General features: G+C 64.7%; 62 protein-coding genes, 1 tRNA gene and 1 pseudogene (1 of these 64 running past the window's edge). 27 read left to right on the top strand and 37 right to left on the bottom strand.

Features of this window, described 5'->3' with window-relative positions:
- A protein-coding gene (gene dnaQ, locus LB565_RS23630) for a DNA polymerase III subunit epsilon (protein WP_224588330.1) crosses the window boundary here: on the top strand, nt 1-297 show its 3' portion. It extends 408 nt beyond the left edge of the window; 297 of the gene's 705 nt are visible here — the last part of the coding sequence; its start codon lies off the left edge, out of view; it ends in the stop codon at nt 295-297.
- 299 nt (nt 298-596) lie between these two features.
- On the opposite strand, the gene secB is transcribed toward dnaQ, so the two are convergent.
- Both secB and LB565_RS23620 read right to left on the bottom strand, forming a co-directional pair.
- Nucleotides 597-1100, bottom strand: a complete 504-nt coding sequence (gene secB, locus LB565_RS23625) for a protein-export chaperone SecB (RefSeq protein WP_040986315.1) — start codon at nt 1098-1100, stop codon at nt 597-599.
- A 118-nt stretch (nt 1101-1218) separates the two neighbouring features.
- The gene (locus LB565_RS23620; RefSeq protein ID WP_224526084.1) at nt 1219-1713 is read right to left on the bottom strand and encodes an FxsA family protein; all 495 of its coding nucleotides are present in this window, start codon (nt 1711-1713) and stop codon (nt 1219-1221) included.
- Between the two features lie 203 nt (nt 1714-1916).
- On the opposite strand from LB565_RS23620, the gene LB565_RS23615 reads away from it, so the two are divergent.
- From LB565_RS23615 to LB565_RS23600, 4 genes are read left to right on the top strand one after another with little or no spacing between them, the layout of a single operon-like run.
- Nucleotides 1917-2624, top strand: coding sequence for a Tim44/TimA family putative adaptor protein (locus LB565_RS23615; protein ID WP_224588329.1), 708 nt, complete (start codon nt 1917-1919; stop codon nt 2622-2624).
- A 23-nt stretch (nt 2625-2647) separates the two neighbouring features.
- Nucleotides 2648-3751, top strand: coding sequence for a murein transglycosylase A (locus LB565_RS23610; protein WP_224588328.1), 1104 nt, complete (start codon nt 2648-2650; stop codon nt 3749-3751).
- Nucleotides 3748-4272 (top strand): Smr/MutS family protein, encoded by a 525-nt coding sequence (locus LB565_RS23605; protein ID WP_224588327.1) that lies wholly within the window; start codon nt 3748-3750, stop codon nt 4270-4272. The genes LB565_RS23610 and LB565_RS23605 overlap by 4 nt, the downstream gene beginning before the upstream one ends.
- A 24-nt stretch (nt 4273-4296) precedes the next feature.
- Complete coding sequence (locus LB565_RS23600; RefSeq protein WP_224588326.1) at nt 4297-4665, top strand: helix-turn-helix domain-containing protein; 369 nt, start codon at nt 4297-4299, stop codon at nt 4663-4665.
- Between the two features lie 72 nt (nt 4666-4737).
- Here LB565_RS23600 and LB565_RS23595 read toward each other — a convergent pair whose 3' ends face one another.
- From LB565_RS23595 to LB565_RS23580, 4 genes are all read right to left on the bottom strand, one after another.
- Nucleotides 4738-4983 carry a hypothetical protein gene (locus LB565_RS23595; RefSeq protein WP_224588325.1) on the bottom strand — a complete coding sequence of 82 codons (246 nt, stop codon included), beginning with the start codon at nt 4981-4983 and terminating at the stop codon, nt 4738-4740.
- Between the two features lie 196 nt (nt 4984-5179).
- Nucleotides 5180-5797 (bottom strand): transglutaminase-like cysteine peptidase, encoded by a 618-nt coding sequence (locus LB565_RS23590; RefSeq protein WP_224588324.1) that lies wholly within the window; start codon nt 5795-5797, stop codon nt 5180-5182.
- Between the two features lie 184 nt (nt 5798-5981).
- Nucleotides 5982-7259: a polyhydroxyalkanoate depolymerase gene (locus LB565_RS23585; RefSeq protein ID WP_224588323.1), complete on the bottom strand. Its 1278-nt coding sequence runs from the start codon at nt 7257-7259 to the stop codon at nt 5982-5984.
- Nucleotides 7260-7606: 347 nt separating this feature from the next.
- The gene (locus LB565_RS23580; RefSeq protein ID WP_224588322.1) at nt 7607-7969 is read right to left on the bottom strand and encodes a septal ring lytic transglycosylase RlpA family protein; all 363 of its coding nucleotides are present in this window, start codon (nt 7967-7969) and stop codon (nt 7607-7609) included.
- Between the two features lie 308 nt (nt 7970-8277).
- Between LB565_RS23580 and LB565_RS23575 the strand changes: the two genes are divergently transcribed.
- Both LB565_RS23575 and LB565_RS23570 read left to right on the top strand, forming a co-directional pair.
- Nucleotides 8278-8463: a hypothetical protein gene (locus tag LB565_RS23575; RefSeq protein ID WP_224588321.1), complete on the top strand. Its 186-nt coding sequence runs from the start codon at nt 8278-8280 to the stop codon at nt 8461-8463.
- 624 nt (nt 8464-9087) lie between these two features.
- Nucleotides 9088-10428, top strand: a complete 1341-nt coding sequence (locus tag LB565_RS23570) for an FAD/NAD(P)-binding protein (RefSeq protein WP_224588320.1) — start codon at nt 9088-9090, stop codon at nt 10426-10428.
- Between the two features lie 4 nt (nt 10429-10432).
- On the opposite strand, the gene LB565_RS23565 is transcribed toward LB565_RS23570, so the two are convergent.
- Nucleotides 10433-11203 carry a type 1 glutamine amidotransferase domain-containing protein gene (locus LB565_RS23565; RefSeq protein ID WP_224588319.1) on the bottom strand — a complete coding sequence of 257 codons (771 nt, stop codon included), beginning with the start codon at nt 11201-11203 and terminating at the stop codon, nt 10433-10435.
- 112 nt (nt 11204-11315) lie between these two features.
- Here LB565_RS23565 and LB565_RS23560 point away from each other — a divergent pair, with 112 nt between their 5' ends.
- Nucleotides 11316-11609: a winged helix-turn-helix transcriptional regulator gene (locus tag LB565_RS23560; RefSeq protein ID WP_224588318.1), complete on the top strand. Its 294-nt coding sequence runs from the start codon at nt 11316-11318 to the stop codon at nt 11607-11609.
- 90 nt (nt 11610-11699) lie between these two features.
- On the opposite strand, the gene LB565_RS23555 is transcribed toward LB565_RS23560, so the two are convergent.
- Nucleotides 11700-12347: a cysteine hydrolase gene (locus tag LB565_RS23555; protein ID WP_224588317.1), complete on the bottom strand. Its 648-nt coding sequence runs from the start codon at nt 12345-12347 to the stop codon at nt 11700-11702.
- Entirely contained in the window at nt 12344-12673 is a 330-nt protein-coding gene (locus LB565_RS23550; protein WP_224588316.1) for a hypothetical protein, read from the bottom strand. Before LB565_RS23550 ends, LB565_RS23555 begins: the two co-directional genes overlap by 4 nt.
- A gap of 171 nt (nt 12674-12844) precedes the next feature.
- Between LB565_RS23550 and LB565_RS23545 the strand changes: the two genes are divergently transcribed.
- The 3 genes from LB565_RS23545 (at nt 12845) to LB565_RS23535 (ending at nt 16049) form a co-directional block, all read left to right on the top strand.
- On the top strand, nt 12845-13243 hold the full coding sequence (locus LB565_RS23545; protein WP_224588315.1) for a RidA family protein: 399 nt from the start codon (nt 12845-12847) through the stop codon (nt 13241-13243).
- A gap of 203 nt (nt 13244-13446) precedes the next feature.
- Nucleotides 13447-14883 carry a pyridoxal-phosphate dependent enzyme gene (locus LB565_RS23540; RefSeq protein ID WP_224588312.1) on the top strand — a complete coding sequence of 479 codons (1437 nt, stop codon included), beginning with the start codon at nt 13447-13449 and terminating at the stop codon, nt 14881-14883.
- Entirely contained in the window at nt 14880-16049 is a 1170-nt protein-coding gene (locus LB565_RS23535) for a trans-sulfuration enzyme family protein (protein WP_224588310.1), read from the top strand. Before LB565_RS23540 ends, LB565_RS23535 begins: the two co-directional genes overlap by 4 nt.
- Nucleotides 16050-16136: 87 nt before the next feature.
- Here the strand turns inward: LB565_RS23535 and LB565_RS23530 are convergent, their stop codons facing one another.
- Complete coding sequence (locus LB565_RS23530) at nt 16137-16763, bottom strand: L,D-transpeptidase (RefSeq protein WP_224588366.1); 627 nt, start codon at nt 16761-16763, stop codon at nt 16137-16139.
- A gap of 491 nt (nt 16764-17254) precedes the next feature.
- Between LB565_RS23530 and LB565_RS23525 the strand changes: the two genes are divergently transcribed.
- Both LB565_RS23525 and LB565_RS23520 read left to right on the top strand, forming a co-directional pair.
- Nucleotides 17255-18496 carry a D-amino acid dehydrogenase gene (locus LB565_RS23525; RefSeq protein ID WP_224588309.1) on the top strand — a complete coding sequence of 414 codons (1242 nt, stop codon included), beginning with the start codon at nt 17255-17257 and terminating at the stop codon, nt 18494-18496.
- A 40-nt stretch (nt 18497-18536) separates the two neighbouring features.
- A complete protein-coding gene (locus tag LB565_RS23520) occupies nt 18537-19358 on the top strand; it encodes an aspartate/glutamate racemase family protein (protein WP_224588307.1) in 822 nt (273 codons plus the stop codon).
- Between the two features lie 34 nt (nt 19359-19392).
- Here LB565_RS23520 and LB565_RS23515 read toward each other — a convergent pair whose 3' ends face one another.
- Both LB565_RS23515 and LB565_RS23510 read right to left on the bottom strand, forming a co-directional pair.
- Nucleotides 19393-19899 carry a GNAT family N-acetyltransferase gene (locus LB565_RS23515; RefSeq protein ID WP_224588305.1) on the bottom strand — a complete coding sequence of 169 codons (507 nt, stop codon included), beginning with the start codon at nt 19897-19899 and terminating at the stop codon, nt 19393-19395.
- Nucleotides 19896-20189: a DUF1778 domain-containing protein gene (locus LB565_RS23510; RefSeq protein WP_224588303.1), complete on the bottom strand. Its 294-nt coding sequence runs from the start codon at nt 20187-20189 to the stop codon at nt 19896-19898. Before LB565_RS23510 ends, LB565_RS23515 begins: the two co-directional genes overlap by 4 nt.
- A gap of 142 nt (nt 20190-20331) precedes the next feature.
- Here LB565_RS23510 and LB565_RS23505 point away from each other — a divergent pair, with 142 nt between their 5' ends.
- Complete coding sequence (locus LB565_RS23505) at nt 20332-20514, top strand: hypothetical protein (protein ID WP_112128832.1); 183 nt, start codon at nt 20332-20334, stop codon at nt 20512-20514.
- Nucleotides 20515-20538: 24 nt separating this feature from the next.
- Here LB565_RS23505 and LB565_RS23500 read toward each other — a convergent pair whose 3' ends face one another.
- The 11 genes from LB565_RS23500 to LB565_RS23450 form a co-directional block, all read right to left on the bottom strand.
- Nucleotides 20539-20844 carry a UBP-type zinc finger domain-containing protein gene (locus tag LB565_RS23500; protein ID WP_224588301.1) on the bottom strand — a complete coding sequence of 102 codons (306 nt, stop codon included), beginning with the start codon at nt 20842-20844 and terminating at the stop codon, nt 20539-20541.
- Nucleotides 20844-22517, bottom strand: a complete 1674-nt coding sequence (locus tag LB565_RS23495; protein ID WP_224588291.1) for an FAD-dependent oxidoreductase — start codon at nt 22515-22517, stop codon at nt 20844-20846. The genes LB565_RS23500 and LB565_RS23495 overlap by 1 nt, the downstream gene beginning before the upstream one ends.
- 221 nt (nt 22518-22738) lie before the next feature.
- Nucleotides 22739-22823 (bottom strand) — tRNA-Leu (locus LB565_RS23490).
- 435 nt (nt 22824-23258) lie between these two features.
- Nucleotides 23259-23879: a 2,3-bisphosphoglycerate-dependent phosphoglycerate mutase gene (locus LB565_RS23485; RefSeq protein WP_224588289.1), complete on the bottom strand. Its 621-nt coding sequence runs from the start codon at nt 23877-23879 to the stop codon at nt 23259-23261.
- Nucleotides 23880-23915: 36 nt separating this feature from the next.
- Entirely contained in the window at nt 23916-24737 is an 822-nt protein-coding gene (dapB, locus tag LB565_RS23480; RefSeq protein WP_224588287.1) for a 4-hydroxy-tetrahydrodipicolinate reductase, read from the bottom strand.
- Nucleotides 24734-26605 carry an ABC transporter ATP-binding protein gene (locus LB565_RS23475; RefSeq protein ID WP_224588285.1) on the bottom strand — a complete coding sequence of 624 codons (1872 nt, stop codon included), beginning with the start codon at nt 26603-26605 and terminating at the stop codon, nt 24734-24736. Before LB565_RS23475 ends, dapB begins: the two co-directional genes overlap by 4 nt.
- Before the next feature lie 133 nt (nt 26606-26738).
- The gene (locus tag LB565_RS23470; RefSeq protein ID WP_224588283.1) at nt 26739-27758 is read right to left on the bottom strand and encodes a glucokinase; all 1020 of its coding nucleotides are present in this window, start codon (nt 27756-27758) and stop codon (nt 26739-26741) included.
- Nucleotides 27759-28185: 427 nt separating this feature from the next.
- Complete coding sequence (mepA, locus tag LB565_RS23465) at nt 28186-29268, bottom strand: penicillin-insensitive murein endopeptidase (RefSeq protein WP_224588281.1); 1083 nt, start codon at nt 29266-29268, stop codon at nt 28186-28188.
- A gap of 141 nt (nt 29269-29409) precedes the next feature.
- Entirely contained in the window at nt 29410-30312 is a 903-nt protein-coding gene (locus LB565_RS23460) for an SDR family oxidoreductase (protein ID WP_224588279.1), read from the bottom strand.
- Between the two features lie 11 nt (nt 30313-30323).
- On the bottom strand, nt 30324-31469 hold the full coding sequence (queG, locus tag LB565_RS23455) for a tRNA epoxyqueuosine(34) reductase QueG (RefSeq protein ID WP_224588277.1): 1146 nt from the start codon (nt 31467-31469) through the stop codon (nt 30324-30326).
- On the bottom strand, nt 31450-32142 hold the full coding sequence (locus tag LB565_RS23450) for a glutathione S-transferase family protein (protein ID WP_224588275.1): 693 nt from the start codon (nt 32140-32142) through the stop codon (nt 31450-31452). Before LB565_RS23450 ends, queG begins: the two co-directional genes overlap by 20 nt.
- A gap of 160 nt (nt 32143-32302) precedes the next feature.
- On the opposite strand from LB565_RS23450, the gene LB565_RS23445 reads away from it, so the two are divergent.
- On the top strand, nt 32303-33109 hold the full coding sequence (locus LB565_RS23445) for an undecaprenyl-diphosphate phosphatase (protein ID WP_224588273.1): 807 nt from the start codon (nt 32303-32305) through the stop codon (nt 33107-33109).
- Between the two features lie 228 nt (nt 33110-33337).
- On the opposite strand, the gene LB565_RS23440 is transcribed toward LB565_RS23445, so the two are convergent.
- Entirely contained in the window at nt 33338-33715 is a 378-nt protein-coding gene (locus tag LB565_RS23440; RefSeq protein ID WP_095767933.1) for a YraN family protein, read from the bottom strand.
- A complete protein-coding gene (gene rsmI / locus LB565_RS23435) occupies nt 33708-34604 on the bottom strand; it encodes a 16S rRNA (cytidine(1402)-2'-O)-methyltransferase (protein WP_224588270.1) in 897 nt (298 codons plus the stop codon). The genes LB565_RS23440 and rsmI overlap by 8 nt, the downstream gene beginning before the upstream one ends.
- A 214-nt stretch (nt 34605-34818) precedes the next feature.
- Between rsmI and LB565_RS23430 the strand changes: the two genes are divergently transcribed.
- Nucleotides 34819-35007: a hypothetical protein gene (locus LB565_RS23430; RefSeq protein ID WP_095767932.1), complete on the top strand. Its 189-nt coding sequence runs from the start codon at nt 34819-34821 to the stop codon at nt 35005-35007.
- Nucleotides 35008-35220: 213 nt separating this feature from the next.
- Here the strand turns inward: LB565_RS23430 and LB565_RS23425 are convergent.
- The 5 genes and pseudogenes from LB565_RS23425 to rph all read right to left on the bottom strand — a co-directional run bounded on the left by LB565_RS23425 (nt 35221) and on the right by rph (nt 38713).
- Nucleotides 35221-35551: pseudogene (locus tag LB565_RS23425) on the bottom strand (low molecular weight protein tyrosine phosphatase family protein).
- 4 nt (nt 35552-35555) lie between these two features.
- Nucleotides 35556-36728, bottom strand: a complete 1173-nt coding sequence (gene hemW / locus LB565_RS23420) for a radical SAM family heme chaperone HemW (RefSeq protein ID WP_224588269.1) — start codon at nt 36726-36728, stop codon at nt 35556-35558.
- Nucleotides 36725-37402 carry an RdgB/HAM1 family non-canonical purine NTP pyrophosphatase gene (rdgB, locus tag LB565_RS23415; protein ID WP_224588268.1) on the bottom strand — a complete coding sequence of 226 codons (678 nt, stop codon included), beginning with the start codon at nt 37400-37402 and terminating at the stop codon, nt 36725-36727. The genes hemW and rdgB overlap by 4 nt, the downstream gene beginning before the upstream one ends.
- Nucleotides 37402-37812: a VOC family protein gene (locus LB565_RS23410; protein WP_224588266.1), complete on the bottom strand. Its 411-nt coding sequence runs from the start codon at nt 37810-37812 to the stop codon at nt 37402-37404. Before LB565_RS23410 ends, rdgB begins: the two co-directional genes overlap by 1 nt.
- A 184-nt stretch (nt 37813-37996) precedes the next feature.
- Complete coding sequence (rph, locus tag LB565_RS23405) at nt 37997-38713, bottom strand: ribonuclease PH (RefSeq protein WP_224588263.1); 717 nt, start codon at nt 38711-38713, stop codon at nt 37997-37999.
- A gap of 195 nt (nt 38714-38908) precedes the next feature.
- On the opposite strand from rph, the gene hrcA reads away from it, so the two are divergent.
- The 6 genes from hrcA to LB565_RS23375 all read left to right on the top strand — a co-directional run bounded on the left by hrcA (nt 38909) and on the right by LB565_RS23375 (nt 44626).
- Nucleotides 38909-40006, top strand: a complete 1098-nt coding sequence (gene hrcA, locus LB565_RS23400) for a heat-inducible transcriptional repressor HrcA (RefSeq protein ID WP_224588261.1) — start codon at nt 38909-38911, stop codon at nt 40004-40006.
- Between the two features lie 158 nt (nt 40007-40164).
- The gene (locus LB565_RS23395) at nt 40165-40362 is read left to right on the top strand and encodes a hypothetical protein (protein WP_224588258.1); all 198 of its coding nucleotides are present in this window, start codon (nt 40165-40167) and stop codon (nt 40360-40362) included.
- Nucleotides 40363-40497: 135 nt separating this feature from the next.
- A complete protein-coding gene (locus tag LB565_RS23390; RefSeq protein ID WP_224588256.1) occupies nt 40498-41835 on the top strand; it encodes a PQQ-dependent sugar dehydrogenase in 1338 nt (445 codons plus the stop codon).
- 264 nt (nt 41836-42099) lie between these two features.
- On the top strand, nt 42100-42717 hold the full coding sequence (locus LB565_RS23385; RefSeq protein ID WP_224588255.1) for a LysE family translocator: 618 nt from the start codon (nt 42100-42102) through the stop codon (nt 42715-42717).
- Between the two features lie 188 nt (nt 42718-42905).
- Complete coding sequence (gene cysK, locus LB565_RS23380; protein WP_224588253.1) at nt 42906-43886, top strand: cysteine synthase A; 981 nt, start codon at nt 42906-42908, stop codon at nt 43884-43886.
- A 110-nt stretch (nt 43887-43996) separates the two neighbouring features.
- Nucleotides 43997-44626: a glutathione S-transferase family protein gene (locus LB565_RS23375; RefSeq protein WP_224588251.1), complete on the top strand. Its 630-nt coding sequence runs from the start codon at nt 43997-43999 to the stop codon at nt 44624-44626.
- On the opposite strand, the gene LB565_RS23370 is transcribed toward LB565_RS23375, so the two are convergent.
- The 6 genes from LB565_RS23370 to LB565_RS23355 form a co-directional block, all read right to left on the bottom strand.
- Entirely contained in the window at nt 44623-45870 is a 1248-nt protein-coding gene (locus LB565_RS23370) for an RNA polymerase sigma factor (RefSeq protein WP_224588248.1), read from the bottom strand. The two genes, LB565_RS23375 and LB565_RS23370, sit on opposite strands and share 4 nt — an antisense overlap.
- A gap of 6 nt (nt 45871-45876) precedes the next feature.
- Complete coding sequence (locus LB565_RS23365) at nt 45877-46248, bottom strand: YciI family protein (protein ID WP_224515202.1); 372 nt, start codon at nt 46246-46248, stop codon at nt 45877-45879.
- A gap of 180 nt (nt 46249-46428) precedes the next feature.
- Complete coding sequence (locus LB565_RS29895) at nt 46429-46554, bottom strand: hypothetical protein (RefSeq protein ID WP_263488614.1); 126 nt, start codon at nt 46552-46554, stop codon at nt 46429-46431.
- 21 nt (nt 46555-46575) lie between these two features.
- On the bottom strand, nt 46576-47028 hold the full coding sequence (locus LB565_RS23360; RefSeq protein ID WP_224588246.1) for a thiol-disulfide oxidoreductase DCC family protein: 453 nt from the start codon (nt 47026-47028) through the stop codon (nt 46576-46578).
- A 109-nt stretch (nt 47029-47137) separates the two neighbouring features.
- Entirely contained in the window at nt 47138-47263 is a 126-nt protein-coding gene (locus tag LB565_RS29890; RefSeq protein ID WP_263484105.1) for a hypothetical protein, read from the bottom strand.
- Nucleotide 47264: 1 nt separating this feature from the next.
- Complete coding sequence (locus LB565_RS23355; RefSeq protein ID WP_224515197.1) at nt 47265-47411, bottom strand: hypothetical protein; 147 nt, start codon at nt 47409-47411, stop codon at nt 47265-47267.
- A gap of 399 nt (nt 47412-47810) precedes the next feature.
- On the opposite strand from LB565_RS23355, the gene LB565_RS23350 reads away from it, so the two are divergent.
- From LB565_RS23350 to ligD, 3 genes are all read left to right on the top strand, one after another.
- Nucleotides 47811-48317, top strand: a complete 507-nt coding sequence (locus LB565_RS23350; RefSeq protein ID WP_224515196.1) for a ferritin-like domain-containing protein — start codon at nt 47811-47813, stop codon at nt 48315-48317.
- Between the two features lie 104 nt (nt 48318-48421).
- Complete coding sequence (locus LB565_RS23345; RefSeq protein WP_224588244.1) at nt 48422-49282, top strand: Ku protein; 861 nt, start codon at nt 48422-48424, stop codon at nt 49280-49282.
- A 13-nt stretch (nt 49283-49295) separates the two neighbouring features.
- Entirely contained in the window at nt 49296-51788 is a 2493-nt protein-coding gene (gene ligD, locus LB565_RS23340) for a DNA ligase D (RefSeq protein ID WP_224588242.1), read from the top strand.
- A 369-nt stretch (nt 51789-52157) separates the two neighbouring features.
- Here the strand turns inward: ligD and LB565_RS23335 are convergent, their stop codons facing one another.
- A complete protein-coding gene (locus LB565_RS23335; protein WP_224588240.1) occupies nt 52158-52832 on the bottom strand; it encodes an ArsR/SmtB family transcription factor in 675 nt (224 codons plus the stop codon).
- Nucleotides 52833-53001: 169 nt separating this feature from the next.
- On the opposite strand from LB565_RS23335, the gene LB565_RS23330 reads away from it, so the two are divergent.
- Together LB565_RS23330 and LB565_RS23325 are read left to right on the top strand one after the other, a co-directional pair.
- Nucleotides 53002-53370, top strand: coding sequence for an NIPSNAP family protein (locus tag LB565_RS23330; protein ID WP_224588237.1), 369 nt, complete (start codon nt 53002-53004; stop codon nt 53368-53370).
- Complete coding sequence (locus LB565_RS23325) at nt 53367-53711, top strand: antibiotic biosynthesis monooxygenase family protein (protein WP_224588236.1); 345 nt, start codon at nt 53367-53369, stop codon at nt 53709-53711. The genes LB565_RS23330 and LB565_RS23325 overlap by 4 nt, the downstream gene beginning before the upstream one ends.
- Nucleotides 53712-53903 lie beyond the last annotated feature (192 nt).

The raw sequence follows: 53903 nt of genomic DNA, 5'->3' as shown, positions 1-53903 counted from the left end.
TGCCGGCGCTACGGCATCGACAACACGCGCCGCACCAAGCACGGCGCGCTGCTCGACTCCGAATTGCTGGCCGAGGTCTATATCGAGCTCATCGGCGGCAAGCAGGCGGCGCTGGTTCTGGAATCCGTGGCCGTGCAGATGAACGGCGCCGGCGAGGTGGCCGATACCGACATCTCCATCGGCGCCCGGCCCATCGCCCTGCCGCCGCGGCTGAGCGAAGCGGACCGCGCGGCCCATGCCGGTCTGGTTTCGACGCTCGGCGAAAAGGCGCTGTGGCTCAAGGTGGCGGTGGGTTGAGCGGGCGCTGTTGGCGCTGACGTTGGAGATTGGCGAAAATCTCCGTGACGTCGTCATACTCGGGCTTGACCCGAGTATCCATGCCGTGCCCGTTGCCGTAGGGTGCAACGGAGCAGAATTCTGTAACCGTTGCAACGCATTGGCGTAACGGCATGGATTCCAGGGTCTGCGCGCGTCGCTCCGCTCCTTGCTCCGCCCTGGAATGACGACCGCGCGGAGGTTTTCGCCAATCTCCGACGTCTAAACAAAAAAGCCCGGCGCGGGGCCGGGCTCTCGATACGATATGGCGCCGGTTCGCCTCAGCTCACCTGGACCTTGCTCGCCGCAGCCTGGTCTTCGGCGATCCTCTGCTGGAACATCTGCGCGAAGTCGATCGGGTCGAGCATCAGCGGCGGGAAGCCGCCGTTGCGGGTGGCGTCGGCGATGATCTGGCGGGCAAAGGGGAACAGCAGCCGCGGGCATTCGATGAAGAGCAGCGGCAGCATGTGCTCCTGCGGGAAGCCCGAAATGGCGAAGACGCCGCCATAGACCAGCTCGACGTTGAACAGCACTTCCTGGTCGAAGGAAGCCTTGGCGTTCAGCGTCAGGTTGACGTCGAACTGCTTGTCCGAAAGCGGGTTGGCGTTGACATTGACATTGATGGCGATGCCCGGTGCCTTGTCGCGGCCGCGCAGCGAGTTCGGCGCGCCGGGGCTTTCGAAGGACAGGTCCTTCACATATTGCGCAAGCACATTGAGCGAGGGCTGGTTCTGGGTGCCGTTGCCGTTGGCGGCGCCGGTCGCCGCGTCATCGTTGCTGGCCATGAGCCTTTAAGTCCTTTTGCCTGGGCAGCATTGCTGACCGGATTGAAATCGCGGGTTCGCTACCATGCTCGGCCGGACAAAACAAGTTTTGCCGCCCCTATCGGCGACAGGTCCGGGACTAATCGTTTTTCAGCCGCCGCCAGGGCGAATTGTGGTCCGGCCGGTTCGGATAATCGTCGCGCGAATAGTCGCTGTCGTCGAGGTCGATGACGTTGTCTCGCCGGCGGGCCGAAAAGCCGCGGCCGAAGCTGGTCGCCATGACGATGCGGTTCTTGAGCAGGCGCCAGGCGAAGTCGCGCACCGGCGGCAACAAGAGAAGAATGGCGAAGATGTCGGTGATGAAGCCCGGGATGATCAAAAGGATCGCCGCCAGCACGATCATCGCGCCATGCGCGAGCTGGCGGCTGGGATCGCGTCCGGCATCCATTTCCGTTCGCACCCGCGCCATGACGCCGAAACCCTGATGCCGAAGCAGCAGGCTACCGGCGACGCTGGACAGGATGACCAGCCCGACCGTCGCCAAAGCGCCGATTTCCCGGCCGACGACGACGAAGCCGGCGATCTCCAGCAGCGGCAGCAGGAGCAGGAACAACGGGATAAAGGAAATGCGCAAAGTCTCGACCGATCGCTTTCTTCTTTAGCGGCGCTGGCGGACAATCGCCGCTGGCCTTGGCGCCTTTAGATAGGTATGGCTGCCTTTGATTTGAATGATAGCGCCTGCCGTTCTATATGCTTTGGGTGTTGAACGCTATGCGACCGCGATCCCCGAGGGGTTACGCCGGTGCGGCAAGGACAGGGATCGAGTTGGCGGAAAATATGGGTTTCTTCGACTTCGGCACGATTTTCTTTCTGATTGCGGCAGTTGTGATCTTTTTCCAGCTGCGCAACGTGCTTGGACGTCGCACCGGAAACGAGCGTCCGCCCTTCGATCCCTATTCGGCGAGCCGCACGCGCGAGGCCGATGTGGCGCAGAAGCCTGAAAATGTCGTGTCGCTGCCGCGCAAGCGCATGCCGGGCGAACCCGCGGCCGAGACCTATGCCGCGATCGACGCCTTCGCCAAGCCGGATACCGACCTCAACAGGGGCCTGCGCACGATCAAGGACAACGATCCGTCCTTCGATCCCAAGACCTTTGTCGACGGCGCCAAGATGGCCTATGAGATGATCGTCATGGCCTATGCCGACGGCGACCGTAAGACGCTGAAGAATCTCCTGTCGCGCGAAGTCTATGACGGCTTCGTCGCCGCGATCGGCGAACGCGAGGCAAAGTCGGAGAAGATCCAGTCCTCCTTCGTCGGCATCGACAAGGCCGATATCGTCGCCGCCGAAATGAAGGGTTCGGAAGCGCATATCACGCTGCGCGTCGTCTCCGAGCTGATCTCGGCGACCCGCGACCAGGCCGGCGCCGTCATCGATGGCGACCCGGAGACGGTGGCCGAGGTCAAGGATGTCTGGACCTTCGCCCGCGATACCCGCTCGCGCGACCCGAACTGGAAGCTCGTCGCCACCGAAGAAGAAGATTGAGCTTAAGCGGCGGGGCCCCAGTCGTGCCGCTCTCTCCCATACTCAGCGAAAAATCTTTTGATGACCTGTCCGGGTGGAGCGGGGATGATCATGCCGCAGCCTTCGCTGCGTTTCGCCGGTCGGCCTTCCACGCGCCGATAAAACCTTACCGCACCGGATCGTTGGGCGTCGACTTCAATGCCTTTGCCGATGCCTATGCCGAGGCGCGTGCCGTTTCGGCGCCGGGCAGGTCAGAGGCGCGATCCTTCTTCGAACGGCATTTCGCGCCGATGCTGGTCAAGGCTGAAAACGGCTCGGGTCTCGTCACCGGCTTCTACGAGCCTGAGGTCGAGGCCTCGCCGGTCAGGACCGCGCGGTTTACCGTGCCGCTGCTGTCCCGCCCCGCCGACCTGATCGACATCGACGACGGCAACCGGCCGGCCGGCATGGATGCCTATCTGGCCTTTGCCCGCCGGACGGATGGTGTTCCGGTCGAATATTTCGACCGTGGCGAAATCGAGCGCGGCGCGCTCGCCGGCCGGACTCTCGAAATTGCCTGGCTCGCCGAGAAGGTCGATGCCTTCTTCATCCATGTGCAGGGCGCGGCACGACTGAAGATGACCGACGGCAGGCTCGCCCGCGTTACCTATGCCGCGAAGTCCGGCCAGCGCTTCACCGGCCCGGGCAAGATCTTGAGCGATCTCGGTGAAATCCCGCTGGAAAAGGTGACGATGCAGTCGATCCGCGCCTGGTTCAAGGCGCATCCCGACAGGGTCGACGAGATCCTGTGGCAAAACCGCTCTTATATCTTCTTCCGCGAGGCCGCGGTCGACGATGCCGCGCTTGGTCCGATCGCCGCCGCCAAGGTGCCGCTGACGCCCGGCCGCTCCGTCGCGGTCGACCGGCTGCTGCACACATTCGGCACGCCCTTCTACATCGATGCGCCGACCCTCACCGCCTTCGATCAAAAACCGTTCCGGCGGCTGATGATCGCGCAGGACACCGGCTCCGCCATCACCGGACCGGCGCGCGGCGACCTCTTCGCCGGCTCCGGCGATGCCGCCGGCGAGATCGCCGGCGTGGTCCGCAACGCGGCCGATTTCTTTGCGCTGGTGCCGCGTGCGCTTCTGGATGGAGCGACAAGGTGAGCCGCCGCGACGACCATCTCAGCGACGACGACCGCATCCTCTGGAACCTGGTGGCGCGCTCGGCCCGACCGCTGAAGGGTAAGGCCGCCGTCGAGATCCCCGACATCGTCGAGCCCAAGCCCGAGCCGCCGCGACCTGCCGCCAACGGCGTTGCGGCCGTGGCCGGCAAGCCGAAGCCGCCGCATGTGGCGCACTCGCTCGACGACCAGACGCTGCACAAGCTGAAAAAAGGCAGGCTGCCGATCGAAGGCCGCGTCGACCTGCACGGCATGACGCAGGACGAGGCCTATTCGCTGCTGCTCAGCTTCCTCAACCGCGCACATGCCGGCGGCATCCGCTACGTGCTGATCATCACCGGCAAAGGGTCATCGTCGGGCGGCGATGGCATCCTGCGCCGCGCCGTGCCGGCCTGGCTGTCGACGCCTGCCTTCCGCCACCTCGTCTCCAGCCACGACCATGCCGCCCGCAACCATGGCGGCTCGGGCGCGCTCTATGTTCGGCTGCGGCGGACGCGCCCATGAGGATTCGGCAATGAGCCAGCCGGTATGACCCCGTTCGGCGAGAAGCTCAGGGCGCTGCGCGCCGAGCGCGGCGTCAGCCAGAAGGCGATGGCCGAAGCCATCGGCGTCAGCGCCGCCTATCTGTCGGCGCTCGAGCACGGCCGCCGCGGCGCGCCGACCTGGACGCTGATCCAGAAGATCATCGGCTATTTCAACATCATCTGGGACGACGCCGAGGATCTCGCCCGCCTCGCGGAAAGCTCGCACCCCAGGGTCAGGATCGACACGTCCGGCCTGTCGCCGGCGGCGACCGAGCTGGCCAATCTGCTGGCCGAGAGCATCGAGAGGCTCGATGAGGCGGAGCTGCGCCGCCTCAGCGCATCGATCCGTGCCGCTCTTGGTCGGCGTCTATAATTCAGGCATCTGGCACCAGCGGATCGCCATTATCCGCTGGCGCTTGGTTCGACTTTGTCTGAAGTCTTGAGATCAGGGTTTGCCGGCGCTGCCGCCATTGGTGCTGCCCCGGCCGCCGTTGCCTTGATGGCCCTGATGATCGCGGCCATTTCCGCCGCCAAGGCAGTTCGCGGAGCTGACGCTGCAGCAGCGGCCGCTCCACAGATCGTTGAGATTGGTCTTGGCACAGCTTTTGGTGGTCTCGTCCGCCAGGGCCGATCCGGTCAGGGCCGACACCGCTATGGCGGCAAGCAAGGTGTTTCGCAGGAAAGCAGTCATTGAAATTCTCCATGGTTGGGTTTGTGTTCCACGGCTTTGTGTCGCCGGCCGGACGCAAAAGGTTCATGGAGAGATGCGGAAAAATGTTTTCGAGGGAGCGAAGCCCTCTCTTCGTCATCTAGGGCCTACGCCGCGTCACTGCGCTCCTTGCTGCGCGCTGGAAAGACGAAACTGAAGTTGGCGCGACCGGCTCTGCCTACTGCACCGAGCCGACAAGCACCGCCTGACCGTCGCGGATCGAAACCCAGCGTCCGGTGTTGTCGATCGCCTGGCGCTTGAGGAAACGATAGCCGGTCGCGTCCCAGGCTTTGACCTTGTCGGTCAGATTGTCGAGAACGTAGTCGCCCTTGTCGGTGCGCACCGTCAGTACCGAATGGCCCTCGCCATCGGGCTTGCGCACGACGGTGATCAAAAGGTCGGCCAGCGACATGCCCATGCGATAGAGCTGGCGCCGCTTTTCCAGCACATAGTCCTCGCAATCGCCATAGCCGTCGTCCGGATAGGCCCAGACTTCGTCCTTGCCATAGTGATCGAGGTCGCTCATCGGCTTGACGGCGGCGTTGACCTTGGCGGTCACGCTGATCAGCCGGCGCCACAGGCTATCCGTCATCCTGGCCGGATCGAGATCGACGGGGCGGATGTTGCATTCGCTCGGATGCGACTTGCAGAAATCATAATGGCCGATCGGCTGCGACGTTAGGCCGCCTGTGGACATCGCGCCCGCCGCCCAGGCCGGCACCGCCCAATGCGCAGAGATCGCCAGTCCTGCGGCTGCACACAAACGCAGTATCCGCGTCATCGCTGAGGAAGTCATTGCCCCCGCCCTGTTTTTTATTAACGAAACGTTAAGGGCGATTTACAGTCCGTGTCAATTAGAGACGACGGCCAGTTTGACGGCATGGTTACCTGGACGATCCCGTAGCGGCACTTTCGCAACAGAGGCATGGGCGCAACACCGCCAGCCGCCGGGCGGCGGCGGAACGAAGGAGTTGCGCCGTTCAGCCTTTTGCGGAACGGACCAGCTTCGGCTTTGTCGCCACCCGGTTCTGGCGGCCATAGCTGGAAATGAAGTCGACGATGCGCGGCACTATCTCCGAGCGGAAGCGCGAGCCGTTGAAGACGCCGTAATGGCCGACAGCCGGCTGCATGTAATGCGCTTTTTTGTCGGCCGGGACGTTCACGCAAAGGTCATGCGCGGCCTGGGTCTGGCCGAGCCCGGAAATGTCGTCGTTCTCGCCCTCGATGGTCAGCAGCGCGACGTTGCGGATCGCCCGCGAATCGACCGGCTCGCCGCGATGCGTCATCTCGCCCTTCGGCAAAGCGTGGCGCACGAACACGGTGTCGACCGTCTGCAGGTAGAATTCCGCCGTCAGGTCCATCACCGCCAGATATTCGTCATAGAAGTCGCGGTGCTTCTCGGCGCTGTCGCCGTCATGCTTCACAAGGTGCATGAAGAAATCCTTGTGGGCGATGATATGGCGATCGAGGTTCATGCTCATGAAGCCGGAAAGCTGCAGGAAACCCGGATAGACCTCGCGGCCGAAACCCGGCACCGGCCACGGCGCCTGCATGATGACATTGTCGCGGAACCAGTCGCTGCCCTTTTCCTCGGCCAGGAGATTGACCGCGGTCGGATTGCGGCGGGTGTCGACCGGACCGCCCATCAGCGTCATGGTCGAGGGCACGAACGGGTCGCCGCGCTTCTCCATCACCGCCACCGCCGCCAGCACCGGAACGGAAGGCTGGCACACGGCCATCACATGCGTGTCGGGGCCGAGCGTGTGGAACATGTCGATGACATAGTCGATATAGTCGTCGAGATCGAAGCTGCCTTGCGAGACCGGCACCATGCGGGCATCGACCCAGTCGGTGATATGGACGTCGGCATGCGGCAGCATCGCCTCGACCGTGCCGCGCAGCAGCGTCGCGTAATGGCCCGACATCGGCGCCACGATCAAAAGCTTCGGGTCGGGCTTGCGGCCGGCGGGCAGCGCGCGCTCGAAACGGATGAGGTTGCAGAAGGGCTTCGACCAGACCGTCTTTTCCGTGACGGCGACGTTTTTCCAGTCGACTATGGTCTTGTCCAGGCCGAATTGCGGCTTGCCGTAGCGGCGGGTGGTGCGCTCGAAGAGCTCGGCGGTCGCAGCCACCGAGCGGCCGAAGGGTGTGTGGGAAATCGGATTGAGCGGGTTGGAGTAGAAGAGCCGCACCGCGTCGGCGTAGAGGCGCGCGGGCTGCAGCGCCGCATGGTTCAGTTCGTAGAGCTGGTAGTACATTGCGAACCCCGCTGCCGTCCGACGACCAAAAGGACGACGAACAGCGCCGAGCCTTGAATGTCTGCCGGCGAGGTTAGCAAGATATTGTTGCGACGCAATACGTCATTTTGTCTGACTAATGCTTCTTTCGTTCAACCTGTTGAAAACCGGGCTCGAGCGGGCGAGCCGGCTCAGTGTGCGGTGCCGAAGTGTGAAGGCTATGTGTCCGGCCCCTCATGCCGGACACGGGCCACGGTCCGCGATCCGCAGGCTCGCCTTGGATCGCGGTGCGACAGCAGAGCGTGGGGCCGAAAAATGGGGAGCGGCTTTCGGACGACGCCATGCTCCATCTTCGATTCAGAGCCGGATCAGACGCGTGCCATGCAGACGGCGGTGTGGCCCGAACCGATGAAACCGAGCTCGCTGGCGGCGCCGCGGGACAGATCGAGCATGCGTCCCCTCACGAACGGACCGCGATCGTTGATGCGCACGACGACGCTGCGGCCGTTGTTCTTGTTGGTGACCCTGAGCTTGGTGCCGAAGGGCAAAGAGCGATGGGCGGCAGTCAGTGCCGAGGGGTTCATGCGTTCCCCTGAGGCGGTTCTGGAATGCAGCGCATACCAGGAAGCGCGGCCGCACTGCGCGGCGGCGGAGGAGGCGGTCGAGGCGCCAGCCATCAGGCCAGCCGCGATCGTTACCGCGACAAGCGCGGTCCGGTTGGTTTTCTTCATGTTGTGGGGGAGGCTCCGTTGATCGAATAGCCCCGCCTAGGTGCCGAATGAGGCGGGAAATGCGGCGGCGTTCTGGCGGTTCCATGGCGGCGGCACACGTTTGGAGTCGCCGCGAAACAGTTTGTCATGATATTTCTGAAGCCGGTGAGGCGTATTCTTGATGAATATCGGACCGGCATCCGGAACGTTCCGGGCAAGATCGGTCTGCAGGATTTGCACTACGGAGGAACCGAACTGTTTCGATTCCTCAGCGTCTTTGTTGCGTCCCCGTTGCTGTTCAGGATCGACTTTTGGAGAGGGTCCAGCCGATGCGATTGATCAGGTTTGTGCTGGCGCTGATTGTGCTGGCCATTGGTGCGCTGTGGTCGCTGCAAGGCCTCGGTCTCGTCAAGGGCAGCTTCATGACCGGGCAGACGCAATGGCTCTATATCGGCCTCGTCACCATGCTGGTCGGATTGGTCGGGCTGCGCTGGGCGAACCGCTCGCGCATATGACCTTGCCGGACAGGGCAGAGACGGCTGGCGAAAAGGCTGCAACCGCTCACTGCAACCGGTACTGCCCGAGTCAGTAGAAGCTCTCGTCGCGCGGCGGCAGCGGTCGCGTTCGGCGGCAAGCAGCACCCTTGCGCGTTGGCTGGGCATCTCTTCGTCATTCTAGGGCGGAGCAAGGAGCGAAGCGACGCGCGCAGACCCTAGAATCATTCCGTGACATAGAAGCGATGCGGCGGTGCAGACCATCCGGTGTCGCGAGGCCTTCGTCTGCACCGGGGTGCCTATCATGATGTAACGGCATGGATTCTAGGGTCTTCGCTCCGCTTTGCGTCGCTCCGCCCTAGAATGACGAAGGAAGATGGTCGCCGCCCTCCCGCGAACACCCCAGCGAACGAAAAATCCGCCTGTCATCTCATTTCGGCAAATCCATGCCGCGAAGGGCAGGCGAATTGGAAGCAGGGTTTCGTGCCTGGGCTGCTTAGTATAGTAATCTTATCAACATTGGGAGTGAGAGAACGATGCGCGACCCTCTGAAGACTGTTCCGGCGATCGTTCGTGGCCTGCGGCCGAGGCCGCCCGCGGCGTTCGCCGCGCACTGATCGCTCCGTCACGTTTCGGCTAGCAGTCATGGTTGGACGCGCCAATTCCATCATCATTGTCGGCGGCGGCGCCAGCGGCGTCGTGCTGGCCGCGCATCTGTTGAAGTCGCCGAATCCGGACCTGCGCGTCACGCTGATCGAGAAGCGGCCGCATTTCGGCCAGGGCATGGCCTATTCGACGCTGCTTTCGGCGCATGTGCTCAACGTCAACGCCTCCGGCATGAGCGCTTACGCCGACGACCCGACCCATTTCGCGCGCTGGGTGCTGGAGCGCGGCCTCGCCAAGCCGGATCAGGGGCCGTTCTATGCGCCGCGCAGCCTTTACGCCCGCTATCTGCAGGACGTGCTCGAGGGCCTCGAGGAGCGCGAGCGCGAGACCGGCCGTCTCAGGCTGATCCGCGAGGAGAGTCTGTCGATCTCGCCGACGCCGTCGGGCGTCGAGGTCGCGCTCGCCAACGGCACCAGCGTCGTGGCGCATCTTGCCGTTTTGGCCACCGGCCATGACGAGCAGCCCGGCGCCTTCCAGGGGCATGCCATCCGCATGGGGACGGAGGCCGATACCGCGCTCGATCCGCAAGCCGCCGTCCTGCTGCTCGGCACGGGCTTGAGCATGGTCGACGCCTTCCTGTCGCTCGAACAACGCGGCCATCGCGGCGCCATCGTCGCCGTGTCGCGGCGCGGCCTGCTGCCGTCGCCGCATCGCAAGGGCAACCCCACCAAGCTCGATATCGCCGATATCCCGCTCGGCACCCAGCTTTCCTATTTCGTCGGCTGGTTCCGCAACCTGATCCGCGAGACCCAGAAAGCCGGCGGTGACTGGCGCGACGTCGTCGACGGTCTCAGACCCTTCAACCAGACGATCTGGCAGAACTGGCCGTCCTCGGCCAAACGCCGCTTCGTCGAGCACACCAAGGCCTGGTGGGACATCCACCGCCACCGCATGGCGCCGGAAGTCTACGCGCGCGTCACCGAAGCGGTCAGCTCAGGCCGCATCCGCCTCGTCGCCGGCAGGGTGGTGGAGATAGAACCGAACGATGGCTTCGTCGTGAAAATCCAGCCGCGCGGCACGCAGGATGTCGAGACCTTGGAGGTCGCCCGCCTCTATGACTGCATGGGCATCGCCCGCGATAGTTCGAGGACGTCGAACGGTGTCGTGCGCTCGCTGATCGAGCGCGGCCTGGCGCGGCCCGACCCGCTGCGCCTCGGCCTCGACGTCACGGCGAAATGCGAGCTGGTCGCGGCCGACGGCACGGTGTCGTCGAAGCTGCTCGCCGTCGGCCCGCTGACGCGCGGCACCTTCTTCGAGATCGACGCCATTCCCGACATTCGCGTGCAATGCGCGAAGCTGGGCAAGCAGCTGCTCGGATAAGGCTCTAGCCGCCCAGCGCCTCACAGACGACGCGCGCGGTTTCGGCGCCGGAAAAATTCTGCTGCCCGGTGACGAGGTTGCCGTCGCGCACGGCAAAGCCGCGCCACAACCCGGCCTGGATATAATTGGCGCCGATCGCCTTGAGCTCGTCCTCGATCCGCCACGGCATCAGATGCTTGCCGCGTTCGAGCGCCCCCATCGCCCAGGTGGCGTTGTCGGCAAAGTCCTCCTCGGCATTGGCAAAGCCGGTCACCGTCTTGCCCGCAGCAAGCAGCGATCCGTCGGCGCGCCTGGCATAGCGCAGGATGGCAGTGCCGTGGCAGAGCGCGGCGGCCACCTTGCCGGCTTCGTGGAAAGCGATGAAGGTCTGCTGGAGACCGGTCGCGCTTTCATAGGTGAACATCGGCGACTGGCCGCCGGCGACGACGATGGCGTCGAAGCGAGCGACATCGATCTCGGCCACCGGCCGTGTGTTGTCGACCAGCGCCTGGAGCTTTGGGTTCGAAATAAAACCGAGCGAGATGAGATCGGTCTCCGAATAGCCCGACGGATCGCGCGGATCGCTCAGCGCATCGGCTTCACATTTGCCGCCGTCGGGCGAAAAGATCTCGACCTCGTAGCCGCGCTCGGTGAAAGCGAGCCAGGGATGGGTGAGTTCGCTCCACCAGAAGCCGACCGGCCACCCCGTTATGGTCGAGACGGCCGGATTGGCGATCACGATCGCCACCCGCTTGGGCTTTCGCGCATTGACCGCATTGGCATCCCGCACACTCATTTTGCTCTCCGTTTCATGAAGTCGTCGCCGACAAAGCCGGGCACGGCAATCTGGCCACATGGCGGGGTAAATTCCGCTTTCGCCGCGCCCGGCCCTTGCCTAGGATCGGCGCATGGCACAACGCGGTAGACTCTATGGCTGCCCGGTCGAGTTCGCGCTCGACGCGCTCGGCGGCAAATGGAAGACGGTGATCATCGCGCGGATCAAGCAAGGACCGCTGCGCTATTCCGAACTGCGCAGGCTGATTCCTTCGCTTTCCGACAAGATGCTGACGCAGCGCCTGGCCGATCTTGTCGAGATCGGCTTCGTCGCGCTCGCGGCGCTGCAGGCGCTCTATGATTGGGGGATCCTGCATGGCCGCGCCGAGGGCGTGCGTTTCCGCACCGACATCGAAGCCGCGGCCTAAAGCAATTCCAGGAAAAGTGCGTAGCGGTTGGGCTCGGCGGTTTCGTCGTAGCCTCCCATCCGTACGTAAAACAAAGCCTCTGGCCTGAGATCAAGCGGCATCGGCAAGCGCGCCGCAAAAGCCCGCGACATCGGTGACGACGGCTTCGCCAAGAAAGCGCAGCGTCGCCATCGAGCGGTCGCGCGCTTCGCTATTGCCGAAGCCGCAGGCGTCCTCGATCACCACGGCGACGAAACCGTTGTCGGTCGCCTGGCGCGCGGTCGGCTCGATGCCGATTTCCATGGCGATGCCGGCGAGCGCCACCGCACGGATGCCGCAGTCACGCAGCGCAAAGCCGAGCGAGGTGGAATCGAAGGCCGACATGGTCAGCTTGTCGAACACCGCCTCGTCCGCGCGCGGGGCGAGTTCCGGCACGATCCGCGTCGCTTCGGCGTTGCGCGGGAACCATGGCTGGACCGCGTCGGGGCTGTCGCGCCGCTGCCAGGCCATGGCGGTGCGCAGCTGCGTGGCGCCCATCCATTTTTTCGGCAGAGACAAATGGCGCGTGAATGCCACCCGCATGCCGGCCGAGCGCGCCGCTTCCAATGCCGTGCCGGCGCGTTCGACGATCGCCGCAGCGCCTTCGATCTGGCGGCAGATGCCGACCTGCATGTCGTAGACGATCAGCGCCATGCGGCGCGGATCGCACCATTCGGCCAGGCGCTGCGGAATCTCGATGCCTTCGCCAGAGCGGATCATGCCGCCGTCCGATCCCAGGGTTTGGCGATGTCGACTGTCGGATCGAACAGGAATTCCAGCGGCAGCGGCGCGTCGAAAGCGATGAAATGCCATTCCAGCAGTCCGGCCTTGGAGAGCGGGAAATCATCGGTATAGCGCATGGCCTGCTCGACGCTATCGAGCTCGAAGACGATGATGACGCCGCCGACATCGGCGCGCGCATAGTTCTCGCGCACGATGCCTTGCTTCCACAGCCGCCACACATTCGAGACCTCGTCGCGCAGATAGGGCCTGAGATCGTCGAGCGTGACGCCGGCCTTGAAATTGTCATAAGCAAGAATCTTCATCGGCCGCTCCTTGGCACGCGCTATCCGCCCCCACGCTTTGTTCGGCTAGCATGATGGAATCGGCATCGGCAACGAACGATATGGTGCGTTGAACAGGCCCTCGAGCTGGTCCTCTGTGCCGCTTGATTTGAGGCGAAGGCGGCCGGTCCTTGCCGGCATGGAGGAACGAGAGTGACCATCGAAAGGTTGAACCCGCGAGGCATGCACAGCAACCCCGCCTATTCGCAAGGCGTGTCGGTGCCTGCTTCCGCGCGCATCGTGCTGGTCGGAGGGCAGAACGGCGTCGATGCCGAAGGCAACATCGTCGGCAAGGGCGATCTCGCGGCGCAGACGACGCAGGCGCTGGCCAATCTGGCCAAAGTGCTGGAAGCTGGCGGAGCGACGCTGGAGAATCTCGTCAGCCTGTCGGTCTATATCGTTGGCGACCAGGATATCGCTCCAGGCTTTGGCGCCTGGATGGCGTTCTGGGCCAACCGTGCTCCGCCGCCCATCATCAAGGTGCTGCGTGTTGTGGGCTTCGGCAATCCGGACTTCCTGATCGAGATCGAGGGCCAGGCGGCGGTTGCGTAGTCTCCCGCTTGAGGAGACAGACGACGCGTCCCTGAAATTCCATTCCTCCACTCGCCGCCGGATTGGCACGATCTATCTTCTTTCCTGATGAAAAGGGCTGGAAAAGACGGGGCGCGCGATCCGCGAAACCGGAATGGATACCCGCGGCCTCCTGCGCGAGATTGCCGACATCCGCCTCGAACTGCTTCGATGGAGCACTCAAGATGAGCGAGCAGACAAAAGCGGCGCCGAAGGGCGCGCACATCAGCCTGTCGAGACTTCGCCCGCCTTACGCTTCGGTGCTCGACCTGATCGGCCAGACGCCGATCGTCGAGCTGACCAAATTCGACACCGGCAAATGCCGCCTGTTCATCAAGCTCGAAAGCCAGAATCCGGGCGGCTCGATCAAGGACCGCATCGCGCTGTCGATGATTGCCGCCGCCGAGAAGGCGGGCAAGTTGAAGCGCGGCGGCGCCATCGTCGAGGCCACCGCCGGCAACACGGGCCTCGGCCTTGCCCAGGTCGGCATCCCGAAAGGCTACCGCATCATCCTGGTCATGCCCGACAAGATGTCGCGCGAGAAAATCCAGCATCTGCGCGCGCTCGGCGCCGAGGTGCGCATGACCCGCTCCGATGTCGGCAAGGGCCATCCCGAATATTATCAGGACATGGCCGAGAAGATCGCCGCCGAGCTGCCCGGCGCCTTCTATGCCAACCAGTTCGCCAACCCGGCCAACCCGCTGGCGCATGAGACGACGACCGGCCCGGAGATCTTTTCGCAGCTCGAAGGCGATGTCGACGCTGCGGTGGTCGGTGTCGGCTCCGGCGGCACGCTCACTGGCCTCGGCCGCTTTTTCGCGAAACATTCGCCCAAGACCGAGATGGTGCTGGCCGATCCGGTCGGCTCGGTGCTGGCGCCGCTGATCAAGACCGGCAAGATGGTGGAGGCCGGCAGCTGGACCGTCGAAGGCATCGGCGAGGATTTCGTGCCGCCCAATGCCGATCTCTCGCTGGTGAAAAAGGCCTATTCGATTCCCGACAAGCAGAGCATGCTGGCGGTGCGCGATCTGTTGTCCAGGGAAGGCATCCTGGCCGGCTCGTCCTCGGGCACGCTGCTGTCGGCGGCACTTCGCTATTGCCGCGAGCAGACGGTGCCGAAGCGCGTCGTCACCTTCGTCTGTGACAGCGGCAACAAATATCTTTCGAAAGTCTTCGACGATATCTGGCTGGCCGAGCAGGGCCTTGCCGACCAGGAACAGCATGGCGATCTGCGCGACCTCGTCATGCGCTCGCCGCGCACCGGCGACATCGTGACCGTCGGCCCGGAGGAAAGCCTGCTCAACGCCTATGGCCGCATGCGCCGTTCCGACGTGTCGCAACTGCCGGTGCTGGACGAGGGCAGGCTGGTCGGCATCATCGACGAAAGCGACATCCTGGCCAAGGTCGACGGCCCCTATGACGGCCGCTGGGACCGTTTCAACGCGCCGGTGCGCACGGCCATGACATCGAACCTGCACACGCTGCAGGCCAATCAGACGCTCGACGCGCTGCTGCCTGTCTTCGACCGCAACGAGGTCGCCATCGTCTTCGACGGCGACGAGTTCATCGGCCTGATAACCCGTATCGACCTGATCAACCATCTGAGGCGCCGCGCAAAATGACTTCGAACGGCAAGAACCGCCTGGCCTTTTCTACCCGCACCATCCATGGCGGCCAGAGCCACGATCCGCTGACCGGCGCGGTGATGGTGCCGATCTATGCCACCTCCACCTATGGCCAGCAGTCGCCTGGCGTGCACAAGGGTTTTGAATATGCCCGCAGCCAGAACCCAACGCGTTTTGCCTTCGAGCGCGCGGTCGCCGATCTCGAAAGCGGCAGCAAGGCTTTCGCCTTCGCTTCCGGCCTGGCGGCGATCGGCACGGTGCTCGAGCTCCTCGATTCCGGCGCCCACATCGTCGCCACCGACGACATCTATGGCGGCTCGTTCCGCCTGATGGAGCGGGTGCGCAAGCGCTCCGCCGGGCTGCAGGTGAGCTTTGCCGATTTCACCGACCTTGCCGCGGTCGAAGCCGCGATCCGCCCGGAAACGAAGCTGCTCTGGGTCGAGACGCCGACCAACCCGCTGCTGCGCATCGTCGATCTCGAAGCGGTCGCCGCGCTTGCCAGGCGCAAGGGGCTGCTCACCGTCGCCGACAACACCTTTTGCAGCCCCTATATCCAGCGCCCGCTGGAGCTCGGCATCGACATCGTCGTGCATTCGACGACGAAATATCTCAACGGCCATTCCGACATGGTCGGCGGCGTGGCCGTCGTCGGCGACAACAAGGATCTCGCGGACCGGCTGAAATTCCTGCAGAACGCCATCGGCGCCATCTCCGGCCCGTTCGACAGCTTTCTCGCGCTGCGCGGCATCAAGACCCTGGCGCTCAGGATGGAGCGTCACTCGGCCAACGGCTTGAAAATAGCGCAATGGTTAGAGACGCGAAAAGATGTCCGCCGGGTCATCTATCCCGGTCTTGCCAGCCATCCGCAGCATTCCATCGCCGTCCAGCAGATGCATGCCTTCGGCGGCATGATCTCGGTCGACCTCGACCGCGACCTGGCCGGCACGAAACGCTTCCTCGAACGCACGCAGCTTTTCACGCTGGCCGAAAGCCTAGGCGGCGTCGAAAGCCTGATCGAGCATCCGGCGCTGATGACGCACGGCTCGATCCCCGCCGAAAAGCGCGGCGCCATCGGCATTTCCGATTCGCTGGTACGGCTCTCGGCCGGCATCGAGGACGGTGATGATCTGATCGCGGATCTGGAGCAGGCGCTGGGGGGTTGAGAAGCGCACAAATGAGACGCACAGTCCCCACCTTCGCCTCCCCTCTCTCGAGGTCACGAGAGTGTGGCTGACTTGTCGATCACTACACTAGGTGACGATCACCTTGGCGCCGATTTCGGCACGGTTGTAGAGATCGATGATGTCCTGGTTCATGAGACGGATGCAGCCTGCTGAAACGGCCCTCCCGATCGTCCACCATTCAGGTGTGCCGTGCAGGCGATAGCCGGTGTCGCCGCCTTTGTTGAAGAGATAAAGTGCTCGCGCGCCGAGAGGGTTCTTGAGTCCGCCCTCCAAATGAGCCGGTATGATGCGGCCGTTCTCCCTCCTCTCGCGCACGATCATCTGTGGCGGCGCATGCCAGTCCGGCCACTCGCGTTTCATTGCGACATGTGCGGTTCCGTGCCACTCAAAACCGGCCTTGCCGACGCCGATGCCGTATCGAACGGCTTTGCCGTCCCCCAGAACATAGTAGAGAAACTTCGCTCCGGTATCGACGAAGATGGTGCCGGGCTGCTCGGCGGTCGAATAGGGCACGATCTGGCGAAGATATTTGCGGTCGACCTTGTAGGTCGGAACCGGAGGGATACGGTAACTGGCATCGGTGATGCCGCTGTAATCGAAAGGTGAGGCCTGGAAGGCACTTCCGGTAGTGCAGCCGGATAGTGCTGCAGCTGCCGCAAGCCCCGCTCCGATCAGGATCGACTTCGCCCGCATGACAGAAAACCGGCAGCCCGTTAAACTGAAACCGGTAACCCATAAATTATAGCAGATGCTGCCCTTTCGGGCCATCCCTTGTGGATTTTGGCAAAGGAAGCAGGGAAGCCGACCCGGTCGCGGTCCTTACAGAACCCGGAGTAATGCCAAGTGATAACGAACATCATCGACCGGCGTACTAGACCGTACCGTTGGCGCAAAGTGAATGCTGTTGCGGAGGCTACTTCCAATGATCACAACGTCCCCGACAGTGACGAAATGGATTATCAAGCCGATGATCTCGTTTACGACGAATTGTTGGGCTGTGCCCTCTCGGACGCGATTGTTTGGGGTCAACGATTTGAGTGTGCCGTCACTCTCTACCTTTATGATCAAGGGGATGGCCCAGAGCGCTCAGTCTCGTTGCCTGTCGCATGAATTTCAAACTGGCCCACTACCTGGATTTTGGATGACATCCCTAAAGTGTACCCACTCGTGATTTTGGAGGCGCCATGCGCGTGATCGTGTTGGGCGGCGGCGTGGTCGGCGTCACCACCGCTTACCAGCTGCAGAAGGACGGGCACGAGGTCGTCATCGTCGAGCGCCAGCCGCAGGTTGCCGCCGAGACCAGCTGGGGCAATGCCGGCATGATCGCGCCGGGGCATTCCTTCGTCTGGTCGTCGCCCAGGGCGCCGATGATCCTCTTGAAATCGCTGGTGATGAAGGACCAGGCGCTGCGCTTCAGGCTTTCGGCCGATCCCCGGCTCTACAGCTGGTCCTGGCTGTTCCTGATGGAATGCACGGCCGGGAAGGCCAGGCGCAACACGCTGCTCAAGCATCGGCTGGCCGTCTATTCGCAATCCGTCCTGCACGAGGTCGTCGCCGACGAGCGGATCGAATACGACTGCAACGATCGCGGCATCCTCTATTTCTACCGCAGCCAGCAGGCGCTCGACAAAGGCGTCGAGCACATGAAGCTGCTCGAATCCGACGGCCAGCTGATCAAGGTGCTCGACCGCGACGGCATCGTCGCGCTCGACCCGTCGCTGGCTTCGGCCAAGGAAAAGATCGCCGGCGGCATCCATTGCCCGACCGACGAGACCGGAGATCCGGCGAAGTTCACCCGCGCGCTGGCCGCAAAAGTGGTCGAGCGCGGCGGCGAGATCCGCACCGGCACAACCATCACCGGCATCGAGACATCCGGCGACGGCGTCGCCCGGGTGCTGACCGACAAGGGAAGCGTCAAGGGCGATGCCTATGTGCTGGCGCTCGGCTCCTACAGCCCGCTGATCGCGAAGACGGTCGGCATCAGCCTGCCGATCTATCCGATCAAGGGCTATTCGCTGACCATTCCGATCGGCAACCAGCCGCGGCCGCCGACCATCGCCGCGATCGACGAGCACAATCTGGTCGCCGTCTCGCGCTTCGGCGACCGGCTGCGCGTCACCGCTACCGCCGAATTCGCCGGCTACGACACCAGCCACAAGCCGGCCGATTTCGCCTTCATGAAGGGCGTGGCCGAGGAGCTCTATCCCGAAGGCGCCGATTACGACCGTGCCGAGATGTGGGCGGGCTTGCGGCCCATGACGCCCAACAATCTGCCCGAATTCGGACAGCGCCGCCTCAGCAACCTCTACCTCAACACCGGGCACGGCCATATCGGCTGGACCATGTCGCATGGCTCGGCCCGCATCACCGCCGACCTGATTGCCGGCCGCAAGCCGGCGATTTCGATGGATGGACTTCTGAATTGAGAGCATGCTCCCGAAGGGATCGACCAGGAAAGGGAATGCCATGTCTGTCAGCGCGGCCGCTACCCGCCCTCAATCGTCAGGGCCTGTCGACCCCAAGCCTGTCGACTTGGGCGTGCTGCCTTCCGAGATTGATGGGGGCCTCGCCTCGCGCGCGGCGATTGGGCTCGCGATCCTCGCCACCGACCAGACGCTGGAGCACGAGTTCCGCGCCCTGATCCGCATTCCGGGCGTCGCCTTCTACGAGGCGCGCCTGTTCAACGACAACGACATCACGCCCGACACTTTGCGCGCCATCGGCCCGCGCATCGCACCCACCGTCGACCTGATCCTGCCCAGCATCCCGCTCGACGTCGTCGGCTTCGGCTGCACCTCGGCCACCATGACGCTCGGCGAGGAAGCCGTCTTTGCCGAGATCAGGAAGGCGCGGCCGGGCGTCGCCTGCACCACCCCGGTCACCGGCGCCTTGGCCGCCTTCAAGGCGCTCGGCGTCAAGGGCATCGGCCTGCTGACGCCTTATGCGCCGGAGATCAACCAGGGCCTTGTCCGCTACTTCACCGGCCGCGGCCTCGACATATCAGCCGTCGCCACTTTCGACCGGCGCGACGACCGCGAGGCGGCCCGCATCTCGCTGGATTCGATCGAGGCGGCCGCCGAGCGCATGGCCGAAGTGCCTGGCGTCGACGCGATCTTCATCTCCTGCACCAGCCTGCGTGTGGCGGAAGCGGTCGCCGAGCTGGAGCGGCGCATCGGCATTCCGGTCACCTCCTCCAACCACGCCATGGCCTGGCACTGCCTGCGCCTTGCCGGCATCGACGACATCGTGCCGGCGGGTGGGAGGCTGTTCGCCTTGAAAGCCGTGTGAGCGGCGCTGCTCACCGGCTGGCGGGTTGATATCGTTAAATATTCGGTTCGGTAATCGCCTGACGCAAATCGGCCAGCGAAACCATCAGTGTCATCGGGTTGAGAGGCGAGGGACTGAATCCCAACTTCGCATAGAAGGTTTGCGCTTCTTCAGAGATCGCGTGGACCAAGATACCGCGAATGCCAAGCGACTGCGCCGCGTTCATCACCCGGCGAGAAGCATCTTGCACCAGCGCACGCCCGAGGCCACTGCGCTGGTAGGAGACATCAATTGCGAGCCGAGCAAGAATGGCAACCGGAATTGGATCTGGCATGTTGCGGCGGAAACGGCCCGGCGCCTGGCTCGCAATGACACTGCCGGAGGCGAGCGCGTAATAGGCAACGATCGTTTTATTCAAGCCGACGACGAAAGTCCTCGTCGCGCCGCTCTCCTGATTGGCCAACGCCCGACGCTTCAGCCAATCGTCGAGAACCGGAACGCCGGATGAGAACGAGGATAGATCGTGGCTGCGGTCCAGCGGCACCGGGGGCTGGAGCGTCACTTGCTCTTCCAGGGAAGAGGTGCGTTCATCAGCTTGGTGAGCCGCTCGTTGGGTTTGGCTGGCGCATCAAGCAAGGCTAGAAATTCCGCATAAGCCTCCGGCGAGACTTTGATGAGCGTCTGGTCAAGCAACGTATCCTCGGCCATGCGCCGGGCGGCATCGAGTATGAAATCCGTTCGCGTCTTGCCAAGTACGCGCGCGGCCTCGTCGATCAGGCCGCGCTCTTCGGTCTTGATGCGGATATTCAGCGTGCTTCTCTTGGAAGCCTCATCGGGAGATTCGTGTTTCATGGCCTGAGAATAGCAGACTGTAATGACGGTGTCATTACCCGATCGTGTACGCGGGGGTTGGGTATCCGCGTTAACCGAATCGGAAGGAGATGTTTAACGCTTCGTCTCTATGCCCCTCCCCGGGAGGCACAACAGAGCGAACATGATGAACGACAGCCCTGAAAAGCGAAATGAATGGCGTGCCATCTTTTACGTGCAGGCGCGCGTCGCCATCCTGTTTGTGCCGGTTGTGCTCAGCCTCCTCCTCATTGGCATTTTCGCCGGCAATGAGCGCAAATCCGTGCCCGATGCCGTCGATCCGACCGTGACGAGCTCGGTGCGCTAAGCCGGAACTACCGGTCGGATTACCTCAGACAAACTTCGGAATCGGCCCGTTCTGCGGCGTCGTATCGCCTTCGAGGTCGATGAACACTTCGTCGACGAAGCACCAGGCCCAGCCTTCGGGCGGGTCGTAGCCCTCGATGATCGGATGCTGCGTGGCATGAAAATGCTTTGTCGCGTGGCGGTTGGGCGAGTCGTCGCAGCAGCCGACATGGCCGCAGGTCCTGCAGAGCCTGAGATGCACCCACCAGGAGCCGCCCTTCAGGCATTCCTCGCAGCCCAGCGCGCTCGGCGTGACCTTTTTGATGTCCTTGGTGTGCCTGCATTCGTCCATCACGGTCTCCTCGCGGGTTCAGCTTTTTGCGCCAGATAGGCATGCAATGCCGCGACCACCTGCGCGCCCTCGCCGACGGCGGCCGCGACACGCTTGGTCGAGCCGCAGCGCACGTCGCCGATGGCGAACACGCCGCTTCGGCTGGTCTCCATCGGCCCGTGCCCCGGTGTCGTGTCGGGCCCGGTGCGCACAAAGCCCTTGGCATCCAGCGCCACGTTGCAATTCGCCAGCCAGTCGGTGTTCGGATCGGCGCCGATGAACAGGAAGAGGTGGCGGATGGCGCGCGTCGTCTCCTCGCCGGTCGTCCGGTTGCGCCAGCGCAGCGCTTCGAGGTTGCCGTCATGGCCCTCCAGCGCCGCCACCTCGGTCTCCGTCAGCACTTCGATGTTGGGCTGCGCCGCGATGCGCTCGACCAGATAGCGCGACATGGTGGCGTCGAGGCTGTCGCGGCGTGCCAGCAGCGTCACCTTGCGCACCTGGCTCGCCAGATAGACGGCCGCCTGTCCAGCCGAATTGCCGGCGCCGACCAGCGCCACCTCCTGGTCTTGGCAAAGCCGCGCCTCGATCGGCGAGGCCCAGTAATGCACCGAGGTCCCCTCGAATTGCGCGAGGTTCGCAATATCGAGGCGGCGGTAGCGCGCGCCGCTGGCGATCACCACCGCGCGTGAGCGCACGCTCTCGCCGTCGCCGATGGCAAGCTGGTAGCGGGCGCCATCGCCGGCGTCGTCCAGCAGCTTCGCCTCGTCGGGAATGACCATCTCGACGCCGAATTTCTGCGCCTGGTTGTAGGCGCGCGCCATCAGCGCCATGCCGGTGATGCCGGTCGGGAAGCCGAGATAATTTTCGATGCGCGCCGAGGCGCCCGCCTGTCCGCCGAAGGCGCGGCAATCGAGCACGATGGTCGAAAGCCCTTCGGAAGCGGCATAGACCGCCGCGGCCAGCCCGGCCGGCCCGGCGCCGACGATCGCCACGTCATAGACCTTGCTGGCATCGATCGGCCGCAGCAGGCCGACGCAGCGGGCAAGCTCGTTCTCGCCCGGATTGTGCATCAGCTTGCCGTTCGGGCAGAGCACAATCGGCAGATGGTGCGGGTCGACATGGAAACGCTCGATCAACGTTTTCGCGCAGGGGTCGGTATCGGAATCGAGAGCGCGATGAGGAAGTCCGCTGCGCCGTAAAAAACCCTGCAGCCGCAGTACGTCGCCATTGCCGGGCGGCCCGATCACGACCGGGCCGCTGGCGCCGCTTTCGAGCAGGCCGACCCGGCGCAGGATCAGCGCCCGCATGACGCGTTCGCCGAGATTGGCCTCCTGTACCATCAGGTCGCGCAGCCGCTGCGAGGGAATGACGATCGCCTCGACCGGCCCGTTCGCCTCGGCATTGACCAGCGACGGCCGGTTCGACAACTGCGCCAGCTCACCGACGAAATTACCGGCGCCGTAGGTGATGATCGGCTCGCGCGAGCCAAGCCCGCCGGCCTGGGTGATGTCGACCTTGCCCGACAGGATGAGGATCACGCCTGGCGAAACCGTGCCGGCCGTCACGATGTGATCGCCGGCGGCGTAGGCGCGCGCCTCGCCGAAGCGGCGCATGCGTTCGATGTCCGCGTCGGTCAGGACGGGAAACATCTGGTCGCGGCGGGCGGCGATGGTCGGGCTGACGGAAGGGGCCATGGGCGGACCGTAGCGTCAGGAGCGGCTGGTTTGAAGCGGTTTGTTCGGGGGACTGGCCGAAAGGGGAGGTTGGGCCACAGCCTACAGCTCAGAGGCCACGGGCCAATCGCGAATGTCGTAAATCTCGGAAGCGCTATCCCGTTGGCAGTCGGGATGAATAGCGACCCTTCGCTCTTGGAGCTCCGGGATGGCCTGCCATCCGAAGCTCCAAGAGCGAAGGATGGTGCCCAGAAGAGGACTCGAACCTCCACTCCTTGCGGAACACGGACCTGAACCGTGCGCGTCTACCAATTCCGCCATCTGGGCTGGTGGGCGCTCATGTAAGCGGGCAAACGATATGTGTCAACGCGGTTTTTTCGTCGGCGCCGGCTCTCCTTCTTCCCGGCGTCGCGCTGCCCCTCATTGCCCTGCCGGGCATTTCTCCTCGTGAACGGGCTACGGCATGCACGCATCATCTGTGACCAGCGTGACCGATCGGGCCTCCGCTTGATTGCCACGTGGGCCCCCCAATCCGTCGCTGCTTCGCAGCGCCACCTTTCCCCCCTCCGGAGGGAAAGGAAGGGAGCGTTGCTGGACGGGCGTTGACGGCAAAAAGCTTGGCGCCTTTCCTTTCCCCCGTCGATCGGAGGTGGCTCGGCGAAGCCGAGACGGAGTGGGGGTCGACCAGCGCTACATAAGACAATGCATGCGCCAAGCTGCCATGCACGCCATCGCCAAAGGCCAGCCGCTTGGAAAGGAAGCTCACCCCTCCAGCACGTCCTTCTTCGCCACGGTGGAATCGGCGTTGAGCTTGTAGATCACCGGCACGCCGGTGCCGAGCTCGAGCTTGACGATCTCCTCGCCGCTCTTGCCGTCCAGCGCCATGATCAAAGCGCGCAGCGAATTGCCGTGCGCGGCGACCAGCACCGTCTCGCCGCGCAGCACATGCGGCTGCACCTCGTGCAGGTAATAGGGCCACACGCGCGCGCCGGTGTCCTTCAGGCTTTCGCCGCCGGGCGGCGCGATGTCGTAGGAGCGGCGCCAGATATGCACCTGCTCCTCACCCCACTTCTTGCGCGCGTCATCTTTGTTGAGGCCGGAGAGGTCGCCATAGTCGCGCTCGTTGAGCGCCTGGTCGCGGATCGTCTTGAGCTCGCTCTGGCCGACGATGTCGAGAATGTGCTGGCAGGTCTTCTGCGCCCGCTTCAAGGCAGACGTGTAGGCGATGTCGAATTTCAGGCCGCGCGTCTTGAGCTTCTCGCCGGCCGCGAGCGCCTCGGCGGTGCCTTGGTCCGTCAGGTCGACGTCGCGCCAGCCGGTGAACAGGTTCTTCAGGTTCCATTCGCTCTGGCCGTGGCGCACGAGCACGAGAGTTCCCGACATGTTTGCTCCTTCGAGATTTTGCGGAAGAGAGACGCCTCAGCTCAAGCCGAGCACGTCCCGCATGGAATAAAGCCCGGGTTTTTTGCCGCGTGCCCAAAGCGCGGCCTTGACGGCGCCGCGGGCGAAGATGGCCCGGTCCTCGGCGTGATGGGACAGCGTGATGCGCTCGCCGGTGCCGGCAAGGATCACGCTGTGGTCGCCGACGACGGAGCCGCCGCGCAGCGTCGCGAAGCCGATCGAGCCTGTCTTGCGCACGCCGGTATGGCCGTCGCGCACCCGCACGCTGTTGTCGGCAAGATCGATGCCGCGCCCCTTCGCCGCCGCCTCGCCGAGCAGCAGCGCAGTGCCGGACGGCGCGTCGACCTTGTGCCGGTGATGCATCTCCAGGATCTCGATGTCGAAATCTTCCGGATCGAGCGCCTTCGCGGCCTGCTCGACCAGCACCGCCAAAAGGTTGACGCCGAGGCTCATATTGCCGGATTTTACGACCGTCGCATGGCGCGCGGCGGCGGCGATCTTCGCATTGTCCTCGGCCGAGCAGCCGGTGGTGCCGATGACATGGACGATACGCGCTTGCGCGGCATAGCCGGCGAATTCGACACTTGCCGCGGGCGCGGTGAAATCGAGCACGCCATCGGCCTTGGCGAAGGCCGGCAGCGGGTTGTCGACGATCGGCACGTTGATGATGCCGATGCCGGCAAGCTCACCTGCATCCTTGCCGAGATGGGCCGAGTCCGGCCGCTCGATCGCGGCGGCGACGCGCGCGCCGGGCATGGAGTGGATGGCGCGGATCAGCGTCTGGCCCATGCGGCCGGCGGCGCCAACCACCACCAGGCCCATATCGCCGGCTTCACTCATGCGCTTCTCCTGACGGTTTTCTTGGCGCGGCTGCGCGGTGCGGGAGTTTGGGCCGAAGTCTGGCTTGCCTTGACGTCGTCGACAAGCCCTAGCCCCTTCTTGCCCTGGATCCGGTGGAAGCGGGCATAGATGCTGTGCGGGTCGGCCATCAGCGAGGCATGCGTGCCTTCCTCGACCAGCCGACCCTCTTCCAGCACGATGATGTGGTCGGCATTGACCACCGTCGAAAGCCGATGCGCGATCACGATCGTCGTGCGCCCGTCCATCACATGGGTCAGCGCTTCCTGGACGCGCGCCTCAGCCTCGTTGTCGAGCGCCGAGGTGGCCTCGTCGAGCAAAAGGATCGGCGCGTGGCGCACGATGGCGCGCGCGATCGACACGCGCTGCCGCTGGCCGCCGGAAAGCGTCGAGCCGCCTTCGCCGACCGGCGTGTCGTAGCCTTGCGGCTGCTGGCGGATGAACTCGTCGGCGGCCGCCTGTTTCGCCGCCTGCTCGATCTCGGCGTCGGTGGCCGACAGCCGGCCGTAGCGGATGTTGTCGCGGATCGTGCCTTCGAAGAGATAAGGCGCCTGCGCCACATAGGCGATCGATTGGCGCAGCGAATGCTTCGTAACCTTCGATATATCCTGGCCGTCGACCTCGATCGAGCCCCTGTCGACGTCGTAGAAGCGCTGCAGCAGCGCCACGATCGTCGACTTGCCGGCGCCCGAGGCGCCGACGATGGCTGTGACCTTGCCGGCCGCGGCGGTAAAGCTCAGATCCCGCAACACCGGCATGTCGGCGCTGTAGCCGAATGTCACATTGTTGAAGCGCACCTCGCCGGTGGTGACCTTTGCTTCGACGGCGTCGGGCGCATCGCTCTGCTTCGGCTCAAGATCGAGCAGCTCGTAGATCATGCGCGCATTGACCAGCGCGCGTTCCATGCCGACCTGCGTGCGCGCCAGGCGTCTTGCCGGGTCGTAGGCCATGATCAGCGCGGTGATGAAGGAGAACACCGCGCCCGGCGGTTGTCCAAGCACCAGCGCCCGATATCCGGAATAGGCCAGCACGGCGGTGATGGCGAGGCCGCCCAGAATCTCGGAAATCGGCGACAGCCGCTCCGCGACGCGGGCGATCTTGTTGTTACGCTGCTCGGCGGCGTCGGCCATGGTGCCGATGCGGCGCGCCAGCTCGTCCTCCAGGGTGAAGGCCTTGACGATGGCGATGCCTTGGGTTGCCTCCTGCACCGACCCGTTCAGCCGCGAGTTGATCAGCACGGATTCCCGGTTGATCCGCCGCAGCCGGCGGGTGATGTAGACGACTGCCCAGATCAGCGGCGGCCCGATCAGCAACGAGCTGAGCGACAACACCGGATCCTGGTAGATCATCACGCCGACAAGGGCGACGAGCGAGACCGCGTCGCGGCTGATGGAGGTCAGCGTCAGCGACAGCAGGTCGCGAATGCCGCCGACATTCTCGTTGACCTGCGCCGCCAGCCGGCCGGAACGCGTCTCGTTGAAGAAGTTGACGCCGAGCTTCATCAGATGGTCGAAGCTGCGCTTCTGGTAGCGGGCGACCAGATTGTTGCCGATCCTGGCCAGCGCCACGGCCTGGCCGTAGCCGGCGAAGCCGCGCAGCAGGGAGGCGCCCATGAAACCGGCGCAGATCCAGAAGATCATGTCGCTGCGCCGTTCGTAGAAGATCTGGTTGATCATCGGGGCCATGATCCACGCCGTGAAGGCGGTGGTGCCGGAAACAATCAGCAGGCAGGCGACGGCAACGACATAGGTCCAGCGGTATTCCTTGCCGTTTTCAGCCAGGATGCGGCGCAGCACCGCGCTCACCTCGGCGGGCTGGACTTTCAGTTTGAGGGGAGTTTGAACAGTCAAATCAGGGGCGCTTCGTGGTTTTCCGCGTGTCGGATGGGCCGCATTTCCGGCATCCTCTTAACGCCCCGGCTACGACTTGCCTATGGCGAAACTTCGTCGCGGCGGCCGGTCGACATCCCGAAACCGGGCGCGGTCAGGCCCGCCAGTGCCGCCCAGCCGTCTGCACGCCGAACAGCGAAGGCGTTCTGGCATAGGCGGCAAGGCCGAGCAGGGCCGCCAGCGGATGGGTGATGACATAGATCGGCATTTCGCGCATCAGCGCGCTGTGCGGCGCCTTGTCCTCGAAGGCGGCGCGGAAATTGCCTGCCTTCAACGCCGGCACGATCTTTTGCGCGATGCCGCCGGTGAGGAACACGCCGCCGCGGCCCATGAACACCAGCGCCAGATCCCCGGCCGTGCGGCCGAGGCAGGTGACGAACAGTTCCAGCGCCTCTTCGGCCACCGGATCGGTTTTGGCGAGCGCGGCCGCGGTGATCTCGGCCGGCGTCGTCAAGGGCGTCGGCTTGCCGTCCGTCCTGGCCACGGCGCGGTAGACGTTGACCAGCCCGCGACCGCACAGGATCTGCTCGCCGGAGATGCGGCCTTCCAGCTTGTCGATATGCGGGAACACCTCGAAGTCGCGCGGCGTGCGCGGGCCGATATCCATATGGCCGCCCTCGCCCGGCACCGGGATCCAGTGATTGAGCCCATAGATCAGCCCGGCGACGCCAAGACCCGTGCCGGGGCCGAGCACGACACGGCTCGCATGGGGTTCCGGCGTGCCGCCGCCGATCTTTTCCATATGCTCCTCGCCGAGCGCCACCACCGCCAGCGCCTGCGCCTCGAAATCGTTGAGCACGACGACCTCGCCCAGGCCCAGATTGGCGAGCATTTGCCGGGGTTTTACGACCCAAGGGCAGTTGGTGAGCGGGATCTCGTCGCCGTCCACTGGCCCGGCAACCGCCAGCACCGCCGAGTTCGGCTGGATGGACGAACGGTCGAGCACCGCCGCCTGGATCGCCTCGTCGATGGTCTTGAAATTCGCCGTCTGGACGATCTGCGGCTCGGTCGCTTCCGAATTGGCGTCGAGCACGATCGAGAAGCGCGCATTGGTGCCGCCAATGTCGCCGATCAGGACCGGAAACCGCAGCGCTGTGTCATTCTCGCCTGGCATTTTTTTCGCGCGTCCCGTTCCTAGCCATCTGGCACTTGTCTGTTCGTTGAACTAGCGCATGGGCCCGCAAAGTGAAAGCGGCTTCGCTTCCGGCTTCCCCTCCCTTTCAGCGTTCGTGCTGCCCCTCACCTGCCTGCCGGCATCCTCTTCCGTATAGTGACGGGGAGAGGGCGCGGTCGTCGCCGGTTTCGCCAATTGCCAGCGTCGCAAGAAAGGCGCCAAGGGTGCGGACGGCCCCTTCTCCCCGTCGCTATACGGCGAGAAGTGCCCCGGCAGGGCGATGAGGGGCGGCGCCTATCTTGCCAGTTAGACGCCTAGCTCCGGCGTTAGAGCGGTTCAGCGTTTATGGAATCGCTGAACCCCTCCAACTCTTTGTTTTTTTCGCAATTCCGGGGTAACACCGCCGTGCATTTTTCCTGGAATTGCTCTAGTTCCCCGGCCTTGGCCTTGGCAGCGGAATGCCGATCTTTGGCGTCGGCGCGAAAGCGCTTGCCGCCGCCGGGATCGCGGCGTTACCGCTGGAGATCGTTTCCGCCGGCTCGGTCGGCTGAGGCTCGGCCACGGCGACCGTCGCGCCGCCGCCGCCATGATAGGTGACCGCTTCCAGCGAGGGCGCGTCCGGTGCGTTGACCACGTCCTGGCACTGCTTGGGCAGGTTGGCCATCGTCATCAGGTCGCGCGCCTTGGGCGCATCCGGGTTCTTGTTCGGCCGCCACGGCTCCTCGGTGAACCACCAGGCAAGCGGCTTGCCGCAGCCATCGTTGTCCGGCGTCGCTTCCTGCCCCTTGCAGAAGGGCGAGCCCGGCTGGCAGCCGATGCGCATATGGAAATGATAGTCATGGCCCCAGAACGGCCGGATCTTACGCAGCCAGGAGCGGTCGCCGGTGACGGTGTCGCAGAGCTTCTTCTTGATGCCTGGATTGACCAGGATGCGCTCGACCTCCGGATAGCTCGCCGCACGCTTCAAAAGCCGCGTATGCGCCGGCGTCCACAGTGCGTCCTTCACCAGATGCGTCTTCTCGTCGACCATCAGCGCCGCGCTCATAGTCTCGCGCTGCGCGATGGTCAGCGGCCGCTTCGGCATCGGTGTCAGCCAGATATCGGCGTCGAGCCCGATCTGGTGCGAGGCGTGGCCGGTCATCATCGGTCCGCCGCGCGGCTGCGAGACGTCGCCGACCAGAAGCCCCGGCCAGCCGTCGGCCTGAGCATCGCGCGAAAGCTTTTCGATCAGCGCGATCATCGCCGGATGGCCCCAGCGCCGGTTGCGCGACGGACGCATCACTTCCCAGGTCGGGCCGTCCATCGGCAGCGCCACGCCGCCGGTGAAGCAGCCTTTGGAATAGAAGCCGAAGGATTGCGCGGGCGCCACGGCCGGCAGTTTTCGGGCGCCGAACAACTCCTTGGCGCGCGGTTCGGCCGAAATGGCGACAGCCGCCAGCGCGGCTAGGGCCAACAACGCCAGGGCGGCGGTCAGGAACGGCTTGCGGTCGGGCAGCGATCGCAAATTCATGAGGCTGGGTCCCTCTTCAGTCTATCCCTTTGCCGCGCGGTCAGGCGAACCCGGTCAAGGAACGAATCATACCACGCCGCGCGTCCCTCATCGATCAAGGCAATAGAACACGATGTCTCGTCCGATCGCTTCACTCCGGCGTCATCTTCTCATCGGGCTGCGCGGCTCTCCGTCCCGCCAGTTGCCCTCGGCCCACATCCGCTCCAGCGCCACCCGGTAGTTGGGAAACCGGAAGCTGTAGCCGGCCGCCTTGATCGCCTGATTCGCGACGCGCTTGTTCTCGCCATAGAAAGACCGCGCCATGGGCGAAAGTTGGGCGGTCTCGAAGGGAATTTCCGGCGGCGGTGTGACGCCCATCAGCCCGGCGGCGTAAGCGACGACATCCTGCGGCGGCGCCGGCTCGTCATCGGTGACGTTGAAGATGCCGCCAATATTCTTGTCGGCCAGAAGCCGGAGCGCGCCGGCGATGTCGTCGCAATGAATGCGGTTGAACACCTGTCCCGGCTTGACCAGCCGCCTTGCGGTGCCGTCCTCGAGATTGGCCAGCGCGTTGCGGCCGGGCCCATAGATGCCGGAAAGCCGCAGCACCGCCACGGGCTTGCCGATCTCCCGGCCAAGCTTCAGCCATTCCTGTTCGGCAGCCACCCGCATCACCGAGCGCTTCGACACCGGCCGGCAGTCGCTGGTCTCGTCCACCCAGGCGCCGCCATGATCGCCATAGACGCCGACAGTCGAGAGATAGCCGATCCACTCCAGCGCCGGCATGTTTGCCCGGATCGTTTCACCGGCGGCGTTGAGCACCGGGTCGCCGGCCTCGTCGGGGGCGATCGAGACGATGAGATGCGTGGTCCCTGCAAGCGCCTCACCCAGCTCGCTCGATAGTGCGCCGTCGAAGCGCAACGGCTCGATGCCGGCCGATCGCAGCGCCTCGAACTTCTCCGGCGCCCGGGTCGTTCCCAGGATCGGTGTACCCTGCTCGTTGGCCCTGGCGAAAGCCCTGGCCGAATAGCCGGCCCCGAAAATGAAGAAGCGTCTTTCGCCCATCAAAAACCCCATCAACCGGCCTTCACGGCCAGCGCTGCCAGCCATTCCTCCCGGACCGTCGCATCGGTCTCGGTTTTCGCAGCGGTCGCGGCAACGCTGCCAAATTCGCCCTCGGAGAGCAGTCGCGACAGGGCCCAGATTGCCGCACCCCGCACCAGCGGTGAGGCGTCGCCCAGCAGGCGGCGCGCGATCGGCATCAGCGAAGCGTCGCCCGAATTGCCCGCGGCAATCAGCACGTTGCGGACAAAACGATCGCGGCCGATGCGCTTGATCGGCGAGCCCGAGAAGAATGAGCGAAACCCTGCATCGTCGAGCGCGAGCAGTTCCGACAGCGGCGGCTCGCGCAGATCCTCGCGCGCCGCAAGCTTCGCCTCCGAAGCCGCGCTGGCGAACTTGTTCCACGGACAGGCGGCCAGGCAATCGTCGCAGCCATAGATGCGGTTGCCGATCGCCTCGCGGAATTCGCGCGGGATCGGCCCCTTGTTCTCGATGGTCAGGTAGGAAATGCAGCGTCGCGCATCGAGCCGGTAAGGCGCCGGGAAAGCATTCGTCGGACAGGCGTCGAGACAGGCGCGGCAGGAGCCGCAATGGTCGATCTCCGCCCGATCGGGTTCCAACTCGGCCGTGGTGAAGATCGTGCCGAGAAACAGCCACGAGCCATGCGCGCGGCTGACCAGATTGGTGTGCTTGCCCTGCCAGCCGAGCCCGGCGGCTTCCGCCAGCGGCTTTTCCATCACCGGTGCTGTATCGACAAACACCTTCACGTCGCCGCCGGCGCGCGCGACGATCTTGCCGGCGATCTCCTTCAGCCGGCCCTTCATCACGTCGTGATAGTCGCGGTTTTGCGCATAGACCGAGATCGCGCCGCGGTCGGATTTTGCGAGAACATCGCGCGGATCGCGTTCCGGGCCGTAATTCATCGCCAGCACGATGATCGAGCGCACCTCCGGCCACAGCGTCGACGGCTCGGCCCGGCGCTCAAGCGTCTCGGCGATCCACTCCATCGAGCCATGGAAACCGTCGGAGACGAATTCGGCCAAGCGCGCGGGCGCCAGCGGGATCGCGTCCGGGCGGGTCACGGCAACCGCCTCGAAGCCGGCGCGGCGCGCCTCCGCGTCGATCAGCGCGCGTAAGGTTTCAGAAGTCCAGGTCCGCATAATGCGATACCGGCGAAAGGCCGCGCACCCGGTCGGAGAGCAGCGGCCGGAACGACGGCCGTGATTTCACCCGTGTGTACCATTCGCGCGCGGCGCCATGTTCGCGCCAGTCGATCTCGCCGAGATAATCGAGTACGGAAAGCGTCGCCGCCGCCGCGAGGTCGGCATAGGTCACCTTGTTGCCGGCCAGCCAATGGCGCGTGCCGGCCAGCCAGTTGGTGTATTTCATGTGCTGTCGGATGTTGGCGCGCGCGGCGCGGATCGCGGCGGAGTCCGGCGAGCCGCCGCCGACGGTTTCCGGCATGACCGGCTTCAGCACGCGCTCGCGCACCAGATGCCGCGTCACTTCGCTTTCCGCCTTCGCCAGATACCAGTCGGTCAGCCGGCGGATTTCGGCGCGCTGCATCGGGTCCTCGGCGAACAGCCGCTTGTCGCGCTTCAAGACGCCGCGCGTCTCGTCGAGATATTCGGCGATCACCATGGCGCCGACGATCGGCACGTCACCTTCGGCGAGCAGGATCGGCAGCGTGCCGGCGGGGTTCAGCGCCAGAAACTCCTTGCGTCGGGTCCACGGCTTTTCCTCGATCAGCGCCAGCTCCTCGCCATACTCGCCGAAAGCGAGGCGAACGAACCGGCAGGTGGCGAACATGGGATGATGGAAAAGCGTCAGCATGGTTCCGCGATGATAGGGCGCACTGGCAATTGGCCGGCCGCGCCGGTAAGTCTTGGCCGCCCGATTCCAGGGACTGTCATGGTGCTGCGACCTATAGGGGGACTTCCGCCCCATGACAAGCAAGCCCTTCCCTTAGCCGTCATTCAAAGCAGAGGTTGCCATGGAAAGCCAGACCATCGTCGAAGCGCTGCTGCTTGGGCTGCTGGAGGGCCTGACCGAGTTCATCCCGGTGTCCTCGACCGGCCACATCCTGCTTGCCGGCCATTTCCTCGGCTTCCACTCCACCGGCAAGGCCTTCGAGATCCTGATCCAGCTCGGCGCGATCCTGGCGATCCTCAGCGTCTATTTCGGCAAGCTGTGGCAGATGCTGATCAAGCTGCCCAGCGACCCGCAGACCCGGCATTTCGTCATCGGCATCCTGATCGCCTTCCTGCCGGCTGCCGTGATCGGCGCGCTGGCGCATGATTTCATCAAGACCATATTGTTCGAATCGCCCCGGCTGATCTGCATCATGCTGATCATCGGCGGCGTGGTTCTGCTCATCGTCGACCGCATCAACCTCAAGCCGGTCCACCATGATGTCGAGGACTTCCCGTTGAGCGTTTATCTCAAGATCGGCCTGTTCCAGTGCCTGTCGCTGATCCCCGGCACCTCGCGCTCCGGCTCGACCATCGTCGGCGCGCTGCTGATGGGCGTCGACAAGCGCGCGGCGGCCGAATTCTCCTTCTTCCTCGCCATGCCGACCATGGTCGGCGCCTTCGCCTTCGATCTTTTCAAGAACCGCAACGTGCTGACCTCGGCCGATTTGCCGATCATCGCCGTCGGCTTCATCGCCGCCTTCGTCACCGCGCTCTTCGTGGTGCGCTTCCTGCTCGATTACGTCTCGCGCAACGGCTATTCGCTGTTCGGCTGGTGGCGGCTGGTGGTTGGAGGGCTCGGGCTGGTGGCGCTGATGGTCTGGGGGTGAACTGAGCTCTCTTATACTGCTTCGTCGAGTTCCTTCGCGCCCCCTCTGCCCTGCCGGGCATCTCCCCCACGAGGGGGAAGATTAGCAGTTCCGCCAGCGGCACCACCTCTTGCAACGTTGGCGATTAGCGAAGTGAGAGCGACATCTGATCTCCCCCCTCGTGGGGGAGATGCCCGGCAGGGCAGAGGGGGGCGCTGTCCCGCCAGCCCATCGCCGTTGGGCAGACCCTCAACTCTTCCCGTAAAACGCGTTCTCGACATGCACCGGCCAGCGCCAGGGCAGCACCGCCACCATGTCGAAGCGCATCGACAGCCGGCCGTAATCCGGCTGGCGCGACAGCCACAAATCCGCGGCGCCCTCGATGCGGCGCTCCGATTCGCGGCCGATCGCTTCCATCGCCTCGATCAATGTCCGCCGCGCCTTGACCTCGACGAACAGCACGAGGTCGCCGCGCCGGGCGATGAGGTCGATCTCGCCGAGCCTGGTGCGGTGGCGCCGGGCAAGGATGCGATAGCCTTTCAGCATCAGCGCCAGCGCCGCCAGCCACTCGCCGCGATGGCCGCGCCGATAGGCCTTTCGGCGATGGCCGACCGTGCGTTCAGCCATCCCCGTCCGCCTTCAGCTCCAGCAGTCGCCGATAAAGCGCCTGCTTCTGCCCGCCGGTCATTTTTGCCGCTTCCGCTGCAGCCTTCGATGCCGGCATTTCGGCCGCAAGCGAGAGCAGGAGGCGGTCGATGTCGGCCGGCTGGTCCTCCGCCGCTTCGGGCGGACCGACACAGATGACGATCTCGCCCTTCGGCGTGTCGGCCGCCGCATAGTGGTCTGCCAACTCGGCAAGCGTTCCGGTGCGCATCTCCTCGAACGTCTTGGTCAGCTCGCGCCCGATGGCGGCTTTCCGCGCGCCGCCCAGCGCCTCGACCATGGCGCCGAGCGTCTCTGCCAGACGGCGCGGCGATTCGAAGAAAATCAGCGTCGCCGGCACCTGCTTGAACGTCTCCAGCTTGGTCAGCCGCTGCCCGGTCTTCACGGGCAGAAATCCGGCGAACAGGAAAGCATCGGAAGGAAGGCCGGAAGCGGTCAGCGCCGCAAGCGGAGCCGAAGGTCCAGGGATGGGCACGACGCGAATGCCGCGCTCCAGCGCCTCGCCGACCAGCCGGTAGCCGGGATCGGAGACCAAAGGCGTGCCGGCGTCGGAAATCAGCGCGACGCTCTGTCCGGCGGCCAGCGCCTCGATCAGCTTCGGCCCGGCCTCGCCCGCATTGTGCTCGTGATAGGCGGTGGTGCGGCGGCGGATGCCGTAGCGCTCGAGCAGCACCCGCGAGACGCGCGTGTCCTCGCAGGCGACGATGTCGGCGGCGGCCAGCGTCTCCAACGCGCGCAGCGTGATGTCGGCCAGATTGCCGATCGGCGTCGCCACCAGATAAAGCGCCGGCTGAAGCGGCCGCGCCGCGACCTCGCTTTGCCCGATCAGATAGCTGCGTTTGTCGCCGGTCACCGAATGCCCCTCATTCCGAGCAATTCCAGGAAAAGTGCGTCGCGGTTTTCCGTCCGGAATTGCGTAAGAACCAAGGCTGTTTCGCATGGCTGACGCCCCGTTGCAAAACGTGAGGTCGAGATAAGGAAATCGCCTTGCCTTTGCCACAGTGCGGAACGAAACCCACATCGGCGAATTTAACCCCTGATTCCCCGGGAGGAGGCAGGACCGAACGATGCCCAATCGCTTCGATATTTTTATCAGCCGACTTGAAAGCAAGACCGCCCGCGAGGGCATCCCTCCACACCCCATCGCCGCCGAGTCCGGCGCGCGCCGCGACAAGGCCGACCAGAAGCCTGTCCGTCACGGCGAGGCGCATGGCGAGAAGCACCGCGGCAAGCATCGCCAGAAGCACGACGCGTGAAGCGTCGCGTGTGGGCGCTGAAGGCCCTTGCTTCGTCATCCTAGGGCGAAGCAAGGAGCGAAGCGACGCAGCGTAGACCCTAGGATCCATGCCGTTACAGCGAAGCTCCGCCAGCGGTGCAGAATTCTGCACCGCCGCGCCTTTTGCACAGGTCACGGCATGGATTCTCGGGTCAAGCCCGAGAATGACGAACGCGACGCGGAGCGCCACATCTCAGAGATATCTGCCGACCCTCACTTCCAGCAGCCGCACCAGTTGCGGGTCCATGAAGTCGTAGTCATCCGGAATATCGAGGCAGATCACCCTGGCACCCTTCAGGCTCGACCGGAATCTCTTCTGCAGCTTGGCGCGGTGTGCCTTTTCCATGACGAAGATTGACGAAGATGATGTCCGCCCAGGCGACCAGCTCATGCGTCAACGGGTTATCTGCGTCGTGATTGGTGCCGGCCGACTCATCCTCGATGTCGCGGCGTTTGGAAAACACCTGCTCGGCGGTGGGGCTGCGCAGCCGGTTCTGGCTGCAGACGAAAAGTACGTTCTTCAAGAAGCTACCTGGCCAAATCCGCCACCACCGCATCGAGCACGATCATGCCGGCGCTCGTGGCGCGCAGCCTTGCATTGCCGACCGGCGCCACCAGGCCTTCCTCTTGCAGCACCGAGAGCCGCGCGCTTGAAAGGCCGCGACCCGAGAGCGCCTCGTAACGCTGCAGGTCGATGCCTTCGGCGAGCCTTAAGCCCATCAGCAGGAACTCGTCGGCTTCTTCCGCGCGCGTCAGGATCTCGCCGCCGGTTATGCCATGGCCCTTGGCCTCGACCAGATTGGCCCAGGTCTCCGGCATCCTTTCCGCCATCGTCACGGTGCGGCGGCCGTTCTCGACGAAGCGGCCATGCGCGCCGGGGCCGACGCCGACATATTCGCCATAGCGCCAATAGGTCAGATTGTGCCGGCTTTCCGCACCCGGCCGGGCGTGGTTGGAAATCTCATAGGCCGGCAGGCCTTGCGCCGCCGTGACCTCCTGCGTCAGCGCGTAGAGGTCGGCGGCATGGTCGTTGTCGGGCAGCGTGAATTTGCGCGCAGCGTAAAGCGCGTGGAAGGGCGTGCCCTCCTCGATGGTGAGCTGATAGAGCGAAAGATGGTCGACGGCGTAGCCGATCGCCTGCTCCAGCTCCGCCCCCCATGCTTCCGGCGTCTGGCCGGGCCGGGCATAGATCAGGTCGAAGGACAGCCGCGGGAAGATTTCGCGCGCGATGCCGATGGCGTGCAGCGCCTCCTCGACGTTGTGCAGCCGGCCAAGGAAGCGCAGATCCTTGTCGTTCAGCGCCTGCACGCCGAGCGAGACGCGGTTGACGCCGGCGGCGCGATAGGCGCGGAAACGCTCGGCCTCGACCGAGGACGGGTTGGCCTCCAGCGTCACCTCGATGCCGGCCGGCACCGTCCAGTTCCTCGCCACGGCCTCCAGGACGGCGGCCACCGTTTCCGGCTTCATCAGCGACGGCGTGCCGCCGCCGAGAAAGATGCTGGTCACCTCGCGCGGCCCGGTGCGGTCGCGCATGGTCCTGAGCTCCGTCTCGAAAGCGCGCGCAAAACGCTCCTGGTCGACCGGCTGATGGCGGACATGGCTGTTGAAGTCGCAGTAAGGGCACTTGGCCGCGCAGAACGGCCAGTGGATATAGACGCCGAAGCCGGGGCTGCGGTCGAGCGAGATGGTGACCGCGCTCATGCCGATCCTAGCCCGGCCAAGTCCAGACGCCCCAAATCCAGGCGGGCTTGCGCGAATTTCTGGAAAGCGCGGGCGCGGTGCGACAGCGCCGTCGTCTGGCCGGGCTTCCAGCCATGCTTTTGTTCCGCGCTCATCTCGCCAAAAGTCTTGTCGAAACCGTTGGGCAGGAACACCGGATCGTAGCCGAAACCGAGCGTGCCGCGCGGCGGCCACACCAGCGTGCCTTCGGCCTCGCCGCGATAATATTCGGCCTCGCCATCCGGGAATGCGAGACAAATGACGGCGACGAAGCGGCCGGCGCGCTGCGACGGCTCGGTCGCGCCGACCTCCTGTAGCGCCACCTCAGTGCGCTGCATGGCCATGCCGAAATCCCTGCTGCCGTCCGGCGTCTCGGCCCAGTTGGCGGTATAGACACCGGGCGCGCCGTCGAGCGCGTCGACGCAGAGCCCGGAATCATCGGAAAGCGCCGGCAGGCCGGTCGCCTTGGCGGCGGCATATGCCTTGATATAGGCGTTCTCCTCGAAGGTGGTGCCGGTCTCGTCCGGCTCGGGCAGGCCGTATTCCTTGGCCGATTTCGCCTCGAAGCCGAACGGCGCCATCAGGTCGACGAATTCGCGCAGCTTGCCTTCATTGTGGCTGGCGACGACGATCTTCTTTCCGTTAAGCGAATGCATCAGAAATCCCAGATCCTTGGCTCGGCGAATTCGATCGAATTGCCCGACGGGTCGCGGATATAGATCGAATGCCCGCCCTGCGGCCATTCGAAATCGCTTTCGATGGCGATGTTGTTCGCGGCGAGATGCTTGCGCCATGCGGCGATCTCGTCGGCGGTTGCCGCAAAGCAGAGATGCCCTTCGCCGGCCGTGCCGTGCGGCGGCACCTTCAGCCGAGCGTCCGGCGCCGGCGGGATCTTCGTCGCCTCGGCATTGAAGAGAAGCAATACGCCGTCACCGCAGCGGAAGAAGACGTGGCGCCCTTCGACCTTGCCCAGCGCTTCGAGGCCGATGATGTCGCGGTAGAAGGCTTCGGCGGCGTGTAGGTCTGTGACGTAGAGGGCGGATTCGAGGATTGCGGAGGGTATCACGAGGCCCCCCTCTCTGCCCTGCCGGGCATCTCCCCCTCAAGGGGGGGGATTAGCTGCGGCCGCGCCGGCACCCCTTCTGCACGATTGGTGATTGGCGAAAGTCGGCGTGACATCCAATCTCCCCCCTTGAGGGGGAGATGGCCGGCAGGCCAGAGAGGGGGGCCTAGGCTCGGCATTCGAAAACCTAAGCCACCGCCATCTGCTGCAGGCTCACCAGCCGCGAAATACCCTTCTTCGCGAGCCCCATCAGCGCCGCGAACTGCTCTTCGGAAAACGGCTCACCCTCGGCCGTGCCCTGGATCTCGACGATGCCGCCCTTGCCGGTCATGACGAAATTGGCGTCGGTGCCGGCCGAGGAATCCTCGAGGTAGTCGAGGTCGATGACCGGCTGGCCGTCATGGATGCCGCAGGAAATCGCCGCGACATGGTCCTTCAGCACCTTGGCGACACTCACCATCTGACGCGCTTCCATCCAGCGCAGGCAATCATGGAGCGCCACCCAGCCGCCGGTGATCGAGGCCGTGCGTGTGCCGCCATCGGCCTGGATCACGTCGCAGTCGACGGTGATCTGCTGTTCGCCCAGCGCTTGCAGGTCGACCACGGCGCGCAGCGAACGGCCGATCAGCCGCTGGATCTCCAGCGTGCGGCCGCCCTGCTTACCGGCCGAGGCCTCGCGCCGCATGCGCTCGCCGGTCGAGCGCGGCAGCATGCCGTATTCGGCCGTAACCCAGCCCTTGCCGGAATTGCGCATCCAGGCCGGCACCTTTTCCTCCAGGCTCGCCGTGCAAAGCACATGCGTGTCGCCGAACTTCACCAGGCACGAGCCTTCGGCATGCTTGGAGACGCCGCGCTCGAAGGAGATGGCGCGCATTTCGTCGGCTTGGCGTTTGGAGGGGCGCATCGAGGCTCTTTCTGTTCTTTCCCGGATTCGTCGGCGGCTTGTAGACGCATGCGCCGCATGGCGCAAAGGAAAACGCGGTCGCAAAGGAAAACCGGCTGGGTAACCGCGAACGCGGCACCGTGACCGCCAACGCGGCACCGGGTTGCGCCGCTGTGGCTTAAGTCTATATCTTTCGGCAGGAGGTTTCTCGCCGGAATGAACAAACCAGTCGATCCGACGTCCCAGAATCCCGGGCCTCAGTCGCCCGTACTTCAGTCACTCGACATGCGCTCGCGCGATATTTTCCGGCGGATCGTCGATTCCTACCTGCGCGACGGCGAGCCGGTCGGCTCGCGCAGCCTGTCGCGCATCCTGCCCTCGTCGCTGTCGCCGGCCACCATCCGCAACGTGATGAGCGACCTCGAGCATCTGGGGCTGATCTACGCGCCGCATGTTTCCGCCGGACGGCTGCCAACCCAGACAGGCCTGCGCTTCTTCGTCGACGCCTTCATGGAGCTCGGCGACCTTTCCGACGACGAGCGCCGCACCATCGAAGCGCAGGTGCGCGCCTCCGGCTCGGGCGCGACGCTGGAGCACATGCTGACCGAGGCCAGCCAGATGCTGTCCGGCATGTCGCGCGGCGCCGGCCTCGTGCTTGCCTCCAAGCACGAGGTGGCGCTGAAGCACATCGAATTCATCCAGCTCGAGCCTACCAAGGCGCTTGCCGTGCTGGTGTCGCAGAACGGCGACGTCGAGAACCGCGTCGTCGAGCTGCCGGCCGGCATCACCGTGTCGCAGCTGCATGAGGCGTCCAATTTCCTCAACGCCCATATCCGCGGCCGCACCCTGGCCGAGGCGCGCGCCGAGATCGCCCGCATCAAGGACGAGACCAGGGCAGCGCTCGACACGCTATCGCAGGATCTGGTCGAGAAGGGCCTCGCGGTCTGGGCCGGCGCCGAAAGCGGCCTGCCGGCACGTCTCATCGTGCGCGGCCGCGCCAACCTCCTGGAGAACGTGACCGCCCAGGCCGATCTCGAATTGCTGCGTCATCTGTTTGAGGATTTGGAAACGCAGGACGGGCTGCTGCAGCTCCTCGACCTTGCCGAGGAAGGGCCGGGCGTGCGCATCTTCATCGGCTCGGAGAACAAGCTGTTTTCGCTGTCCGGCTCGTCGCTGGTCGTCGCGCCCTATCGCGACAAGGACGCCCGCGTCGTCGGCGCGCTTGGCGTCATCGGCCCGACGCGCCTGAATTACGCCCGCATCGTGCCGATGGTCGACTATACCGCACAGCTGATTTCCCGCATGCTTCGTTAGGTGTATCGATATTCAGCCGGCCTGCGAACGGCGGCTTCCTGCGCTTCCGGGGCTCACGTACTTCAAGTACGCTCCGCTCCGGTTCTCGGAATCCACCGTTCTCGACTCGGCCTGACCTGAATCTCGACACACCTAAGGTCGCAGCAGAGGAGAAAAACATGGCGCTGGAATCAATCAAGGCCCAGATCGACCTCCTGCTTCAGGAAATGATCAACCAGCCCGAGGACGAGCACGAGATCCAGGAGCAGCTGCGCGAGAAGTTAAGGGAAATGCGCGCCATGGGCCTGCCCCTGCCGGCCGACCTCGTCGAATTGGAAAAGCGCCTCGACGACGATCTGGATGCCGAAGAGGCCTGAGGCCGACGCTCCGTCAAATCGGCTTGCGCACGCTTCTCTTTTCGATCGTTTGCCCAATATGTCGTGTCTCCGGGCGCCCTATCGAGTGAGGCGCCCGGAGACACGACATATTAACAGACGACGGAGGACAGCACGATGCGGATCGCCGGCCTTACGGGCTTCGCGCTGGTTTTTGCCACGGGTGCCTTTGCGCAGCAGGCCGATCAGCCCTTGCTCAGCGGCGAAAAGGCCTTCGGCGACTGGAAGGCCGACCGCCCGGGCGTGCGCAGGCTGCTGAAGCCCGAGGATTTGCCGAAGCCCGATGTGACGGAGTCCGCTTCGAACGGCGGCGGCGTCACCGATCGCCCCGAGGATGCGAAGCCGAAACTTCCGCTCGGTTTTTCCGCCGAGCTGGTCGCGTCCGGCATCGACAGTCCCCGTGTCGTGCGCGTGGCGCCGAACGGCGATCTCTTCGTCGCCGACAGCCGGGCGAACCAGGTCCGCGTCTATCGCCTCGCGGAAGGCAGCGCCAAGCCCGCGCAGGAGTCGATCTTCGCCGAGGGCCTGACGCGGCCCTATGGCATCGCCTTCTATCCGCCGGGCGGCAAGCCGCAATGGGTCTATGTCGCCAACAGCGACAGCGTCGTCCGCTTCCCCTATCGCGACGGCGACCTGGAAGCGTCGGGCAAGCCGGAAACCATCGTGGCCAAGGTCCCCGCCAGCCACCATTGGACGCGCGACATCGCTTTCTCGCCCGACGGCAAGACGCTCTATCTGTCGGTCGGCTCCGGCTCCAATATCGCCGAGGACATGGGGGCGAAGCCGAAGGGCGGTGTCGAGGAATGGACGAAATCGCAGCCGCTGGGCGAGGCCTGGGGTCCGGAACAGGGCCGCGCCGACGTGCTGGCCTTCGATCCCGACGGCAACAACCGCAGGACGGTCGCCACCGGCCTGCGCAACTGCTCCGGCATGTCCGTGCAGCCGGCGACGGGCGCGCTCTGGTGCGTCGTCAACGAGCGCGACGAGCTTGGCGACAACACCCCTTTCGAATACGCGACCGCCGTCAAGGAAGGCGCCTTCTATGGCTGGCCCTGGTATTACATCGGCGACAATGAGGACCCGCGCCACAAGGGCGCGCGCCCCGATCTAGCCGGCAAAGTCACGGTTCCGGATGTGCTGATGCAGGCGCATTCGGCGCCGCTCAACATCGCCTTCTACGACGGCGGAAATTTTCCGGCTGACTATAAGGGCGACGCCTTCGTCACGCTGCACGGCTCGTGGAACCGCAATGTCCGCACCGGCTACAAGGTGGTGCGGCTGAGATTCAAGGACGGCAAGCCGACCGGCGAATATGAGGACTTCGCCACCGGCTTCGTCATATCCGACGACGCGGTCTGGGGCCGGCCGGTCGGCGTCGCCGTGGCCAGGGACGGCGCGCTGATCCTCACCGAGGACGGCAACGGCACGATCTGGCGCATTACGCATGGCGGGTAACCGGTGGTCGGGCATTCGATCCTGCGCTGAGATCCCTCTCACCCGGATTGCCAACCGAATTGCGAAAAGCAATTCGGGGCAATCCGATCTCTCCCCAAGGGGAGAGGAGCAGGTAAGCGCCGGCGCCAATCTCTTCTCCCCTCGGGGAGAAGGTGGCCGCGAAGCGGCCGGATGAGGGGCTGGCGCAAACGAATCCGGCCTTAGCGAATTCATTCCCGTTCGATTTCGTGCGACAAGCGCGTCCCTATCTCGGGATTGCAACCAATGACACTCACCGGATTCCTCGCTTACAGCGCCGCGCTCGGCATCGCCGCCGCCATTCCGGGCCCCGGCGTCACCGCGCTTGTCGCCCGCGCGCTCGGCTCCGGCTTCCGTTCCTCGCTCGCCATGTCGTTCGGCCTGATGCTCGGCGACCTCACCTATCTCACCGCCGTCGTGCTCGGGCTCGCCTTCGTCGCCCAGACCTTCGCCATGGTCTTCCTCGCCATCAAATGGGCCGGCGTTGCCTATCTCGCCTTCCTCGCCTGGCGCTTCTGGACCAGCGGCATCACGCCCGAAAACATCGAGGCGCGCAAGGCCAAGGGCGGGCTGGTGTCGAGCTTCATCGCCGGGCTGACGGTCACGCTCGGCAATCCCAAGACGATGATCTTCTATCTCGCCATCACGCCGACCATCGTCGACCTGAAGACGATCACGCTCGCCGACTACGCCATCCTTGCGATGCTCACCGTGGTGGTTCTGTTCGTGGTGCTGGTGCCTTATCTGGCGCTGGCGGCCAAGGCGCGCTGGTTCCTGAAATCGCCGCGCGCGCTGAAGGTGCTGAACCGCACCGCAGCCGGCTTCATGATGGGCGCGGCTGCCGCTATAGCGGCGCGTCAATAGGTTCCAATCTCAACCGATCCCGGATTCGGCCAAACTATTCCTGAAACCCGTCGTGGCGGAAAATGCATTTCCGGCCGCGGGCGCTTTTGAGCAACCGCCCCACTCGGATATTTTCCAGCCTCAGCCTATCTTGCGCGGCTGAAAGCCCTATTCTGTCTGCCTGTGCCATTGCCTTGGGAGCGAAACCAATGAACAAGCCCGTCACCTCCGCGCGCGTGCCCGGCCGCGGCCGCGTCTTCAACTCAATCACGGAGACGATTGGCGACACGCCGCTGGTCAGGCTGGACAAATTTGCGAAGGAGAAGGGCATCGGCGCCAACCTTCTGGCCAAGCTCGAATTCTTCAACCCGATCGCCTCGGTCAAGGACCGCATCGGCGTCGCCATGATCGAGGCGCTGGAGGAAGCCGGCAAGATTTCGCCCGGCAAGACGACGCTGATCGAGCCGACCTCCGGCAACACCGGCATCGCGCTCGCCTTCGCCGCCGCCGCCAAGGGTTACAAGCTGATCCTCACGATGCCTGAGACGATGTCGGTCGAGCGCCGCAAGATGCTGGCGCTGCTCGGCGCCGAGCTGGTGCTGACCGAAGGCCCGAAAGGCATGAAGGGCGCCATCGCCAAGGCGGACGAGCTTGCCGCCACGCTGCCCAACGCCATCATCCCGCAGCAGTTCGAGAACCCGGCCAATCCCGAAATCCACCGCCGCACCACGGCCGAGGAAATCTGGAACGACACCAATGGCGAGGTCGACATCTTCGTCGCCGGCATCGGCACGGGCGGCACGATCACCGGCGTCGGCCAGGTGCTGAAGAAGCGCAAGCCTTCGCTGCACGTCGTGGCCGTTGAGCCGGAAGCCTCGCCGGTTCTGTCGGGCGGCCAGCCCGGCCCGCACAAGATCCAGGGCATCGGCGCCGGCTTCGCGCCCAAAATCCTCGACACCTCGATCTATGACGAGGTCGTCAGGGTCTCGAACGAGGATTCGGTCGCCAATGCGCGTCTTGTCGCCCGGCTCGAAGGCGTGCCGGTCGGCATCTCGTCGGGCGCGGCACTCCAGGCCGCCATCGTCGTCGGCTCGCGGCCGGAGAACAAAGGCAAGACCCTCGTCGTCGTCATCCCCTCCTTCGCCGAGCGCTATCTCTCGACCATCCTGTTCGACGGGCTGGGGGCCTGAACGGACTGGACCGCTGAAAAAGCGCCGGTGGCATTCGTCGGCGGCTTGAGGCAGGCGCCGCTTCCGGCTCAAATCGCCGCCGGCCCCAATCGGCCGGTGGGAGGATATTCATGTACAAGCTCTATACACGCCCAAACAGCGGCGGCTTCGTCGCCGAGGCCGCGCTTGCCATGGCCGGCGTGCCCTTCGAGCAGATCGACGTGCCTAAGAAGGATCCGCCGGATCCGGCCTTCCTCGCCATCAGCCCTTTGAACCAGGTGCCCGTGCTGACGCTGCCGGACGGTCATTCGCTGACCGAATCGGCGGCAATCTGCATCCTGCTTGCCGAACGCCACCCTGAAGCGCGTCTCGCGCCGCAAGCGGGCTCGCCCGCTCGCGCCGATTTCCTGCGCTGGCTGGCTTTCATGTCGTCGGCGCTCTACCCGGCGGTCCTGCGGCTCTATTATGCCCATCGCTACACCGCCGATGGCGACGGCCTGCAGCCGGTTAAGCAGGCGGCGGTCGCCGAGATGGATCGCGGCTTTGCCATTCTCGACCAGGCTTTGGCCGGCCGCGACTGGCTGGCCGGCGAGACGCTGTCGCTGGCGGACATCTACCTCGTCATGCTGGTGGCCTGGCATCCCGAGGTCCAGAAGGCGCGCGGCGCCTGGCCGAACATCGAACGCCTGTGGGCGAGGCTGCGCGAGAATGAGCTCATGCGCAAGCTGAACGCATCGCACGAGATGTGGCCCGAAAGCTAGTTCCTGACGAGCTTCGCCTTCTCACCCTGCAGGAAACGCCGCAGCGCGGCATCGCGCTCGAGGCCGATCGCCCGGTCGTAGGATTCTGCCGCCTGCTTGATATTGCCGAGCCTGGCCAACAGCCCTGCGCGGGCGGCCCAATAGGGCTGGTACTCCTGCAGCCGCTTGTCGTCGCCCAGCACGTAAAGCGCCGCCAGACCAGCCGTGGTGCCCTCGGTTTCGGCGATCGCCACCGCGCGGTTGATCGCCACCACCGGCGAGCTGGCCACGGCCAGAAGCGCATCATAGAGCTGGCGGATCGCCGCCCAGTCGGTGCCGCTGCCGCGCCGGCGCGCCGTATGGGCTGACTGCACGGCGGCCTCCAGCTGATAGCGGCCGATGATGCCCCTTTGCGCGGCGCGCACCAGCAAGGCCTCCGCTTCGTCGATCAGGCTGTCGTCCCAGAGCGCGATGTCCTGCGCGGCTAAAGGCACGAAATCCCCCTCCGGGCCGCGCCTCGCCGAGCGGCGCGCTTCGGCGAACAGCATCAGCGCCAGCAGCCCGAGCGCTTCCGGCTCATCTGGCATCAGCGAGGCGAGCAGCCGTCCAAGCCAGATGCCTTCGGTCGCGAGATTGCGCCGCCGGCTGTCCGTGCCGGTCGGATCCGACCAGCCTTCGGCGAAGGTGGCGTAGATCGCTTCGAGCACCGCGCCCAGCCGCTCGCCCAGTTCCACCTGCTCCGGCACGCGAAACGGAATCCCGGTCTCGCGGATGCGCGCCTTGGCCCGCACCAGCCGCTGGCCCATAGTCGCCGGCGAAACCAGGAAGGCCGAGGCGATCGTCGCGGCGTCGAAGCCGAGGATCGTCTGCAGGATCAGCGGCGCGCGCACACTGGATTCGATCGCCGGATGGGCGCAGGCAAACATCAGCCGCAAACGATCGTCGGGCAATTCCTCGCCGCGCACGCGCTCCTCCATCTCTTCGGCAATCAGCTTCAGGTGGTCGCGCGCCGCCTCGCCCGTCAGCCGCCGCCGCACGGCGTCCACGTCGCGCCGCCGCGCCACGGCAAGCAGCCAGGCTTCCGGCTGCGCCGGCACGCCGGTTCGCGGCCAGCGTTCGAGCGCGGCCGCGAAGGCATCGGCCAGCGCGTCCTCGGCGCCGGCGACGTCGCGCGTGCGCGCCGCGAGCCAGGCGACCAGCTTGCCGTAGCTGCGCCGGGCGGCCGCCTCGGCCGCCGCCCGCGCGATCTCCGAGCGATCATCCATCGCGGGTCACTCCGCGGCGGCGACGTACTCTGCCATTTCCCAGATCGGCCGCAGCTCGACCGTGCCGGTGCTGGACGCCGGGCAGCGCGCGGCCCATTCGATGGCCGTGTCGATGTCGGCCGCCTCGATCATGTAGAAACCGGCCAATTGCTCCTTGGTGTCGGCATAGGGGCCGTCGAGCACGTTGGTCTTGCCGTTCGCCATCCGCACCGCGGTGGCCGCCTGGGTCGGGCGCAGCCGCTCGCCGGCGATGTACGCGCCGGATTTCTTCAGCGCCTCGGTATAGGCGCCATAGGCCGCGAGCACCTGCTGGGTCTGCTCCTTCGGAGCGTTCGCCATCGCGGCTTCGTCGTTGTAGATCAAAAGCATGTATCGCATGGTCTTCTCCCGTTCTTGAAGGCCGCATCGTCGCGTGCCGGCCTATGTCGTGCGGCCTCGGCCGATTTCGACAGGTGCCGGAAAAATTTTCGCCCGTTGCCGTGACGGGCGCAAGGACGGCACGTCAGCCCGCCGTGACCGCCTTGGGTGTCTCCGCCGCGGTCGGAGCACGGGCCGGTTCTAGCCAGCCGCCGTGTTCGACGTATGCCGGTGAGTTGCGCGACAAGGCCGCTGCGGCTCGTTCTCCAGGAGCTGGTCGATGCGCCCGCCGAAGGTGCCGTAGCCGCCAATGATGAGAAGCTTCATGCTTTTGCCCCAGTCATGCCGTTAGCCGATCAGCCGCTCCCGCAACTCGGCCGAAGGTATCTCGCAACTGTCTTTCCGGCCGAACAGCGCGTAGCGGTTCCTGGCTACGCGGTCGTAGAGCCAGTCCCGCAGCGGCCGCGGCAGGATGAGCAGCGCCTCCGCGGCGCGCCATGGCCAGCCGAGCGCGGCCATGACGGCGACGAAACTGTCGAGCTTCGTGAAGGCCGTGCCGTCGAGGATGGCGAGGTTGCTGTCGTAATCGTCGGTCGGCAGGCCGTGCTCACGAAACAACGCCTCGCCGAGCCGCGATTGCGCCGTGGCGAAGCGGAAGCGTTTTTTCCGGTCGAGCTTGAGGATGAGCTGGACGAAACCCGAGCAGAACACGCAGACGCCGTCGAAGACGATCAGCGGCTGGCGGGCGTCATAAGTTTGGCGCGGGGAGGCGGGACGGTTCGGTTCGGGCAGATCGGTCATTGCGGCCCCGGCTGCTTGTGTCCCTAAAGCAATTCCAGGAAAAGTGTGAGCGGTTTTCCGTCCGGAATTGCGTCAAACTGGGGATACACTAAGCCAGCCGGCGGCGGCGTCAAAGTCGCGGCGTTGTCGCACGCCAGTTGGCGGCGAGCGTCAGGCGCTCGGCGCGATAGGTCGTGGCACGCTGGTCGGCGGCCGGCCGGCAGATGCGGCTGTGGTGGGCGCGCAGGCTGGTCATGTCAGTTTGCGCTGACGCCCAGCGAGTTGCCGCGGCGCGCGCAGGCCGGACCCGGGCCGCGCATGTAGTAGCGCTCCGGCCGATAGGTCGGCGCGACGAATTCGCGAATGGCGGCGGCATAGCCGGCGATCTGATTCCAGAAGTTCATTTTACCCTGTCCCTGTCCCGCTTTCGGATGTCCCGTCCGAATTGTTCGAGAGCATAGCGTCGAGGCGTGAATAGTCGGTGAACGTGATGTTAATTTCTGGTCCGAAACGCGTTGCATCGTGGCCGGATTGCGGCTGATTCGCGGTCTTTCGGCGCCTTTCGTCGCGTTTCCGGCTCGTGTGACTTTTGCATCACATATGTTTCGTTCCGATGTCGCTTGGCCGCGCTTCTGTTTCACGTTCGGCCAGTGACAGGAAATTTCCTTTCGCGCGGCCCGGCGGCCAGGAACCTGTCACGGAAGCCGACGTTGACCCCGCGAGGCCGGAGCGAACCCGGCCGTGTTGACGGCTGTCCCGCCGCGCAACTTCCCGACAATGCGAAACATGGAAAGGCAACCGCCATGGGCTTCTTTTCGAAAGACATCAAGACGCTGGACGATCTCTTCATCCACACGCTGCGCGACATCTATTATGCCGAAAAGCAGATCGAGAAATCGCTGCCGAAGATGATCGACAAGGCGACCGATCCGCAATTGAAAGCCGGCTTCGAGAAGCATCTCACGCAGACCAAGGGTCATATCGAGCGGGTCGAGCAGGTGTTCGAGCTGCACGGTGTCAAGGCAAAGACCGTCAACTGCCCGGCCATCGACGGCATCCTCGAAGAGGCCGACGAGGTCAGCGGCGATGTCGACGACAAGGAAGTCCTCGATGCGGCGCTGATCGCCTCCGCGCAGGCCGTCGAGCATTACGAGATAACGCGTTACGGCACGCTGATCGCCTGGGCCAAGCAGCTTGGCCGCAGCGACTGCGCCAACGTGCTGGCCAAGAACCTTAAGGAAGAAGAGGCGACCGACCGCAAGCTCACCGAGATCGCCGAAAGCAAGGTGAACCTGCAGGCGGCCGAATAGCCGAGCCCACTTAAGACCGGCGCCCCTCGCGCCGGCTTTCCTGTCCGGGAACCGAAGCGGCGCTCCGGCCGTTTCGGTTTGTCCGATGCTGCAAGGAGTTCGTCATGGCGCCGCGCCCCGCCTGGAGCGGTTATCTCAAGCTTTCACTGGTCACCTGCGCCATCGAACTGAGCAACGTCATCACCCACGCCGAAAAAGTGTCCTTCCACATCCTCAACCGCAAGACCGGCAACAGGGTCAGGCGTGTCTATGTCGACCAGAAAAGCGGCAAGCCGCTTGAAGAGGATGAGGAGGTCAGGGGTTTCGAGGTCGGCAAGGACGAATTCATCCGCATCGAGGACGAGGATATCGAGGCGGTCCAGATCGAGTCCTCGCACACGCTCGATCTGAACGGCTTCGTCGACAAGGCTTCGATCGACCAGGTTTATCTCGACACGCCCTATTACGTCTCGCCGGCCGACAAGGTGTCGGAGGAGGCTTTCGCCGTCATTCGCGATGCCCTTGCCGAGAAGAAAATGGCCGGCCTCGCCCGCATCGTGCTCTATCAGCGCGAGCGCCCGGCGATGATCGAGCCGTTCGGCAAAGGCATGCTGCTGACGACGCTGCGCTATGGCGATACGGTGCGCGACCCGTCCGGCATCTTCGCCGATATCCAGTCCGCGAAGCTCGACGGCGAGATGGTCGAGCTGGCCGAGCACATCATCGACAACAAGAAGGCGAAGTTCGACCCCGCCAAGTTCAGGGATCGCTACGAGGAATCGCTGCTCGAGCTGATCCGCGCCAGGAAGGCCGGCAGAAAGGCGCCAAAGGCCAAGGCTTCGCCAAAACCGTCCAATGTCGTCAATCTGTTCGACGCGCTGAAGAAGAGCCTCAACGCGGATGACGGCAAAGCCGGCAAGGCATCGTCCAAAGCGCCGGCCAAACGGGCGAGGGCCAAGGCCGCGCCGAAGCGCAAGTCCGCATAGGGAGCCCGAGCCGATGGCCAGCCTCGAACAATATCACGCCAAACGCGACTTCAAGAAAACCGCCGAGCCGGCCGGCAAGGTCAAGCGCGGCAAGCAGGCCGGCGGCATCTTCGTCGTCCAGAAACATGCCGCTACGCGGCTTCATTACGATTTCCGCCTGGAGCATGAGGGCGTGTTGTGGAGCTGGGCGGTGACACGCGGCCCGAGCCTCGACCCGCATGAGAAGCGGCTGGCCGTGCATGTCGAGGATCATCCGATCGACTACGCTTCCTTCGAAGGCACCATTCCGAAGGGCCAATATGGCGGCGGCTCGGTCCTGGTCTGGGACGAAGGCACATGGACGCCGGATGGCGATCCGGCCAAGGGCATGAAGAAGGGCCATATCGACTTCGAACTGCAAGGACACAAGCTCAACGGCCGCTGGCATCTGGTTAGGCTGAGGCTCCGCCCCGGCGAGAAGCGCGACAATTGGCTGCTGATCAAATCCGATGACGCCGCCGCCCGACCCGGCGAGGACATTCTGGTGGAGGAGCCTCGCTCGGTTAAATCCGGCCTGACCATCGAGGAAGTCGGTGAGGGCAAGGCCGCCAAGGGGCAGACACCGAAAGTCTGGCAATCGAACAAGCCTGCCAAAGCCAAGGCCGGGCAGGTGAGGCGCCTCGAATTCATCGAGCCGCAATTGGCGACGCTGGAGAAGGAAGCACCCGGCGGCGATGACTGGCTGCACGAAGTGAAATTCGACGGCTACCGCATGCAGGCGCAGATAGAAGGCAGCGAGGTCAGGCTGCTCACTCGCGCCGGCCTCGACTGGACCGGTAAATTCGAGGGGCCGGTTACCGCCGCGCTGGCCAAATTGAAATGCCGCGACGCCATCATCGACGGCGAGATCGTGGTGCTCGCCGACAGCGGCGTGTCGTCCTTCCCGTTGCTGCAGGCGGATCTGTCGGCGCGCCGCGCCGACCGCTTCATCTATTATGTCTTCGACCTGATGCGGCTCGACGGCGAGGATCTGCGCCGCGAGCCGCTGGTCGAGCGCAAGCAGGCGCTGGCCGAGCTGCTCGGCGAGCAGCCGGAAGATTCGGCGCTGCGCTTCAGCGATCATTTCCACGAACCCGGCAAGATCATGCTGCAGCATGTCTGCCGCATGGGCCTGGAAGGCGTGGTGTCGAAGCGCGCCGATGCGCCCTATCGCAGTGGGCGGGGTCTCAGCTGGATCAAGTCGAAATGCACGCTCAGGCAGGAATTCGTCATCGGCGGCTATCTGCCTTCGGACAAGACCGGCCGCGGCCTGCGCTCGCTGCTGGTCGGCTTCAATGAAGGCGGCAAGCTGCATTATGCCGGCCGCGTCGGTACCGGTTTTTCCGGCAAGGTGATGACGGATCTGAAAAAGAAGCTCGATAGCATCGAGACGAAGACCTCGCCTTTCTCGACCGCGGTGCCCAAGGGCAAGGGCCTCACCTTCGTCAAGCCGGAACTTGTCGGCGAGGTGGAGTTCCGCAGCTGGACATCAGACCGTATAATCCGCCACGCCTCCTTCCAGGGGCTTCGCGAGGACAAGCCGGCGGAGGAAGTCGTGCAGGAAAAGCCGAAGCAGGCCGGGAGCGAAGCAAAGCCGGGCGCAAAACCCGCCAAGACCTCGGCCGGAGCGGCGAAAACCTCGATAAAACTCTCGCATCCCGACAAGCTGCTGTGGCCCGACGAGAAGGTTTCGAAACAGGACTTGCTCGATCACTACGCGCTGGTCTGGCCGCGCATGGCTGAATTCGTCGTCAACCGGCCGCTGAGCCTGGTGCGCGCGCCGGATGGCATCCACGGCCAGCGCTTCTTCCAGAAACACGCCTCGCCTGGCATGAGCGACAAGATCGCCCGCATGAAAGACCCGACCGATGGCGAGGAGATCCTCTACATCAAGGATTTCGACGGGCTGGCGGCGCTGGTCCAGTACGGCGTGGTCGAGGTGCATATCTGGGGCTCGACCATCGATCAGCTGGAAAAGCCGGATCAGATCATCTTCGATCTCGATCCGGACGAAGGCGTCGATGTCGGCCGCGTGCGCGAGGCGGCGCTCGACATCCACAAGCAGCTCGACGAGCTGTCGCTGCCCAACCTGGTCAAGACTTCCGGCGGCAAGGGCTATCATGTGCTGGTGCCGCTGAAGCCGTCGGCGGAGTGGGACGAGGTCAAGGATTTCGCGCATGATTTCGCCCGCGCCCTGGAGCAGGCTGCGCCCGACCGATACACCTCGACATTGTCGAAGAAGGCGCGCACCGGAAAGATCTTCGTCGACTATCTGCGCAACGGCCGCGGCGCGACCACGGTCGCGCCCTATTCCTCGCGCGCCAAGAAGGGCGCGACGATATCGATGCCGGTGACCTGGCCGGAGATCGAGAAAGGGCTTGCGCCGAACGCGTTCCCGCTTGGCGATGCCTCCACGCTGGCACAGTTGAAGAGGGCCGATCCCTGGAAGGAGTTCTTCAAGCTCGGGAAGGCGCTGAAGCGGAATTAGCTGGCGCAACGAGCGTCGCGATCCTTCGCGCCCCCTCCTGTCCTCCCGGACATCTCCCCCACTTTGTCTATGCTATGCAACGTATCTTCTGTGACTGGCGCGACTGATCAGGCCGAGGCTTGATCGCCACGTGGTTCCCCCAATCCGTCGCTGCTTCGCAGCGCCACCTTTCCCCCTCCGGAGGGAAAGGAAGGGAGCGTTGCTGGACGCGCGTTGACGGCAAAAGGCTTGGCGCCTTCCTCTACCCCGTCGATCGGGGGAGAGGTGGCTCGGCGAAGCCGAGACGGAGTGGGGGTCGACCAGTGCTACATTGGACAATGCATGCGCCAAGCTGCCATGCTGTCCCGCCAGCATCGCGAAATTGCCCGCCTAGGAGAGAAACACCCGTTCAAACGCCTGCCTACCTGTCGGCGAGAACACCACGGCGCGGCTGTCCTTCTCGCGCCGCGCCCATTTCTCCGCGATGATCTTGTCGAGGATGGCGGCGCCCAGCGTGCCGGCCAGATGCGAGCGCCGCACGCTCCAGTCGAGACAGGCGCGGCACACCGGCCGCCGCGCCTTGGCATGAGTCTCGATGCCGAGCGCGGAAAAATGCGAGGCGCCGGCTGGCGAAAGCCTTATCTGATTGTCCTCGCGCAGTAACAGCTTTCTGTCGAACAGCCGGTCGAGCATCGCCACCGCCTGCTCGCCGGCGAGGTGATCGTAGCAGACGCGCGCCACGCGCATCGCAGCATCGCGCGGACCGGGCCGCACGCGTTTCGGGCGGACCGCCTCGGCGACGCCGATGATCGCCTCGATCATGCCGGCCACTTGCGCGCTGGCGAGGCCGTAATAGCGGTGGCGGCCCTGGCTGGCCAAGGTGAGCAGCCCGCCCTCCATCAGCTTCGACAGATGCGAGGAAGCGGTGGGCAGCGACACGCCGGCCTCCAGTGCCAGTTCCGACGCCGTCAGCGCCGTGCCCCCCATGAGGGCATTGAGCATATTGGCGCGCGCCGGGTCGCCGACCAGGCTGGCGATGCGGGCAATGTCCGGTCCTTCACGCATGGTTCGATCCTCATCGAAGCATTCCTGTCAGGTAAGCATTATTCTGGGGTCATCTCAAGCAGCCCGGGCAAACACTCCTGACAGGAGAATGCCTGGCACAATGACGGAGACGATGTTTCGACCGCGATCGAACCGTCGTCGTCGAACACCAACGGACGAGGAGACCGACATGACCATCACCTGCTTCATCCGCTACGAGATCGATCCGTTCGGCAAGGCCGCCTTCGAGCAATATGCGCGGGCCTGGGGCCAGGCCATTCCGCGCTGCGGCGCCGACCTGATCGGCTATTACGCGCCGCATGAAGGCTCGGCCACCACGGCGTATGCCGCCTACAACATCGAGAGCCTCGCGGCCTATGAAGCCTATCGTGCCCGGCTTGCCGCCGACCCGGCGGGCAAGGCAAATTACGAATTCGCCAAGCGCGAGAAGTTCATCTTGAAGGAGGACCGCGTCTTTCTGAAGCTGGTCTCCGGCCCGCATGGCCCAAGGCAGTTCTTTCGCACCGACGTGACCGTCAAGGAGGAAACAGAGGCATGATTGCTGTCATCTTCGAGGTCGAGCCGGCGGAAGGCAAGCGCGATGCCTATCTCGGCATCGCCGCCGAGCTTAAACCGCTGCTCGAGAGCATAGACGGCTTCATCTCGGTCGAGCGTTTCCAGAGCCTCGCCGATCCGAAGCGGGTGCTGTCATTGTCCTTCTGGCGCGACGAGGAAGCGGTGAAGGCCTGGCGCAACACCGCGGAGCACCGGCAGGCCCAGCAGGCCGGCCGGGGCGGCATCTTTGCCGGCTACCGTCTGCGCATCGCCCATGTCGTGCGCGATTACGGTATGGAGGAAAGGGCGGAGGCGCCGGCGGACAGCAGGGCGGTGAATGGGTAGGCTCCCCCTTCTCCCCTTGTGGGAGAAGGTGTCGCCGAAGGCGACGGATGAGGGGTGTTCCAGCTTGGCGACGCCGGAGAAGACGCACGTTTGCCAGCGTCTCGCTCCGCTGGAGCACCCCTTGTGTATAGCGAATCGTTCATTGTGTTGGTCGCCGCGGATGGGGCGATCACCCCGTCCGCGGCGGCGGCC

The organism is Mesorhizobium sp. CA14 (assembly GCF_020165195.1).
In the GTDB taxonomy this organism is placed as follows: domain Bacteria; phylum Pseudomonadota; class Alphaproteobacteria; order Rhizobiales; family Rhizobiaceae; genus Mesorhizobium.
The sequence above is the reverse complement of the archived record's forward strand: the minus strand, read 5'-3'. Positions and strand labels throughout refer to the sequence as shown.

Coding starts and splice junctions, on each gene's coding strand:
- secB (WP_040986315.1), bottom strand. CDS start 1,100: ATGGCCAGCAACGATGACGCGGCGACCGGCGCCGCCAACGGCAACGGC.
- LB565_RS23615 (WP_224588329.1), top strand. CDS start 1,917: ATGGGTTTCTTCGACTTCGGCACGATTTTCTTTCTGATTGCGGCAGTT.
- LB565_RS23600 (WP_224588326.1), top strand. CDS start 4,297: ATGACCCCGTTCGGCGAGAAGCTCAGGGCGCTGCGCGCCGAGCGCGGC.
- LB565_RS23595 (WP_224588325.1), bottom strand. CDS start 4,983: ATGACTGCTTTCCTGCGAAACACCTTGCTTGCCGCCATAGCGGTGTCG.
- LB565_RS23590 (WP_224588324.1), bottom strand. CDS start 5,797: ATGACTTCCTCAGCGATGACGCGGATACTGCGTTTGTGTGCAGCCGCA.
- LB565_RS23585 (WP_224588323.1), bottom strand. CDS start 7,259: ATGTACTACCAGCTCTACGAACTGAACCATGCGGCGCTGCAGCCCGCG.
- LB565_RS23580 (WP_224588322.1), bottom strand. CDS start 7,969: ATGAAGAAAACCAACCGGACCGCGCTTGTCGCGGTAACGATCGCGGCT.
- LB565_RS23575 (WP_224588321.1), top strand. CDS start 8,278: ATGCGATTGATCAGGTTTGTGCTGGCGCTGATTGTGCTGGCCATTGGT.
- LB565_RS23570 (WP_224588320.1), top strand. CDS start 9,088: ATGGTTGGACGCGCCAATTCCATCATCATTGTCGGCGGCGGCGCCAGC.
- LB565_RS23565 (WP_224588319.1), bottom strand. CDS start 11,203: ATGAGTGTGCGGGATGCCAATGCGGTCAATGCGCGAAAGCCCAAGCGG.
- LB565_RS23560 (WP_224588318.1), top strand. CDS start 11,316: ATGGCACAACGCGGTAGACTCTATGGCTGCCCGGTCGAGTTCGCGCTC.
- LB565_RS23555 (WP_224588317.1), bottom strand. CDS start 12,347: ATGATCCGCTCTGGCGAAGGCATCGAGATTCCGCAGCGCCTGGCCGAA.
- LB565_RS23550 (WP_224588316.1), bottom strand. CDS start 12,673: ATGAAGATTCTTGCTTATGACAATTTCAAGGCCGGCGTCACGCTCGAC.
- LB565_RS23540 (WP_224588312.1), top strand. CDS start 13,447: ATGAGCGAGCAGACAAAAGCGGCGCCGAAGGGCGCGCACATCAGCCTG.
- LB565_RS23535 (WP_224588310.1), top strand. CDS start 14,880: ATGACTTCGAACGGCAAGAACCGCCTGGCCTTTTCTACCCGCACCATC.
- LB565_RS23530 (WP_224588366.1), bottom strand. CDS start 16,763: ATGCGGGCGAAGTCGATCCTGATCGGAGCGGGGCTTGCGGCAGCTGCA.
- LB565_RS23525 (WP_224588309.1), top strand. CDS start 17,255: ATGCGCGTGATCGTGTTGGGCGGCGGCGTGGTCGGCGTCACCACCGCT.
- LB565_RS23520 (WP_224588307.1), top strand. CDS start 18,537: ATGTCTGTCAGCGCGGCCGCTACCCGCCCTCAATCGTCAGGGCCTGTC.
- LB565_RS23510 (WP_224588303.1), bottom strand. CDS start 20,189: ATGAAACACGAATCTCCCGATGAGGCTTCCAAGAGAAGCACGCTGAAT.
- LB565_RS23505 (WP_112128832.1), top strand. CDS start 20,332: ATGATGAACGACAGCCCTGAAAAGCGAAATGAATGGCGTGCCATCTTT.
- LB565_RS23500 (WP_224588301.1), bottom strand. CDS start 20,844: ATGGACGAATGCAGGCACACCAAGGACATCAAAAAGGTCACGCCGAGC.
- LB565_RS23495 (WP_224588291.1), bottom strand. CDS start 22,517: ATGGCCCCTTCCGTCAGCCCGACCATCGCCGCCCGCCGCGACCAGATG.
- LB565_RS23485 (WP_224588289.1), bottom strand. CDS start 23,879: ATGTCGGGAACTCTCGTGCTCGTGCGCCACGGCCAGAGCGAATGGAAC.
- dapB (WP_224588287.1), bottom strand. CDS start 24,737: ATGAGTGAAGCCGGCGATATGGGCCTGGTGGTGGTTGGCGCCGCCGGC.
- LB565_RS23470 (WP_224588283.1), bottom strand. CDS start 27,758: ATGCCAGGCGAGAATGACACAGCGCTGCGGTTTCCGGTCCTGATCGGC.
- mepA (WP_224588281.1), bottom strand. CDS start 29,268: ATGAATTTGCGATCGCTGCCCGACCGCAAGCCGTTCCTGACCGCCGCC.
- LB565_RS23460 (WP_224588279.1), bottom strand. CDS start 30,312: ATGGGCGAAAGACGCTTCTTCATTTTCGGGGCCGGCTATTCGGCCAGG.
- queG (WP_224588277.1), bottom strand. CDS start 31,469: ATGCGGACCTGGACTTCTGAAACCTTACGCGCGCTGATCGACGCGGAG.
- LB565_RS23450 (WP_224588275.1), bottom strand. CDS start 32,142: ATGCTGACGCTTTTCCATCATCCCATGTTCGCCACCTGCCGGTTCGTT.
- LB565_RS23445 (WP_224588273.1), top strand. CDS start 32,303: ATGGAAAGCCAGACCATCGTCGAAGCGCTGCTGCTTGGGCTGCTGGAG.
- LB565_RS23440 (WP_095767933.1), bottom strand. CDS start 33,715: ATGGCTGAACGCACGGTCGGCCATCGCCGAAAGGCCTATCGGCGCGGC.
- LB565_RS23430 (WP_095767932.1), top strand. CDS start 34,819: ATGCCCAATCGCTTCGATATTTTTATCAGCCGACTTGAAAGCAAGACC.
- hemW (WP_224588269.1), bottom strand. CDS start 36,728: ATGAGCGCGGTCACCATCTCGCTCGACCGCAGCCCCGGCTTCGGCGTC.
- rdgB (WP_224588268.1), bottom strand. CDS start 37,402: ATGCATTCGCTTAACGGAAAGAAGATCGTCGTCGCCAGCCACAATGAA.
- rph (WP_224588263.1), bottom strand. CDS start 38,713: ATGCGCCCCTCCAAACGCCAAGCCGACGAAATGCGCGCCATCTCCTTC.
- hrcA (WP_224588261.1), top strand. CDS start 38,909: ATGAACAAACCAGTCGATCCGACGTCCCAGAATCCCGGGCCTCAGTCG.
- LB565_RS23395 (WP_224588258.1), top strand. CDS start 40,165: ATGGCGCTGGAATCAATCAAGGCCCAGATCGACCTCCTGCTTCAGGAA.
- LB565_RS23390 (WP_224588256.1), top strand. CDS start 40,498: ATGCGGATCGCCGGCCTTACGGGCTTCGCGCTGGTTTTTGCCACGGGT.
- LB565_RS23385 (WP_224588255.1), top strand. CDS start 42,100: ATGACACTCACCGGATTCCTCGCTTACAGCGCCGCGCTCGGCATCGCC.
- cysK (WP_224588253.1), top strand. CDS start 42,906: ATGAACAAGCCCGTCACCTCCGCGCGCGTGCCCGGCCGCGGCCGCGTC.
- LB565_RS23375 (WP_224588251.1), top strand. CDS start 43,997: ATGTACAAGCTCTATACACGCCCAAACAGCGGCGGCTTCGTCGCCGAG.
- LB565_RS23370 (WP_224588248.1), bottom strand. CDS start 45,870: ATGGATGATCGCTCGGAGATCGCGCGGGCGGCGGCCGAGGCGGCCGCC.
- LB565_RS23365 (WP_224515202.1), bottom strand. CDS start 46,248: ATGCGATACATGCTTTTGATCTACAACGACGAAGCCGCGATGGCGAAC.
- LB565_RS29895 (WP_263488614.1), bottom strand. CDS start 46,554: ATGAAGCTTCTCATCATTGGCGGCTACGGCACCTTCGGCGGGCGCATC.
- LB565_RS23360 (WP_224588246.1), bottom strand. CDS start 47,028: ATGACCGATCTGCCCGAACCGAACCGTCCCGCCTCCCCGCGCCAAACT.
- LB565_RS29890 (WP_263484105.1), bottom strand. CDS start 47,263: ATGACCAGCCTGCGCGCCCACCACAGCCGCATCTGCCGGCCGGCCGCC.
- LB565_RS23355 (WP_224515197.1), bottom strand. CDS start 47,411: ATGAACTTCTGGAATCAGATCGCCGGCTATGCCGCCGCCATTCGCGAA.
- LB565_RS23350 (WP_224515196.1), top strand. CDS start 47,811: ATGGGCTTCTTTTCGAAAGACATCAAGACGCTGGACGATCTCTTCATC.
- LB565_RS23345 (WP_224588244.1), top strand. CDS start 48,422: ATGGCGCCGCGCCCCGCCTGGAGCGGTTATCTCAAGCTTTCACTGGTC.
- ligD (WP_224588242.1), top strand. CDS start 49,296: ATGGCCAGCCTCGAACAATATCACGCCAAACGCGACTTCAAGAAAACC.
- LB565_RS23335 (WP_224588240.1), bottom strand. CDS start 52,832: ATGCGTGAAGGACCGGACATTGCCCGCATCGCCAGCCTGGTCGGCGAC.
- LB565_RS23330 (WP_224588237.1), top strand. CDS start 53,002: ATGACCATCACCTGCTTCATCCGCTACGAGATCGATCCGTTCGGCAAG.
- LB565_RS23325 (WP_224588236.1), top strand. CDS start 53,367: ATGATTGCTGTCATCTTCGAGGTCGAGCCGGCGGAAGGCAAGCGCGAT.